General features: G+C 70.0%; 52 protein-coding genes, 1 tRNA gene and 1 pseudogene (1 of these 54 cut by a window edge). 28 read left to right on the top strand and 26 right to left on the bottom strand.

Annotation, left to right across the window (positions count from 1 at the left end; translation table 11 throughout):
• Positions 1–2318, top strand: the 3' portion of a protein-coding gene (locus ACWDEW_RS28955) for an alkaline phosphatase family protein (protein WP_450516346.1). Its footprint begins 415 nt before the window's first position; only the last 2318 of its 2733 coding nucleotides appear in the window; its start codon lies beyond the left edge, outside the window; its stop codon occupies positions 2316–2318.
• 118 nt (positions 2319–2436) lie between these two features.
• On the opposite strand, the gene ACWDEW_RS28950 is transcribed toward ACWDEW_RS28955, so the two are convergent.
• From ACWDEW_RS28950 to ACWDEW_RS28920, 7 genes are all read right to left on the bottom strand, one after another.
• The gene (locus ACWDEW_RS28950) at positions 2437–3909 is read right to left on the bottom strand and encodes a metallophosphoesterase (RefSeq protein WP_450516344.1); all 1473 of its coding nucleotides are present in this window, start codon (positions 3907–3909) and stop codon (positions 2437–2439) included.
• A 67-nt stretch (positions 3910–3976) separates the two neighbouring features.
• Positions 3977–5143: a serine hydrolase domain-containing protein gene (locus ACWDEW_RS28945; protein ID WP_450516343.1), complete on the bottom strand. Its 1167-nt coding sequence runs from the start codon at positions 5141–5143 to the stop codon at positions 3977–3979.
• Positions 5144–5180: 37 nt separating this feature from the next.
• Entirely contained in the window at positions 5181–5627 is a 447-nt protein-coding gene (locus ACWDEW_RS28940; RefSeq protein ID WP_450516341.1) for an organic hydroperoxide resistance protein, read from the bottom strand.
• A 128-nt stretch (positions 5628–5755) separates the two neighbouring features.
• Positions 5756–6223, bottom strand: a complete 468-nt coding sequence (locus ACWDEW_RS28935) for a MarR family winged helix-turn-helix transcriptional regulator (protein ID WP_450516340.1) — start codon at positions 6221–6223, stop codon at positions 5756–5758.
• A complete protein-coding gene (locus tag ACWDEW_RS28930) occupies positions 6220–6996 on the bottom strand; it encodes an energy-coupling factor ABC transporter ATP-binding protein (protein ID WP_450516338.1) in 777 nt (258 codons plus the stop codon). The genes ACWDEW_RS28935 and ACWDEW_RS28930 overlap by 4 nt, the downstream gene beginning before the upstream one ends.
• Positions 6972–7733, bottom strand: coding sequence for a cobalt ECF transporter T component CbiQ (cbiQ, locus tag ACWDEW_RS28925; RefSeq protein ID WP_450516336.1), 762 nt, complete (start codon positions 7731–7733; stop codon positions 6972–6974). Before cbiQ ends, ACWDEW_RS28930 begins: the two co-directional genes overlap by 25 nt.
• A 1-nt stretch (position 7734) precedes the next feature.
• Complete coding sequence (locus ACWDEW_RS28920) at positions 7735–8760, bottom strand: energy-coupling factor ABC transporter permease (RefSeq protein ID WP_450516334.1); 1026 nt, start codon at positions 8758–8760, stop codon at positions 7735–7737.
• Between the two features lie 170 nt (positions 8761–8930).
• Here ACWDEW_RS28920 and ACWDEW_RS28915 point away from each other — a divergent pair, with 170 nt between their 5' ends.
• The gene (locus ACWDEW_RS28915) at positions 8931–9284 is read left to right on the top strand and encodes an SsgA family sporulation/cell division regulator (RefSeq protein ID WP_019066592.1); all 354 of its coding nucleotides are present in this window, start codon (positions 8931–8933) and stop codon (positions 9282–9284) included.
• Between the two features lie 3 nt (positions 9285–9287).
• Here ACWDEW_RS28915 and ACWDEW_RS28910 read toward each other — a convergent pair whose 3' ends face one another.
• From ACWDEW_RS28910 to ACWDEW_RS28895, 4 genes are all read right to left on the bottom strand, one after another.
• Positions 9288–10910 (bottom strand): penicillin-binding transpeptidase domain-containing protein, encoded by a 1623-nt coding sequence (locus ACWDEW_RS28910; protein WP_450516486.1) that lies wholly within the window; start codon positions 10908–10910, stop codon positions 9288–9290.
• A gap of 181 nt (positions 10911–11091) precedes the next feature.
• Positions 11092–12723, bottom strand: a complete 1632-nt coding sequence (locus ACWDEW_RS28905) for a penicillin-binding transpeptidase domain-containing protein (RefSeq protein ID WP_450516332.1) — start codon at positions 12721–12723, stop codon at positions 11092–11094.
• A 107-nt stretch (positions 12724–12830) separates the two neighbouring features.
• Positions 12831–14210: a hypothetical protein gene (locus tag ACWDEW_RS28900; RefSeq protein ID WP_450516330.1), complete on the bottom strand. Its 1380-nt coding sequence runs from the start codon at positions 14208–14210 to the stop codon at positions 12831–12833.
• Positions 14211–14230: 20 nt separating this feature from the next.
• Entirely contained in the window at positions 14231–15973 is a 1743-nt protein-coding gene (locus ACWDEW_RS28895; protein WP_450516329.1) for a dolichyl-phosphate-mannose--protein mannosyltransferase, read from the bottom strand.
• A 95-nt stretch (positions 15974–16068) separates the two neighbouring features.
• On the opposite strand from ACWDEW_RS28895, the gene rsmI reads away from it, so the two are divergent.
• From rsmI to ACWDEW_RS28835, 12 genes are all read left to right on the top strand, one after another.
• Positions 16069–16920, top strand: coding sequence for a 16S rRNA (cytidine(1402)-2'-O)-methyltransferase (rsmI, locus tag ACWDEW_RS28890; RefSeq protein WP_450516327.1), 852 nt, complete (start codon positions 16069–16071; stop codon positions 16918–16920).
• A gap of 350 nt (positions 16921–17270) precedes the next feature.
• Entirely contained in the window at positions 17271–17708 is a 438-nt protein-coding gene (locus ACWDEW_RS28885) for a hypothetical protein (protein ID WP_450516325.1), read from the top strand.
• Positions 17709–17755: 47 nt separating this feature from the next.
• Entirely contained in the window at positions 17756–18634 is an 879-nt protein-coding gene (locus tag ACWDEW_RS28880; protein WP_450516323.1) for a TatD family hydrolase, read from the top strand.
• Positions 18635–18765: 131 nt separating this feature from the next.
• Positions 18766–20067 (top strand): ubiquitin-like domain-containing protein, encoded by a 1302-nt coding sequence (locus ACWDEW_RS28875; protein WP_450516321.1) that lies wholly within the window; start codon positions 18766–18768, stop codon positions 20065–20067.
• A 134-nt stretch (positions 20068–20201) separates the two neighbouring features.
• On the top strand, positions 20202–21077 hold the full coding sequence (rsmA, locus tag ACWDEW_RS28870; protein ID WP_450516319.1) for a 16S rRNA (adenine(1518)-N(6)/adenine(1519)-N(6))-dimethyltransferase RsmA: 876 nt from the start codon (positions 20202–20204) through the stop codon (positions 21075–21077).
• Entirely contained in the window at positions 21078–22007 is a 930-nt protein-coding gene (locus ACWDEW_RS28865) for a 4-(cytidine 5'-diphospho)-2-C-methyl-D-erythritol kinase (RefSeq protein ID WP_450516317.1), read from the top strand. It begins immediately after the preceding gene.
• 22 nt (positions 22008–22029) lie between these two features.
• The gene (locus tag ACWDEW_RS28860; RefSeq protein ID WP_450516315.1) at positions 22030–22431 is read left to right on the top strand and encodes a peptidoglycan recognition protein family protein; all 402 of its coding nucleotides are present in this window, start codon (positions 22030–22032) and stop codon (positions 22429–22431) included.
• A 71-nt stretch (positions 22432–22502) separates the two neighbouring features.
• Positions 22503–24305, top strand: a complete 1803-nt coding sequence (locus ACWDEW_RS28855; protein ID WP_359607259.1) for an ABC-F family ATP-binding cassette domain-containing protein — start codon at positions 22503–22505, stop codon at positions 24303–24305.
• 189 nt (positions 24306–24494) lie between these two features.
• Positions 24495–26231, top strand: a complete 1737-nt coding sequence (locus ACWDEW_RS28850) for an outer membrane protein assembly factor BamB family protein (protein WP_450516313.1) — start codon at positions 24495–24497, stop codon at positions 26229–26231.
• A gap of 52 nt (positions 26232–26283) precedes the next feature.
• Positions 26284–28047: an outer membrane protein assembly factor BamB family protein gene (locus ACWDEW_RS28845; protein ID WP_450516311.1), complete on the top strand. Its 1764-nt coding sequence runs from the start codon at positions 26284–26286 to the stop codon at positions 28045–28047.
• Positions 28048–28252: 205 nt separating this feature from the next.
• Positions 28253–28945: a helix-turn-helix transcriptional regulator gene (locus ACWDEW_RS28840; RefSeq protein ID WP_026178205.1), complete on the top strand. Its 693-nt coding sequence runs from the start codon at positions 28253–28255 to the stop codon at positions 28943–28945.
• Positions 28946–28992: 47 nt separating this feature from the next.
• A complete protein-coding gene (locus ACWDEW_RS28835; protein WP_450516309.1) occupies positions 28993–29298 on the top strand; it encodes a hypothetical protein in 306 nt (101 codons plus the stop codon).
• Between the two features lie 84 nt (positions 29299–29382).
• On the opposite strand, the gene ACWDEW_RS28830 is transcribed toward ACWDEW_RS28835, so the two are convergent.
• Complete coding sequence (locus ACWDEW_RS28830) at positions 29383–29712, bottom strand: hypothetical protein (protein ID WP_450516307.1); 330 nt, start codon at positions 29710–29712, stop codon at positions 29383–29385.
• A 21-nt stretch (positions 29713–29733) separates the two neighbouring features.
• Positions 29734–31422, bottom strand: a complete 1689-nt coding sequence (locus ACWDEW_RS28825; protein WP_450516306.1) for a sodium:solute symporter family protein — start codon at positions 31420–31422, stop codon at positions 29734–29736.
• 147 nt (positions 31423–31569) lie between these two features.
• On the opposite strand from ACWDEW_RS28825, the gene galT reads away from it, so the two are divergent.
• From galT to ACWDEW_RS28795, 6 genes are all read left to right on the top strand, one after another.
• Positions 31570–32628, top strand: a complete 1059-nt coding sequence (gene galT / locus ACWDEW_RS28820; RefSeq protein ID WP_450516304.1) for a galactose-1-phosphate uridylyltransferase — start codon at positions 31570–31572, stop codon at positions 32626–32628.
• Entirely contained in the window at positions 32628–33590 is a 963-nt protein-coding gene (galE, locus tag ACWDEW_RS28815) for a UDP-glucose 4-epimerase GalE (RefSeq protein WP_450516302.1), read from the top strand. Before galT ends, galE begins: the two co-directional genes overlap by 1 nt.
• Positions 33591–33611: 21 nt before the next feature.
• On the top strand, positions 33612–34754 hold the full coding sequence (galK, locus tag ACWDEW_RS28810; protein WP_450516300.1) for a galactokinase: 1143 nt from the start codon (positions 33612–33614) through the stop codon (positions 34752–34754).
• 139 nt (positions 34755–34893) lie between these two features.
• A complete protein-coding gene (locus ACWDEW_RS28805; protein WP_450516298.1) occupies positions 34894–35625 on the top strand; it encodes an HAD family hydrolase in 732 nt (243 codons plus the stop codon).
• Positions 35626–36017: 392 nt separating this feature from the next.
• Positions 36018–36890: a winged helix-turn-helix domain-containing protein gene (locus tag ACWDEW_RS28800; RefSeq protein ID WP_450516296.1), complete on the top strand. Its 873-nt coding sequence runs from the start codon at positions 36018–36020 to the stop codon at positions 36888–36890.
• A 132-nt stretch (positions 36891–37022) separates the two neighbouring features.
• Positions 37023–38177 (top strand): aminoglycoside phosphotransferase family protein, encoded by a 1155-nt coding sequence (locus tag ACWDEW_RS28795; RefSeq protein ID WP_450516294.1) that lies wholly within the window; start codon positions 37023–37025, stop codon positions 38175–38177.
• Between the two features lie 11 nt (positions 38178–38188).
• Here the strand turns inward: ACWDEW_RS28795 and ACWDEW_RS28790 are convergent, their stop codons facing one another.
• Together ACWDEW_RS28790 and ACWDEW_RS28785 are read right to left on the bottom strand one after the other, a co-directional pair.
• Positions 38189–38773, bottom strand: a complete 585-nt coding sequence (locus tag ACWDEW_RS28790) for a GNAT family N-acetyltransferase (protein WP_450516292.1) — start codon at positions 38771–38773, stop codon at positions 38189–38191.
• 3 nt (positions 38774–38776) lie between these two features.
• The gene (locus ACWDEW_RS28785) at positions 38777–39232 is read right to left on the bottom strand and encodes a GNAT family N-acetyltransferase (protein WP_450516290.1); all 456 of its coding nucleotides are present in this window, start codon (positions 39230–39232) and stop codon (positions 38777–38779) included.
• Positions 39233–39493: 261 nt separating this feature from the next.
• Here ACWDEW_RS28785 and ACWDEW_RS28780 point away from each other — a divergent pair, with 261 nt between their 5' ends.
• Positions 39494–40261, top strand: a complete 768-nt coding sequence (locus ACWDEW_RS28780; RefSeq protein ID WP_450516288.1) for a LuxR C-terminal-related transcriptional regulator — start codon at positions 39494–39496, stop codon at positions 40259–40261.
• On the opposite strand, the gene tamR is transcribed toward ACWDEW_RS28780, so the two are convergent.
• Positions 40220–40717, bottom strand: a complete 498-nt coding sequence (gene tamR, locus ACWDEW_RS28775) for a MarR family transcriptional regulator TamR (RefSeq protein WP_019066624.1) — start codon at positions 40715–40717, stop codon at positions 40220–40222. The two genes, ACWDEW_RS28780 and tamR, sit on opposite strands and share 42 nt — an antisense overlap.
• Before the next feature lie 104 nt (positions 40718–40821).
• Between tamR and ACWDEW_RS28770 the strand changes: the two genes are divergently transcribed.
• The 3 genes from ACWDEW_RS28770 to ACWDEW_RS28760 all read left to right on the top strand — a co-directional run bounded on the left by ACWDEW_RS28770 (position 40822) and on the right by ACWDEW_RS28760 (position 42243).
• Positions 40822–41628 carry a trans-aconitate 2-methyltransferase gene (locus tag ACWDEW_RS28770; protein ID WP_450516286.1) on the top strand — a complete coding sequence of 269 codons (807 nt, stop codon included), beginning with the start codon at positions 40822–40824 and terminating at the stop codon, positions 41626–41628.
• Between the two features lie 5 nt (positions 41629–41633).
• On the top strand, positions 41634–41996 hold the full coding sequence (locus ACWDEW_RS28765) for a VOC family protein (RefSeq protein WP_450516484.1): 363 nt from the start codon (positions 41634–41636) through the stop codon (positions 41994–41996).
• Positions 41997–42069: 73 nt separating this feature from the next.
• Positions 42070–42243, top strand: a complete 174-nt coding sequence (locus ACWDEW_RS28760; protein ID WP_362980221.1) for a CsbD family protein — start codon at positions 42070–42072, stop codon at positions 42241–42243.
• A 61-nt stretch (positions 42244–42304) separates the two neighbouring features.
• On the opposite strand, the gene ACWDEW_RS28755 is transcribed toward ACWDEW_RS28760, so the two are convergent.
• A complete protein-coding gene (locus tag ACWDEW_RS28755; protein ID WP_381252506.1) occupies positions 42305–42982 on the bottom strand; it encodes a TetR family transcriptional regulator in 678 nt (225 codons plus the stop codon).
• On the bottom strand, positions 42979–43995 hold the full coding sequence (locus ACWDEW_RS28750; protein WP_450516283.1) for an acyl-CoA desaturase: 1017 nt from the start codon (positions 43993–43995) through the stop codon (positions 42979–42981). The genes ACWDEW_RS28755 and ACWDEW_RS28750 overlap by 4 nt, the downstream gene beginning before the upstream one ends.
• 304 nt (positions 43996–44299) lie before the next feature.
• Here ACWDEW_RS28750 and ppc point away from each other — a divergent pair, with 304 nt between their 5' ends.
• Positions 44300–47032 carry a phosphoenolpyruvate carboxylase gene (gene ppc / locus ACWDEW_RS28745; RefSeq protein ID WP_450516281.1) on the top strand — a complete coding sequence of 911 codons (2733 nt, stop codon included), beginning with the start codon at positions 44300–44302 and terminating at the stop codon, positions 47030–47032.
• A 64-nt stretch (positions 47033–47096) separates the two neighbouring features.
• Here ppc and ACWDEW_RS28740 read toward each other — a convergent pair whose 3' ends face one another.
• The 6 genes from ACWDEW_RS28740 to ACWDEW_RS28715 all read right to left on the bottom strand — a co-directional run bounded on the left by ACWDEW_RS28740 (position 47097) and on the right by ACWDEW_RS28715 (position 51873).
• Positions 47097–47543, bottom strand: coding sequence for a hypothetical protein (locus ACWDEW_RS28740; RefSeq protein ID WP_450516279.1), 447 nt, complete (start codon positions 47541–47543; stop codon positions 47097–47099).
• A 63-nt stretch (positions 47544–47606) separates the two neighbouring features.
• Entirely contained in the window at positions 47607–48209 is a 603-nt protein-coding gene (pth, locus tag ACWDEW_RS28735; protein WP_450516277.1) for an aminoacyl-tRNA hydrolase, read from the bottom strand.
• Positions 48210–48280: 71 nt separating this feature from the next.
• On the bottom strand, positions 48281–48865 hold the full coding sequence (locus ACWDEW_RS28730; protein WP_450516275.1) for a 50S ribosomal protein L25/general stress protein Ctc: 585 nt from the start codon (positions 48863–48865) through the stop codon (positions 48281–48283).
• A 279-nt stretch (positions 48866–49144) separates the two neighbouring features.
• Complete coding sequence (locus ACWDEW_RS28725) at positions 49145–50125, bottom strand: ribose-phosphate diphosphokinase (protein WP_381252497.1); 981 nt, start codon at positions 50123–50125, stop codon at positions 49145–49147.
• Positions 50126–50202: 77 nt separating this feature from the next.
• Entirely contained in the window at positions 50203–51648 is a 1446-nt protein-coding gene (glmU, locus tag ACWDEW_RS28720; protein ID WP_450516273.1) for a bifunctional UDP-N-acetylglucosamine diphosphorylase/glucosamine-1-phosphate N-acetyltransferase GlmU, read from the bottom strand.
• A gap of 153 nt (positions 51649–51801) precedes the next feature.
• Positions 51802–51873 (bottom strand) — tRNA-Gln (locus tag ACWDEW_RS28715).
• Positions 51874–52067: 194 nt separating this feature from the next.
• On the opposite strand from ACWDEW_RS28715, the gene ACWDEW_RS28710 reads away from it, so the two are divergent.
• Positions 52068–53399: a sensor histidine kinase gene (locus ACWDEW_RS28710; protein WP_450516271.1), complete on the top strand. Its 1332-nt coding sequence runs from the start codon at positions 52068–52070 to the stop codon at positions 53397–53399.
• Positions 53400–53609: 210 nt separating this feature from the next.
• Here ACWDEW_RS28710 and ACWDEW_RS28705 read toward each other — a convergent pair whose 3' ends face one another.
• Positions 53610–54110, bottom strand: coding sequence for an SUKH-3 domain-containing protein (locus ACWDEW_RS28705; protein ID WP_450516269.1), 501 nt, complete (start codon positions 54108–54110; stop codon positions 53610–53612).
• A 70-nt stretch (positions 54111–54180) separates the two neighbouring features.
• Entirely contained in the window at positions 54181–54720 is a 540-nt protein-coding gene (locus tag ACWDEW_RS28700) for a YwqJ-related putative deaminase (protein ID WP_450516267.1), read from the bottom strand.
• 338 nt (positions 54721–55058) lie between these two features.
• On the opposite strand from ACWDEW_RS28700, the gene ACWDEW_RS28695 reads away from it, so the two are divergent.
• Together ACWDEW_RS28695 and ACWDEW_RS28690 are read left to right on the top strand one after the other, a co-directional pair.
• Entirely contained in the window at positions 55059–56057 is a 999-nt protein-coding gene (locus tag ACWDEW_RS28695; protein WP_450516266.1) for an SMI1/KNR4 family protein, read from the top strand.
• An 8-nt stretch (positions 56058–56065) separates the two neighbouring features.
• Positions 56066–56662: pseudogene (locus ACWDEW_RS28690) on the top strand (SUKH-4 family immunity protein); the annotation flags it as partial.
• Between the last annotated feature and the right edge of the window lie 39 nt (positions 56663–56701).

Raw genomic sequence — 56701 nt, 5'->3', positions numbered from 1 at the left:
AGGAGGGCCCGACCTACTCGCCCGACGGCAAGCAGCTGTGGCTCGGCCAGGCAGGCGGCTACACCAAGTTCACCGTCAACGACGACGGAACCCTCGCCGCCCCCACGGCCGTCCCGATCGCGGCCGACGGCATCAAGCAGGCACTGGTGGGCGCCGCCGTCTTCTCCCCCGACGGCTCCACCGTCTACTCGGCGGTCAACGGCCAGAACAAGGTCGTCGCCATCGACGCGGCGACCGGAACCATCCAGCAGACCTGGGCAGTTGGCACCGCCCCGCGCGGCATCGCCCTGGTCGGCGGCAAGTTGTACGTGAGCAACGAGGGCGGGCGCCCGGCGAAGGCCGGCGACACCACCATCAACTCCTACGGCACCGACGTGCCGGCCAACCCGAAGACGGGCGCCAGCACCACCGGCACGGTCAGCGTCATCGACACCGCCGACCCGTCGGCCGCCGTCGGCACCATCGCCGTAGGACTGCACCCGACCGCCGTGTACGCCAAGAAGGGCGCGGTGTTCGTCACCAACACCGCCGACAACAGCGTGTCGGTCATCGACACCCGCAAGGACAAGGTCGTCCAGACCATCGCCACCCAGCCGTGGCCCGAGGCGTCGGTCGGCTACGAGCCGAACGCGGTCACCCTCACCGACGACGGCCGGCTGCTCGTCACACTCGGCCGCGCCAACGCGGTCGCCGTCTACCGCTACAGCTCCCCGCAGCAGCCCGCCCGCTACGTCGGCCTGCTCCCCACCGACTACTTCCCCTCGGGCATCACGGCCAACGGCAAGCAGATCGTCGTCGCCAACACCCGTGGCGTGGACGCCCTCCGCCCCGACGCGGCCGGCCACAACACGCACGACACGACGTCGAGCCTGACGCAGTTCACGCTGCCCGGCGACCTGACCGTCAAGTCCCAGACGGCCAAGGTCTTCAGGCAGAACGGCTGGACGCCCGGCTCGGTCACCACGGCCAAGGGCAAGAGCCGCGCGAAGGCCGTCCCGGTCCCGACGCGCATCGGCGACCCCTCGACGATCAAGCACGTCTTCCTGCTCGTCAAGGAGAACCGCACCTACGACCAGGTCTTCGGCGACCTCCCGCAGGGCAACGGCAACGCCTCGCTCACCCAGTTCGGCGAGAACGTGACGCCCAACCAGCACGCGCTGGCCGAGCAGTTCGGGCTCTACGACAACTTCTACGACATCGGCACCAACTCGGCCGAGGGCCACAACTGGCTGATGCAGTCGGACAACCCGGAGTACACCGAGTCCTCGGCCGGCGAGTACACGCGCAGCTACGACACCGAGAACGACGTCCTGGGCCACCAGAGGTCCGGGTTCATCTGGACCGGCGCACAGGCGGCCGGCAAGTCGGTCAAGGACTTCGGCGAGTTCCAGTCGCTGGAGACGAAGCCGACCGGCGCGACCTGGCAGAACCTGTACTGCGACAGCAAGAACATGGCCGCCACCGGGGCCCAGACCGCCTACCCCATCAAGACGGGCTCGGCGATCCCCTCCCTCAACGACGTGTCGGTACAGGGCTTCCCGCTCTTCGACCTCGACGTGCCGGACATCTACAAAGAGCAGATCTGGCAGCAGGACTTCGACAAGAACGGCCCGGCGAACCTGAACATGTTCTGGTTCTCCAACGACCACACCGGCGGCCCGGCCAACGCGGCGGCCGAGGTCGCCGACAACGACCTCGCGGTCGGCCGCATGGTCGACAAGATCACCCACAGCGGCTACTGGAAGGACTCGGCGATCTTCGTCGTCGAGGACGACTCCCAGGCCGGCCTCGACCACGTCGACGGCCACCGCGCCCCGGTCCAGGTCATCAGCCCCTACGCCAACCACAACACGGTCGACGACCACTACTACTCGCAGATCACCATGGTCCGCACGATCGAGCAGATCCTCGGCATCCACCCGATGAACCAGCTCGACAGCGCGGCCACCCCGATGTACGGCGCCTTCACGGACAAGCCCGACAACACCCCGTTCACAGCGGTCCCCAACCGCACCTCCCTCACCCTCGGCGTGAGCCCCCAGCCGTCCTGCGGTTCGGACACCCCGGCGGGAGCGCCGACGACGGTCTCCGTACCGGCGCCCGAGAAGACGCTCGCCGCCCGGTGGAAGACCTGGGCCTCCCACCAACGCCTCACAGGCCCCCACGCGGTTCCCGACTACGCCAACCCCACCCAGATGAACCGCTACACCTGGTACCAGACCCACAACTGGACCAAGCCGTACCCCGGCGACAAGAAGCTCTACACGCCGGACGAGGTCCCCGGCGCCTACCTCCCGTCCCCGGAAAACGACGGCTGACGCACCGGCGCCCCTGAAGGCGGCCCGCAGGGCCAGCCTTCAGGGGCGCGGGACTGTATCCATATGCGGCTCCGCCGCGTGGGCGCGCCCAGCCCCCACGGCGCAGTACCCGACAGACTCAGGCAACAGACACCCCGAGCGACCCAACACCAGACAGGTCATGGGCCCGAACGCTGTTCCGGTCCGTGGCCGCCCGTCCCAGCGCATGGTGCGGCCACAACCCCCCAGCCACCCGCCGAGACCGCTCCCCCCACTCCCGTGCCTCAACACCACCCGCCTTGTAGTGGTTGAGCGCATACCCCCCGGAGTGAACCCGCAGCAGCAGAAACCCCCCGGGATAGTCCTTCGCGGCAGTCACCTCCTGCTGCACAACATGCGGCGCCCGCACCAGCAGAGTCCGCTTGTTCCGGTGGGTGTGTCCCGCGTGATGAAGAAACACCCCCGGCGCCGAGGCATACGCGTCGACGATCGCCCGAGCCTGCCGCCGATCCAGCTGCTGCCCCCGAGTCACCGGAAACACGGAGTCCCGTACGGTCAGCGGATGGTGACCGAAGACGACGGTCGGCCGGTCCGGCTCCGCCCTGAGCCGCGCCCGGAACCAGGACAACTGCTCCTCACCGAGCCCGCCCGCGTCACCCCCGTTGCCGGCCTTGGCGTACGTGTCGAGCCCGATGATCCGCAGCCCGCCGAGATCGTGGGCGAAGTACCCGGGCCCGCCGCCGAAGCCATCGCCGAACCCCTCCCGGAACGTGTCGGCGGAGTTCCCCGCCCGGTCGTGGTTGCCGCGCACGACGAGGTAGTCCCGCCCCAGCGTGCCGAAGCCGTCCAGAATGCGCTTGGCCTCCGCCAGGTCCGCCGGTGACCCGCCCGCCGAGATGTCCCCGGCGGCGAGCAGCACGTCCGCCCCGCGCCGCTTGGCCTCCTCGACCAGGGCCCGGGTCATGATCTCCGGATAGGCGGCGAGGCCCGCCGCCTGCGACACCCCACGTAGCAGCGGGAAGCCCGCCATGCGGCCCGCGGTGGTCTCGCCGAGGTGCAGGTCGTTGCAGAGGGCGATGGACAGCAGGTGCCTGCCGGGCGGGGGCTGGGGCGTGGTGAAGGAGTACGTGCCGGTCAGGGAGCCGAGGCCGTGCCGCGAGGTCCCGACGGCGTTCCCGCGCACGTGCTGCAACGGCGTCGGTACGGCGGTCACGCCCCGGGAGCGGGCCCGGTAGTAGTACGTCTGCCCGGGCTCCAGGCCGGTCAGCTCCACCTGGTGGTGCGCGGTGGGCCGCTCCTCGGCCGCGACCCGGTTGAGGTGGGCCGGGTGGGTGCCGTAGACGACCTCGCCCTCGGTGACCGCGGGGAGCGGGTGGCCGAAGCCGTCGTCGGTGCCGGGTATCCGGGTGTGCCAGGTGATGATCGCGCTGTCCTCGGTGAGGGTGACCAACTCCAGGTGGACGGCGGCCAGTTGGCGGTATCCGCCGCGCCCGGGACGGGCCTGGGCGGCACGCAGGAGCGCCGGGGCGAGGAGCGTGCCGGAGCGCAGGACGTCGTAGGGAGTGGGGAGCGCGGCGAGGGCCGCGAGGGGAGCCGAGAAGCAGCAGCGCATACCCCATTGTTGCCCCAGGGTCGTGAACGTCGGCTGTGACGCCGACGGCCGCAGCCGTACCAGTGCGCTACGACAGTGCGGTGCGCACCGCCCTGACCAGGGCCTGCGCCCGTGGATCAGCCGTCACGCTCTTCCGGAACGAATTCGTCACATACCCGAACGCGATGCCCGAATCGGGGTCCGCGAAGCCCAGCGCGCCGCCTCGGCCCGGGTGCCCGAAGGAGCCGTCGGAGAGGAGCGGGGAGGCGCTGCCGTGCAGCATGTAGCCGAGGCCGAAACGGGTTCCCACCACCAGCACGCGGTCGGGTCCCGTCGAGCGTTCCGTGCGGGCCAGCTCGACCGTCTCCGGAGTGAACAGCCGCACACCGCCGTCGAGTTCGCCGATCAGGGACGCGTAGAAACGGGCCAGGCCGTCCGCCGTCGCGATGCCGTTCGAGGCGGGGAGTTCGGCGGCCCGGTACGCCGCGTCGTTCTCGTCCGGCATCGGGGTGATCGCCCCGAACGCGCGCCGGGTGAGGGAGCCGGGGTTCGCGTACGCCTCGGAGACCGAGCGCTTGGGGCGGACGCGGAGAACCCCCGTGTCCGCAGCCGACGGCGTCTCCACCTGCGCCACCCGGCCCACCCGCCCCGCCTCACCGGACGGCAGCCCCACCCACAGGTCGGCCCCGGCCGGGCTCGCGATCTCGTCCGCGATCCACTCACCGATCGACCGGCCGGTCACCCGCCGCACCAGCTCACCGGTCAGCCAGCTGTACGTCTGCGCGTGATAGCCGTGATCCGTGCCCGGCTCCCAGACCGGCGCCTGCGCCGCCACCGCCGCGGCGCCCTGCACCGGGTCTGCGGCCTGCGCCGGGGTCAGCGGGTGGTCCAGCACCGGCACGCCCGCGCGGTGCGCGAGCAGGTGCCACACGAGGGTGCGTTCCTTGCCGGCCGTCTTGTACTCCGGCCAGTACTCGCCCACCGGGGCGTCCAGATCCAGCTCCCCGCGCTGTGCGAGCAGCAGCAGAGCGGCGGCGGCCACGCCCTTCGTCGCCGAACGGACGATCTGGGCCGTGTCCCGCTGCCAGGGAGCGGTGCCGTCGACGTCCTTGGTGCCGGCCCACAGGTCCACGACCCGGTGCCCGTCCCGGTACACGGTCACGGCCGCGCCCCGCTCCCCGCGCACCTCGAAGTTGGCCGCGAACGCCTCCCCGACCGGCTCGAAGCCCGCGGCCACCACGCCGTTCACGTCCACGTCCGCACTCCTGGTCCCGCCGGTCCGCTGTCCTACCTCAACCAAGCAGGATCGTGACGTCGATGTTCCCGCGCGTCGCGTTCGAGTACGGGCAGACCTCGTGGGCCGCGTCCACCAGCTTCGCCGCGATGTCCGGGTCGAGCACCGGGAGCGAGACGCTGAGGGCGACCGCGAGGCCGTAGCCGCGCTGCTTGTTGGGGCCGATGCCGACCTTCGCGGCGACCGTGGAGCCGGCCAGGTCGAAGCCGGCCCTGCGGCCGACAAGCACCAGCGCGTTGTGGAAGCAGGAGCTGTAGCCGGCCGCGAAGAGCTGCTCGGGGTTGGTGCCGTTGCCGTCGCCGCCCAGTGCCGGGGGCATCGCGACCTGGAGGGCGAGCTGGCCGTCCTGGCTGCTGACATAGCCGTCCCGGCCGCCGTGGGCGGTGGCCTCGGCGACGTACATGATCTTCGTCGGGCGGGTGTCGACGGCGGTGTCGTCGGCCATGGCGGGACCTCCCCCAGAACGGAAACACAGGACGGAAATACAAGAGTGTGCAACTACATCGTGCACAAGGTACTGGCCGGTACGGCGTCAGTGGCTACCAGGGGGTAGCAACCGCCGGTAACCCGAGGTCAGCGGGCCCGTTCCGCCGCCGCCTCCGCGCGCTCCGCCAGCCGCCACAGCTCCGCGCGCAGCCGCACGACCCCCGGCATCTCCAGCTCCGTCGCCGCGAGCAGCGCGCCCGGCACCCGGGCCGCACGTTCCCGCAGCGCACTGCCGCGCTCCGTGCAGGCGACCAGCACCGAGCGCTCGTCATGGGCCGCGCGCTCGCGATGGACGAGTCCGGCCGCCTCCAGGCGTTTCAGGAGCGGCGAGAGAGTGCCGTAGTCGAGACGCAGGGCGGTCGAGAGGTCCTTGACCGGGCTCTCGCCGCGCTCCCACAGGACGAGCAGGACGAGGTACTGCGGGTAGGTCAGCTCCAGTTCTTCAAGGAGCGGGCGGTACGCGGCCGTCAGCGCGCGCTGGGCCGCGTACAGCGCGAAGCACAGCTGCTCGTCGAGGAGCAGCGACCCGGCAACCGTATGGTCCTCGTTCGTCACGCGCCCATTGTCACGGACCGCGGGTCGAACCCGAAGGGCAACTCCAGACGATGGTCCCGCATCAGCGTGTCGTCGGAGAGGAGTTCGCCGGTCGCACCGTCCGCCGCGATCACGCCCTCGCTCAGGATCAGCGAACGCGGGCACAGCTCCAGGGCGTACGGCAGGTCGTGCGTGACCATGAGGACGGTCACGTCCAACGACCGCAGGATGTCGGCCAGTTCGCGCCGGGAGGCGGGGTCGAGGTTGGAGGAGGGTTCGTCGAGGACGAGGATCTCCGGCTCCATGGCCAACACGGTCGCCACCGCCACTCTCCTCCGCTGCCCGAACGACAGATGGTGCGGAGGACGGTCCGCGAAGTCCGCCATGCCCACCGACTCCAGTGCCGTCCGCACCCGCTGCTCCAGCTCGGCGCCTTTCATCCCGGCCGCCGCGGGCCCGAACGCCACGTCCTCCCGCACCGTCGGCATGAAGAGCTGGTCGTCGGGATCCTGGAAGACGATGCCGACCCGGCGCCGGATCTCCGCCATGTGCCGCTTGCCGACCGGGAGTCCGGCCACCGTCACCGTTCCGGCGCCGCCCGTGAGGATGCCGTTGAGGTGCAGCACGAGGGTGGTCTTGCCGGCACCGTTCGGACCGAGCAGGGCGACCCGTTCACCGCGCGCGACCGTGAAGTCGACGCCGAACAGGGCCTGATGGCCGTCGGGGTAGGCGAAGGCCAGCCCGGAGACATCCAAGGAAAGGGAATCGGTCACAGGGTCCATCCCAACAGACATACGACAAGGGCGGCACAGGGCAGTGCGAGGGCCTGCGACCACTGCGTCCGGTCGGCGGTCACCTCGTCGATCACCGGCATGGAACCCGCGTAACCCCGGCTCACCATGGCCAGATGGACCCGCTCCCCGCGTTCGTAGGAGCGGATGAACAGCGCGCCCGCCGACTTCGCGAGCACGCCCCAGTGGCGGATGCCCCGGGCCTCGAAACCCCGGGACTCGCGGGCGATCCGCATCCGGCGCATCTCGTCGGTGATGACATCGCCGTAGCGGATCATGAAGGACGCGATCTGGACGAGGAGCGGTGGGAGCTTCAACCGCTGGAGTCCCAGGAGGAGTTCGCGGAGTTCGGTGGTGGCGGCGAGGAGGACGGAGGCGGCGACGCCCAAGGTGCCCTTGGCGAGGACGTTCCAGGCGCCCCAGAGGCCGTTCACGCTCAACTCCAGGCCCAGGACGGTGACTTGCTCGCCCTCCGCCACGAAGGGCATGAGCACCGCGAAGGCGACGAAGGGGATCTCGATCAGCAGGCGGCGGAGGAGGAAGGCGGCGGGTACGCGGGCCGCGTACGCGACGCACGCGAGCAGCACGGCGTACAGGCCGAACGTCCACATCGCCTCGCGCGGGGTCGACACCACGACCACCACGAACGCGAACACGGCGGCCAGTTTGGTGTGCGGCGGCAGCGCGTGGACCCGCGAGTGGCCGTGCCGGTAGAGGCGATGGGCGTGGCCCGCGCCCATCTCAGGCCGCCTGCGAGGTGCTACGGCGCCTGCGGACCGCCCAGAAGACGCCCGTGCCCGCCACGACCGTCACACCGACGCCGATCACGCCCGCGAGGCCGCCGGAGAGCCGGGCGTCCTCGACATCGCGCACGCCGTAGTCGGCGAGCGGGGAGTCGGCCGAGGCGTGCTCCTTCGCCGCCCGGTCGATGCCCTGGTCGGCGGCGACCTTCTCCAGGCCGTCGGGGTTCGAGGAGGCGTAGAAGCTGACGACACCGGCGAGGAGGAGGGAGGCGGCGAGGCCGGTGATCCACACCCTGCGGTGCGAGGTGCTGCGCACGGGAGCCAACTGGGGCGCGGCGTCGACGAGTTCGCCGTTCACCCGAAGCTTCAGCCGCTGCTCCAGGCCGCGCGCGCCGTGGACGAGATCCGGGCGTACGGCGATCACGGCGCCGACCGTCAGCGCGGTGATCGCGGCCTCGCCGACGCCGATGAGGACGTGCACGCCGATCATCGCGCCGGCGACCTTGCCGAGGGAGACGTCGGTGGTGCCGCCGAGGGCGTAGAGGAGGGTGAAGACGAGGGCGGCGGCGGGGACGGAGAGCAGGGCGGCGGTGAAGGACGCGGCGGTGGTCGAGCGGCGGGTGCGCGGGAGGATCCTGACCAGGCCGCGGAAGACGGCGTAGGCGACGACCGTCGTGGTGATCGCCATGTCCGTGATGTTCACACCGAGCGCGGTCAGGCCGCCGTCCGCGAAGAGGATGCCCTGCATGAGCAGCACGACCGAGACGCAGAGGACGCCGGTGTAGGGGCCGACGAGGATCGCGGCCAGCGCGCCGCCGAGCAGGTGGCCGCTGGTGCCGGCCGCGACGGGGAAGTTGAGCATCTGGACGGCGAAGATGAAGGCGGCGACCAGCCCGGCCAGTGGTGCGGTGCGTTCGTCGAGTTCGCGGCGCGCGCCGCGCAGGCTCACGGCGATGGCGCCGGCGGCGACCACTCCGGTCGCGGCGGACACAGGGGCGTCTATGAATCCGTCAGGGACATGCACGGGATGATTTTAGATGGTTGTTGCGAGTTCTTTGCAAGAGCGAGAAGATCCCCCTTCGTTATGTGAGATCTGTCGCCCCGAGGGGCGCTCCCGGGAAAATATGCGACATTGGGGTAGTGGAAGCGGATGCATAGCTTTCACACAGGTCACTCAGCGTAAGGGGCCGCCCGATGTCCGTAGTCGAACAGTACGCGCGAGCCCATATCGTCACCGACGAGGACGTGGACCGGCTGGACCCCGCCGCCGTCCCGGTCGTCCTGCGGTACGACCCCGAATCCGATCCGCGAACCGTCCGTATCGACCTGCCCGGACCGCATGCCTGGACCTTCGACCGCGAGCTGCTGGAAGAGGGACTGCGTGCCCCGGCCGGCAGCGGCGAGGTGCGCGTGTGGCCGTGCGGACGGGTGCAGGCCGTGGTCGAGTTCCACTCCGAACAGGGCGTCTCCGTCGTCCAGTTCGAGACGAAGACGATCATGCGGTTCCTGCGGCGGACCTATACGGCCGCCGCACCTGTCGGCACCTGAGGCTCAGCCTCCGAGACTGCTGCCCAGCTTCAGCAGCGCCGCCACGATCGGACCCGCCGTGTCGCCGCCGTGGCCGCCCGCCTGGACCACGCCGGCGGCCACGAGGTCGCCCTTGTACGCGGTGAACCAGCCGTTGGGCTTCTTCTGGCCGTCGACCTCCGCCGAACCGGTCTTCGCGCCGTAGTCGGGGCCGAGCCCGGCCATCGCCTTCGCCGCCGTGCCGTAGTCGGCGGTGTACTTCATGACTTCCTTCAGCTCGGCCTGCGTCGTCGACGACATCGTGCGCGAGGCCTTCGCGATCGTGCGGTTGTCGACAGTCGGGGAGACCAGGTACGGCTGGTGGAAGGTGCCCGAGTCGACCGTCGAGGCGACCGACGCCATGTTCAGCGGGTTCATCCGGACCCCGCCCTGGCCGATCAGCGAGGCGCCCATCTGGGCGCCGCTCTGCACCGGGACCGAGCCGTCGAAGGTGGGGACGCCGATGGCCCAGTTGTTCATGCCGAGGCCGTAGACCTGCTGGGCCTCCGTGGTCAGATCGCTGTCGGACAGCTTGGGCGCGAAGTTGATGAAGGCGTTGTTGCAGGAGGCCCCGAAGGCCAGCTTGAACGTGCCCTTCTTGATCTCCGAGTCGTCGTCGTTGTGGAAGGTCCAGCCCGCCAGCTTGTACGTCTTGGGGCAGGGGTGGGACGCGTCCGGGGTGATCAGGTTCTTCTCGAAGAGCATCGTCGACGTGACGATCTTCATCGTGGAGCCGGGGGCCAGCGAGCCCTGGAAGGCCACGTTGAAACCGTGCGAGGCGTTCGCGACGGCCAGGATCTCGCCGGTCGACGGGCGCATCATCACGACCGAGGAGTTCTTCTGCTTGCTGACCTGCGTCTCGGCCGCCGCCTGGAGGGTCGGGCTGAGCGTCGTCTTCACCTTGCCCGGGGTGCCCTTGCTCAGCTCGACGAGGGTCTTGTCGGACTGCTTGGACGTCTTGCCGCGGACCACCCGCAGCTCGATGCCCGCCTTCCCGCCCGCCTTCTTGCCGAACTTCTCCCGCAGCCCGTCCAGCACCGGCCCCAGGGACGGGTACTTGGCCGTCGTCAGCTCGCCGCCGTCCCGGTCGTAGGCCTTGATCGGCGGGGTTCCGGACTCGCCCGTCACCAGGGTGTCGCCGTCCGCTAGATCCGGGTGGACGACGGACGCGTGCCACTGGACGTACGGCTTGCCGTCCTTCGCGCTGCGCACGACCGTGAGTGAAGTGGCGTACGTCATGGGCTTGTTGATGCCCTTGTACGACACCGTGCACTTCACGGAGAAGGGGACCTTGGCGCCGGTGGGGGTCCCCTCGGTGACGGTGATGCCCTTCATGTGGGCGTTCTTGGTGTAGCCGGTGAGCAGCGCGGTGGCCGCCGTCGACTTGTCGGTCACGGCGGCGGCCTGGGCGACCTTGCCCTGCTGCCAGTCGGCCAGGTACCGCTTCGCGGTCGTCTGGACCTCGGCCGCCGTCAACGGGCCCGTCTTGACGGCCTTGTGGTCGGCGGTGGTCGACGTGCGTGCCTCGGCGGACGCCCCGCCGTCGTACAGCGCGTAGGCGCCCACGCCCGCGCCGACGACGGCCACGGCGATGACCCCGCCGACCATGGCGGGTCTCGCCTTCCGTCGCTCGGCGGCGACCTTCTTCTTGCCCCTCGTGCCCACAGTTCCCGATCCTCCGCGAATCCCCTTGGGCCCCCGTCGCCCTCAGCCCTCACACACCCCAACGACCACGCCCACCCTAGAGTCCCGTCCTGTGCGGGTAGTTCACTTTCCCCGGGGAGTGAGTTCAGCCACTTGCCGCCAGTACCGCGCGGACGATCGGGCCGGCGGCGTCGATGCCGTGGCCGCCGTCCTGCGTCATGGCCGCCGCGGCGACATCGCCCCGGTAGCCGGTGAACCAGCTGTTGGACTTCGACTGCCCGTCCACCTCGGCCGATCCCGTCTTGGCGCCGATGTTCGGGCCGAGCCCGGCCATGATCCCGGCCGCGGTGCCGCTGGTCGCGGTGCGGTACATCATCGCCCGCAGCTGCGTCGACGTACTCGCCGACAGGCCCTGCGCGGTGGCCAGTTGGCGGTCGTCGAGGCTCTGCGCGACGAGTACCGGCTGGCGGAACGTGCCCGTCTTCGCGGTCGCCGTCACCGACGCCATGTTCAGCGGGCTCATCTGCACCTGGCCCTGGCCGATCAGGTTCGCCGCGGTGTCCGGGCCGCCGGACGCGGGCACCGAGCCGTCGAAGGACGGGATGCCGGTCTTCCAGTTGTCCCGGCCGAGCCCGAAGCGGTCCTGGGCCTCCTTGGTCAGGGAGTCCACCTTGACCGAGTCGGCGAACTTCACGAACGCCGTGTTGCAGGAGCGCGCGAAACTGTCGGCGAGCGTGGCGTTCTCGTTCGGCTTGAGGCCGGTCAGGTTCTTGAAGGTCTGCTCCTGCCAGACGGCGGTGGTAGGACAGGGCGCCGGTCCGTTCATCGTGGTCAGCCCGTTGTCGATGAGCGTGGCGGCACTGATGATCTTCATGGTCGACCCCGGCGCCAACTGCCCCAGGAACGCGGCGTTGAAGCCGTCGTCGCGGTGGTTGGCGATCGCCAGCACCTGCCCGGTGCTCGGCTGGAGCGCCACGACCGACGACTCCGAGTACTTCGTCACGGCCTTCTCGGCGGCGGCCTGCGCGCTCGCGCTGAGCGTCGTGCGCACCTTGCCGGCCTTGCCCTTCTCCAGGGTCAGCAGCGTGGTGTCGGCCGAGCCCTCGGCCTGGTGCTTGATCGCCAGCTCGATCCCGGGCGAACCGCCCGCCTGGTCACCGTACTTGGAACGCAGCTCGTCCAGGATCGGCCCGAGCGACGGATACTTCTCCTTGGTCAGCACGGTCCCGTTCCGGTCCACGGCCTCGATCGCCGGGCTCGCGGACTCCCCGGTGACGAGCGTGTCGCCGGTCTTCAACTCCGGGTGAACTACGGCCGGTTGCCAGTCGACGAGGGCCCGTCCGGTGGTTTTGCCGCGTACGACGGTCAGTTGGCTCCGGTAGCTGAGTGGCTTCGACTTTCCGTCGTACGACACCGTTGCCTTCACCGTGAACGGCACGGTCGCCCCGGTCGTCGTACCGGGAGTGATCTTCACGGCGGTGATGTGCCCGGCCCCGCTGTAGGACTCCAGCACGGTGTCGGCCGCCGCGTCGTTGTTCGTGTACGACGCCGCCGTCACCGCCTGCCCCTTCTCCCAGGCCGCGAAGAACTTCGCCGTCGTGTCCTTGACCTCCGACGCGCTCGGCGGCCCGGTCTTCACGGGCGCGGGCCCACCGGAACCGCCCACACCCGAACTTCCACCCAACGCGGACACGAGGTTGTACGCCCCGTACCCCGCCCCCGACACCATCACGGCGAACACACTGCCGATGACGGTGGCTTTTACCCCCTTGCGCATGGGTCGTTCCCCTCCCCGTTATCAGTCCCTCGACTGTATGGGGCGTGGGGGAAAGCTGTGAGGGGTGTTGCCTTTTGTTGTCTCAACGGAGACCCACCGAAGAGCGATCAGGCGGGCGCCCCCGCCGCGTCGAGGAGCCGGTGCATGTCCTCGGCGGGAAGCGCGGGATTGCCGGCGACGGAGCCGAGCAGGTCCGGGTCGGCGAGCAGTTCGCGGATCCGAGGCAGGGGCAGCCGCGGGTCCCGGGCGGCCGGCCCGCGCAACCCCCCGTCACGGCTGAGCCGGTCCAGGTCCTCCGGGGTCAGCGCGGGATCACGCAGTGCCAGCCGACGCCGGCGCGGATCAGGGGAGTCCAGGAAACGGGCCGCCAACCCCGCCGACGGGAACCCGGGCTTGGCGATCAGCATCTCCACGGCCCGGTGCGTGCCGTGTAGATACAGGTCGAGCAGCAGCTCCGGCGGCGGCTCGGGATGGAACTCGCACAGCAGCAGCCGTACGGCGAAGTCCTCGTCCCGGGCGAGGAGTTCGACGATGTCCGGTGGCAGGGCCGGGCACACCGCGGCGCTGCGGCGCAGCCAGGTGTGCGCGGAGGTCGCGCACCGGCGCAGGAGGTCGACGTCCTCGCGGGCGTCCCACACCCAGTCCAGCGGGGACAGGCGGGCCTCGGGATCCACGGTGTAGTCGATGGCCGCGCGTTCCGCCTCCGTCAGTTCCTGCCGGGCGGAGACGACGAGCCGGATGTGCGGGTCCGGGTCGACGGCCAACTGCCGTACGAGATCCGGGGGGAGGGAGGGGTTCGCGGCGACTGAGGCCCGGCGCGGCTGGGCCACCAGGTGCTCGGCGAGCTCGCGGCTCAGCCGTCCGGTCTCCAGAACCTGGTACAGCAGGTGGGAGCCGACGAGGCTTTCGAGCAGCCACGCCGTCCGGTCCTCGTCCTCGTGGCAGACGTGCATCGCGGCGGCCTGCCGTACCTCCACGTCCTCGTCCTGGAGCAGCAACTCCCGCGCGGCGTCCGGCAATTCCTCCCACGCGCGGCAGGACGCCCTGCGCAGGACGCTGTCCGGGTGGTCCGCGAGGCCGGCCAGGACACGGGCGGGGACGCTGGACCAGCGGACGGTCTCGTGGCGGATGCCCTCATCGGGGTGCTTCAGCAGCCGCTCGTACGCCCAGTCGGGCAGCGGTTCCACCCGGCGCCGGTAGGGCGTCGGCCCGATGGCGAGGGCGAGAAGGACCTTAGGGTCCGGATCGTCGATGAGCCGGGCGCGCTGAGCCGGGTCGGCGGCGGCGCTGTCGGCGAAGTCCTGGCGGAGCCTGCGATCGGGGTCCGCCAGGATCGCGTCGACGACCTCCAGGGGCAGGTCGGCGCGCTGGGTGAGGGTCCACCGCACGTCCCGGTGGTCAAGTTTGAGCAGTCGCAGCAGCACACTGCCCGGTGACGCGGGGTTCCAGGACAGTGCTCTGACCGCGGCGTCGAGGTGGTCGTCCATGTCGTTCCCCCCGGCCCCACCTACACCCACGTATCCAGCCACATCCGAGACCGCCACTGATCAATAGGAATCGACGTCCCCGTGTACAGCGGCCAGAAGTAGATGAAGTTCCAGGTGATCAGCAGGACCAGTACCCCCGCGCCGACCGCCCCCGTGACCCGGCGGGTGTCGCTGGAGCCGGGTGGGCCGATGATCGCGCCGATCAACATCGCCACCGCCAAGCACAGGAACGGCAGGAAGACGATCGAGTAGAAGAAGAAGATCGTGCGGTCCTGGTAGAGGAACCAGGGGAGGTAGCCGGCCGCGACCCCGCAGGCGATCGCGCCCGCGCGCCAGTCGCGGCGGAAGGCCCAGCGCCACAGGACGTAGAGGATCGCGAAGCAGGCGGCCCACCAGAGGAGGGGTGTGCCGATGGCCAGGACCTCGCGGGCGCACTTGTCGCCGGCGTTCACCGGGCAGCCGTCGGCGCCGGGCGAGGGGGACTCGTAGAAGTAGGAGACCGGGCGGCCGTCGACCAGCCAGCTCCAGGGGTTGGACATGTAGGTGTGCGGCGAGTGCAGGCCGACGTTGAACTCGTAGACCTCGTGCTCGTAGTGCCACAGGCTGCGCAGCCAGTCCGGCAGGACGTGGCTCCAGGTGCCGCCCTTGCCGTCGGTCGCGGCCCAGTTGCGGAAGTAGCCGCCGGTGCCGTTGGCGGGGGAGAGGATCCAGCCGATCCAGGAGGTCAGGTAGACGGCGACGGCGACCGGGACGGTGGCCAGGAAGCCGAGACCGAGGTCGTGCCTGAGGACCGCCACGTACGCGTTGCGGGCGCCCGCGACCTTGCGGGAGCCGACGTCCCACAGCAGCATCATCACGACGAAGGCGGCCGTGATGTAGAGGCCGTTCCACTTGGTGCCGATCGCGAGGCCGAGCAGCAGGCCCGCCGTCCAGCGCCAGGGGCGCCAGCCGAGGGAGAGGGTGTCGCCGGTGTGCGCGTCGGGGCGGACCCGGCCGTAGGCGTCGGCGGGCAGGGCCGCCGCGAGTTTCTCCCGGGCCCTGTCGCGGTCGATCAGCAGGCAGCCGAACGCGGCCACCACGAAGAACATCAGCACACCGTCGAGCAGCGAGGTGCGGGCCATCACGAAGGCCAGGCCGTCCAGCGACATCAGGACGCCCGCGACACAGCCCAGGAAGGTGGAGCGGAAGAGGCGGCGGCCGATGCGGCACAGCATCAGCACGGTCAGCGTGCCGAGCAGCGCCGTCATGAAGCGCCAGCCGAACGGGTTGAAGCCGAAGATCAGCTCGCCGATGCCGATCACGTACTTGCCGACGGGCGGGTGCACGACGTAGGCCGCGTCCGTGGGGATCGAGACGTGCCCGCCTGTCTTCAGGATCAGGTCGTTGGCGTTCTTGTCCCAGTTGACCTCGAAGCCGCGGTGGACCAGCGCCCACGCGTCCTTGGCGTAGTACGTCTCGTCGAATATCACCGCCTTCGGACTGCCCAGGTGGTAGAAGCGCATCACGCCGGCCATCAGCGTGACCAGCAGCGGGCCGCCCCAGCCCGACCAGCGGGTGAGGCGGTCGACGAGCCCCGGCGAGAAGCCGAGCGCCGCCCACAGCCGGGGGCTGGGCTCCGCGTACGGCGGCGTCAACCGGTCCCGTACGTCGCTTCTGGGCCCCGCCGTGTAGCCGAAACGGCGCAGCCGCTGCTGCCACGACGGCCGCTGCTCTTGAGGGGCCTGGCCCTGCCGGGTGTCCGTGGAGGACGCGGTACTGGTCACCGCGCCATCGTAGGGAACAGCGCTGTGTGAGTCCCGTGCATGGGTGGTCTCGGTCCGGATGCGTCCGGATCTGTCGGCCCTGCGAGGATGGGAACGTGACTGGAACCCTTGTTTTGGCGGGCACCCCCATCGGCGACGTTCAGGACGCCCCTCCCCGGCTCGCGGAGGAGCTGGCCGGGGCCGACGTGGTCGCCGCCGAGGACACCCGGCGGCTGCGGCGGCTGACCCAGGCGCTCGGGGTGCAGCCCAAGGGGCGGGTCGTGTCGTACTTCGAGGGCAACGAGTCCGCGCGGACACCCGAGCTGGTCGAGGCCCTGGTGGGCGGGGCGCGGGTGCTGCTGGTGACCGACGCGGGGATGCCGTCCGTGTCCGACCCGGGGTACCGGCTGGTCGCCGCCGCCGTGGAGAAGGACATCAGGGTGACCGCCGTACCGGGGCCGTCCGCGGTGCTCACCGCGCTCGCGCTGTCGGGGCTGCCGGTGGACCGGTTCTGCTTCGAGGGGTTCCTGCCGCGGAAGGCGGGCGAGCGGCTGTCGCGGCTGCGGGAGGTGGCCGGTGAGCGGCGCACCCTCGTCTACTTCGAGGCGCCGCACCGGCTCGACGACACCCTCGCCGCCATGGCCGAGGCGTTCGGCGCCGAGCGGCGGGCCGCCGTGTGCCGGGAGCTGACCAAGACGTACGAGGAGATCAAGCGCGGCCCGGTCGGCGAGCTCGCCGCGTGGGCGGCGGAGGGCGTGCGCGGCGAGATCACCGTCGTGGTGGAGGGGGCGCCGGAGCAGGCCGAGGAGCTCGGCGCGGAGGAGCTGGTGCTGCGGGTGCGGGTGCGCGAGGAGGCGGGGGAGCGGCGCAAGGAGGCGATCGCCGCGGTCGCGGTCGAGGCGGGCGTTCCCAAGCGCGAGGTGTTCGATGCGGTGGTGGCCGCCAAGACCGCGCAAAAGCCCCTCTGAAACCTCCGCGGAAGCCCCTCTGAAGCCTGCCCGAAATCCCCGCCGAGCCCGCCCGGAAATCCGCCCTGAGCTGGGGCGGAATCCCCTCTGAGCAGGGCGCTCCTCCCATGAGCGTGCGCCCCATGGCGGGGCAAAGCGCGGTCGCCGAATGCAAAGTCCCGACCGGGTCGGAAGGGCGATTCGACAAGGAAAGTCCAAATCGCCTCCAACAGTCGACAGGACTGGTGCGTTCGCCCTGCCCGAGGCGTCCACTGGAGTGAGGGACGCACCCGTCCCTCGCCTCCATCGGGATTCCGGGGGGAATCCCCTCGCGGGGGCGCTTGTCCAGCGGAAGTCAAGCAGGAGCTGGCATGAGTGAGATCGCAGGGCAGACCGGCCTCCGGGGCGCTGCCACCGCCGTGGTGAACGAGTCGTACTCCTTCGCCTGCATGCGGTGCGGGCACGGCTGGGAGCAGGCATACGAGATAGAGCACCACGTCGACACCGACGGCCACCAGTTCGTGATGTACGTGGCGGACGGCCAGGTCGTGCCGTCGCCCCTGAGCCGCCCCGCGTGCCACAACTGCGACGGGCATGTCGTGCGCATCATGCGGGCGGGCCAGGTGTCGTCGGTACGGGACGCGGCGCAGCGGCAGTACCAGGCGCCCCGGCCCCGGGCGGCAGCGGCGACGGAGGACGGTACGGACGCCACGGACGAGACCGTGACCCCGCTGCCGGAGACTGCGGACCACCACTGGCACCTGTCCGACCTGCTGCACCCCTTCCACCACCACCGCAAGGCGAGCTGACCGCCTCCGGCGACCGGGTGGGCATGCCCCTTTCGTAGGATCGGGGCATGCCTGCCTCCAGCGACAAGAACGCGGCGCCTCCGCTCCCGGAGCCCCTCCGGGTGCCCGTCGCCGACTCCCACACCCACCTCGACATGCAGTCCGGCACGGTGGAGGAGGCGCTCGCCAAGGCGGCCTCGGTCGGTGTCACGACGCTCGTGCAGGTCGGCTGCGACGTGAAGGGCTCGCGCTGGGCCGCCGATACGGCCGCCCGGTACGACGCGATCCATGCGACGGTCGCCCTCCACCCGAACGAGGCCCCGCGCATCGTGCACGGCGACCCCGACGGCTGGTCGAGGCAGGGCGCCCGTGTCCCCGGCGGCGACACGGCCCTCGACGAGGCCCTCGCGGAGATCGACCGGCTGGCCGGACTCCCGCACGTCAAGGGCGTCGGCGAGACCGGCCTCGACTACTTCCGCACCGGACCCGAGGGCAAGGCGGCGCAGGAACTCTCCTTCCGCGCCCACATCGAGATCGCCAAGCGCCACGGCAAGGCCCTGGTCATCCACGACCGCGACGCCCACGCCGACGTGCTGCGCGTCCTCAAGGAGGAGGGCGCTCCCGAGCGGACCGTCTTCCACTGCTACTCCGGTGACGCCGAGATGGCCGAACTCTGCGCGAGCGCCGGGTACTTCATGTCGTTCGCCGGCACCGTCACCTTCAAGAACGCCCAGAACCTGCGGGACGCGCTCGCCGTGGCGCCCCTGGAGCTGGTCCTCGTGGAGACCGACGCCCCGTTCCTCACGCCGGCCCCCTACCGCGGACGGCCGAACGCGCCCTATCTCGTCCCGGTCACGGTCCGCGCCATGGCCGCCGTCCGGGGCATCGACGAGGACGCCCTGTCGACGGCCCTCGCGGCGAACACGGCCCGAGCCTTCGGCTACTGAGGCTCCACCGAGCCCCGCCGCCCCTTTCGAACACAACCCTGAGTAGCCGCGTCGCTTTGGAGAGTGACGGTCGCTCCGCTAGGTTCTGTTGGCCCGATCCGGACCCGTCTGGCCTTCTGGAGCGTGTCGGCGTGAGCAACTACGAGACCTACGAGACGTACGACCGCGGTGTGCGCGCCGATGTGTACACCGACGAGTACACCGACGCGACCCAGGTGTACGAGGACACGTACCGGCCCGCCTACGAGGCGCCGGAACCCGTGTTCCCGCGCCAGGCGGTGACCGTCGCGCCGGGTCGGGCGGACCGCAGACGAAGAGCCGACCGCACGGGCGGCTCCACGGCGGCCACCGTGCGCCGGCTGGTCCCGCAGGCCCTGGTCGTCGCCTTTCTCGCCGGCGGCACCACCGCGTTCGTCGCCAAGGACAAGGCGATCGAGCTGAACGTCGACGGCCACCCGCGCACCCTGCACACCTTCGCCGACGACGTCACCGAACTCCTCGCCCAGCAGGGCGTCGAGGTCGGCGAGCACGACGTGGTGGCCCCCGGCCCGGACGCGGACCTCGCCAGCGGCGACGAGGTCGCGGTCCGCTACGGCCGCCCCGTGCGCCTCACCCTCGACGGGCACCGGCGCGAGGTGTGGACCACGGCCCGCACGGTCGACGGCGCCCTCGAACAACTCGGGGTGCGCGCGGAGGGCGCGTACCTCTCGGCCTCCCGCTCCCAGCCCATCGGCCGCGCCGGACTCGCCCTCGACGTGCGCACCGAACGCACCGTCACGATCATGGCCGACGGCCGCGCCCGCACGATCCGCACCAACGCGGCGACGGTCGGCGAGGCGGTCCAGGAGGCCGGCATCGGCCTCCACGGCGAGGACACCACCTCGGTCCCGCCCGAGAGCTTCCCGCGTGACGGGCAGACGATCACGGTCCTGCGGATCACCGGCACCCGAGAGGTCCGCGAGGAGCCGATCCCCTTCCGGGTGGAACGCACCGACGACCCCACCCTCTTCAAGGGCACGGAGGTCGTCGAACGCGCCGGCCGCCCGGGCCTGCGCCGCACCACCTACGCCCTGCGCACGGTCAACGGCGTCAAGGAGAAGCCGCGCCGCATCGACGAGGAACTCGTCCAGGAACCCCGCCCCCAGCTGGTGAGGGTCGGCACCAAACCGATGCCCACCTCGGTACAGGGCGCCGACCAGCTCAACTGGCATTCCCTCGCCACCTGTGAGTCCGGCGGCCGCCCCGGCGCGGTGGACCCCTCCGGCACCTACGGCGGCCTCTACCAGTTCGACACCCACACCTGGCACAGCCTGGGCGGGTCGGGCCGACCCCAGGATGCTTCGGCGGAGGAACAGACGTTCAGGGCGAAGAAGCTGTACGTGCGCAGGGGCGCGAGCCCATGGCCGCACTGCGGAACGAGGCTGCACGGCTGAGGAGGGACGGGGGATGGGAGGCGCAGCCCCCATCCCCCAGGGGCTCGGGGCTGTGTCGATTTGCGGCCCTGCCGCGTGGGCGCGACCAGCCACAGCGGACCGGCAGACGAAGAACCGCCCCGTAACCTAGGTACGTGAGCAGCAACCCCGACGCCCTCCTGGGCCCAGCCGACATCCGCGAGCTGGCGGCAGCCTTGGGCGTACGCCCCACCAAGCAACGCGGCCAGAACTTCGTGATCGACGCGAACACCGTCCGCCGCATCGTCCGCACCGCGGACGTCCGCCCAGACGACGTGGTCGTGGAGGTAGGCCCGGGCCTCGGCTCGCTCACCCTCGCGCTGCTGGAAGTCGCCGACCGCGTCACGGCGGTGGAGATCGACGACACCCTGGCGAGCGCACTGCCGGCGACCGTAACGGCCCGAATGCCCGAGCGGGCCGACCGCTTTGCGCTGGTCCACTCCGACGCGATGCAGGTGACCGAACTCCCCGGCCCGCCCCCCACCGCCCTGGTCGCCAACCTCCCGTACAACGTGGCCGTACCGGTCCTCCTCCACATGCTGGAGCACTTCCCGACCATCGAGCGCACCCTGGTGATGGTCCAGGCGGAGGTCGCCGACCGCCTCGCCGCGCCGCCCGGTTCGAAGGTGTACGGCGTCCCGTCCGTGAAGGCGAACTGGTACGCCGAGGTCAAGCGGGCCGGCTCCATCGGCCGTACCGTCTTCTGGCCCGCACCGAACGTGGACAGCGGCCTCGTGTCCCTCACCCGCCGACCGGAGCCGCTGAAGACCACCGCCGACCGCCGCGAGGTCTTCGCCGTGGTCGACGCGGCCTTCGCCCAGCGCCGCAAGACGCTGCGGGCCGCGCTCGCCGGCTGGGCAGGCTCGGCGGCGGCGGCCGAGACGGCGCTCGTCGCGGCCGGGGTGTCCCCGCAGGCGCGCGGCGAGTCGCTGACGGTCGAGGAGTTCGCACGCATCGCGGAACACAAGGCTGAACCCAAGGAGTCCGAGTAAGTGAGCGTGACGGTCCGCGTCCCCGCCAAGGTCAACGTCCAACTCGCGGTCGGCGCCGCGCGCCCCGACGGCTTCCACGACCTGGCCAACGTCTTCCTCGCGGTCGGCCTGTACGACGAGGTCACCGTGACCCCGGCCGACGAACTCCGGGTCACCTGCTCGGGCCCGGACGCGGCCCAGGTCCCCCTGGACCGAACGAACTTGGCGGCGAGGGCGGCCGTAGCACTCGCCGGGCGGTACGGCCGCAGCGAGGCCGTGCACATCCACATCGCCAAGGACATCCCCGTGGCCGGCGGCATGGCGGGGGGCAGCGCGGACGGCGCGGGCGCGCTGATGGCCTGCGACGCGCTCTGGGGCACCGGCGCCTCGCGGGCCGAACTGCTGGACATCTGCGCCGAGTTGGGCAGCGATGTGCCGTTCAGCCTGGTGGGCGGGGCGGCGCTGGGCGTCGGGCGCGGGGAGAAGCTCACCCCACTGGAGGTCGGCGGCACCTTCCACTGGGTGTTCGCGATGGCCGACCGCGGGCTGTCGACCCCGGCGGTGTTCCGGGAGTTCGACCGCCTGGCGGAAGGGGCCGACATCCCCGAACCCGTCGCCTCGCAGCCGCTGCTCGACGCGCTCGCGAAGGGCGACCCGGACGCGCTGGCCGCCGCGGTCTCCAACGACCTTCAGCCGGCGGCCCTTTCGCTCTTCCCGGAACTGGCGGACACCCTCGCCGCGGGCCGCGCCGCGGGCGCCCTCGCAACTCTCGTCTCCGGCTCGGGTCCGACGACGGCGTTCCTCACCCGCGACCCCGGGTCGGCCGCGAAGGTCGCGCAGGCGCTGACGGCCTCCGGAACATGCCGGACGGTACGTACGGCGGAGGGTCCGGCGGCCGGTGCGACCGCGATCGCCCGACCTTCACGCGGGGTCCACGGAAACCTTGCCTGAACTGCGAAAATGCGCATGTGAGGTGATCGGCCACCACTTCCTCATCGACGAGGCGGGCGTCGTCTACGAGGGCCGCCACTCCGGCGACGACCTCGTCCCCGCCTTCGACTCGAACGGCAACCTGGTCACCGCCTTCCACACGGCGGGCTTCAACTCCGGCAACCTGGGCATCGCCCTCGTCGGCGACCTGGTCTCCCAGCCCCCGACCGACGCCGCGAAGTCCTCCCTGATCCGCCTGATCAAGGTCATCACCCGCTTCAAGGGCCTCGACCCCCAGGCGAAGATCACCTACACCAACCCGGTGAACGGCGTGAAGAAGGACAACGAGACGATCAGCGGCCACCGGGACTGGCTCCAGACGGACTGCCCGGGCCGGACGATGTACGACCTGCTGGCCGAGGTCAGGGCGGCAGCGGCCCGCTGACCTGGGCGGATCGTCGGCCTCCCGCCGCGCATTACTCTGGGAGGCTGACCGTCCCCCCTGTCAGGAGAGAAATGGCCGTCAACCTGGTCAATGTCGAGAACGTCAGCAAGGTGTACGGCACCCGTGCCCTGCTCGACGGTGTCTCGCTCGGTGTCTCCGAAGGGGACCGGATCGGGGTCGTGGGCCGCAACGGAGACGGCAAGACCACCCTGATCCGGATGCTCGCCAAGCTGGAGGAGTCCGACACCGGCCGCGTCACCCACTCCGGCGGACTCCGCCTCGGCGTCCTCACCCAGCACGACTCCCTCGACCCCGAGGCGACCGTCCGCCACGAGGTCATCCGGGACATGGCCGACCACGAGTGGGCGGGCAACGCCAAGATCCGCGACGTACTGACCGGACTCTTCGGCGGCCTGGACCTGCCGGGCTTCCCGCAGGGACTCGACACCGTGATCGGCCCGCTCTCCGGCGGCGAGCGCCGCCGTATCGCGCTCGCCAAACTGCTCATCGAGGACCAGGACCTGGTCGTCCTCGACGAGCCCACGAACCACCTCGACGTCGAGGGCATCGCCTGGCTCGCCCAGCACCTACGCGAGCGCCGCTCCGCGCTCGTCTGCGTGACCCACGACCGCTGGTTCCTGGACCAGGTCTGCACGCAGATGTGGGACGTGCAGAAGGGCGACGTCTACGAGTACGAGGGCGGCTACACCGACTACGTCTTCGCCCGCGCCGAGCGCGAGCGCATCGCCGCCACCGAGGAGACCAAGCGGCAGAACCTGGTCCGCAAGGAGCTCGCGTGGCTGCGCCGGGGCGCCCCGGCCCGTACGTCCAAGCCGCGGTTCCGCGTCGAGGCCGCCAACGAACTGATCGCGGACGTGCCGCCGCCGCGCGACACCAGCGAGCTGATGAAGTTCGCCTCCACCCGCCTGGGCCGGACCGTCTTCGACCTGGAGGACGTGACCGTCCAGGCCGGTCCGAAGGTGCTGCTGAAGCACATCACCTGGCACCTCGGCCCCGGCGACCGCGTCGGCCTGGTCGGCGTCAACGGCGCCGGGAAGACCTCCCTGCTGCGGGCCCTCGCGGACGCCGCCCGCAGCGACGGCGAGACCCAGCCCGTGGCCGGCAAGGTCGTCGTGGGGAAGACGGTCAAGCTGGCCTACCTCTCCCAGGAGGTCGCCGAACTCAAGCCCACGCTGCGGGTGTTGGAGGCCGTGCAGCAGGTGCGGGAGCGGGTCGACCTCGGCAAGGGGCGGGAGATGACCGCCGGGCAGCTGTGCGAGACGTTCGGCTTCAACAAGGAGAAGCAGTGGACGCCGGTCGGGGACCTGTCGGGCGGTGAGCGGCGCAGGCTGCAACTGCTCCGGCTCCTCATGGACGAACCGAACGTCCTCTTCCTCGACGAGCCCACCAACGACCTCGACATCGAGACCCTGACCCAGCTGGAGGACGTCCTCGACGGCTGGCCCGGTTCGATGATCGTGATCTCCCACGACCGGTTCTTCGTCGAGCGCACCACCGACAAGGTGTACGCCCTCCTCGGCGACGCGACCCTGCGGATGCTGCCGCGCGGCATCGACGAGTACCTGGAGCGGCGCCACCGTATGGAGGAGGTCGCCGCCGCTGCCGTCCCCGTGGTGGAGAAGGCCGCGCCCGCCGTGAGCGCCGCCGACCAGCGCGCCGCGAAGAAGGAACTCCAGAAGATCGAGCGGCAGTTGGACAAGGTCTCCGAGAAGGAGGCCAAGCTGCACGCCCAGATCGCCGACAACGCCACGGACTTCGCGAAGGTGGCCGAACTGGACGCGCAGCTACGGGACTTGGGCGGCGAGCGCGAGGAGCTGGAGCTGCGGTGGCTGGAACTCGCCGAGGACGCGTGAAGGGTGGGTGAAGGCGCATAACGGCGCTGTCACGGGCCGGTTCTCCCTTGGGTACAGGGGCGAACCGGCCCGTTGTTCATGGACAGCCAGGTGATAGAAAGGGCCGTCTGAGACCTGCTTGAACGCGCCTCCGGGTCCTCGCGAACTTCGGGGCGTGGCTAAAAATCAGTGAACGAGGGGGAGCCGCTGATGACTCAGCCGCCCGAACAGCCGCCGTCCGGCGGTTACGGAGCGCCGCCGAACCAACCGCCACAGCCACCGTCCGGCGGCTTCGGCGCTCCCGTTCCGCCGACGCCCGGCTACGGCTACCCGCAGCAGCAGGGCCCGTACGGCTCCGGTCCCTACGGCAATCCGCAGCAACCCGGTCCGTACGCCCCGCCGCAGCAGCCCGGCTCCTACGCCCAGCAGCCCCAACAGCCCGGCCCCTACGGCGGCTACGGCTACCCCCCGCCCCCGCCCCCGCAGTTCGCCCCGCCCCAACCCCCCTCCGGCCGCGGCCCCTTCAAGGGCAGGCCCGCCCTGCTGATCGCGGCGGCGGTCGCCGGTCTGCTGGTCGTGGGCGGCACGGTGTGGGCGGTCACCGGCGGCGGTGACGACAAGAAGCCGGTGGCGCAGAAGAGCGGCAGCCCCACGGCCTCCGGCACGAGCAGCGCCGACAACCCCGCCAACCCCGGTGACGGCAGTGGCGACGGCGGCAAGGACCCCGAGAACCTCAACGAGGGCCGCAAGTCCGGTGAGGCGAAGGTGCTCTGGTACAAGGAGGCGCCGGACGCGCCCGGTTCCGGCGCCGACGCCCCCGGCATGTGGATCACCGGCAGGACGGCGGTGAAGGCCGCGTACAAGGAACTCGTCGCCTACAACGTGGGCAACGGCAACCCGACCTGGGCCACGATCACCTTCCCGCAGAAGATCTGCGCGGTCACCCCGGAGAAGTCGGCCGACGACAAGATCGTGGTGGCGTACGAGAGCGGTGTCAGCGACAACGCCAAGTGCAACCACCTCCAGCAACTCGACCTGAACACCGGGGCGAAGGGCTGGGCCGCGACCGTCGCGGACGGCGACCTGTTCGACAGCGCGCTCAGCATCGGGCTGACCATCACCGGCAAGACCCTGATGGTGGGCCGCTCGCAGTCGGGTGTGGCCTACGACCTCGCCACCGGCAAGCAGCTGTACGAGAAGAAGAAGTACGGCGCGGCCTGCTTCCCGTCCGCGTTCGCGGGCGGCAGCAAGCTGCTCGTGGTGTCGTCCTGCGGGGCGGGCTCCACCACCGAGCACGACGAGGTCCAGGAACTCGACCCGGCGACCGGCAAGGCCAGGTGGACCAAGGCGATCCCCAAGGGCTGGACGGTGTCCCACGTCTACTCCGTGGACCCGGTCGTCCTCTACATGACCGACTCGGACAACAAGCACTGGAACATCTCGACGCTGAAGAGCGACGGTTCCGTCCGCTCGCAGGTCGACTCCAAGGCCGCCTTCGCCCCCTCCTGCGGTCTGTCGATCCTCGACCAGAACCTCCAGGGCTGCCAGGGCGTCGCGGCCGACGCGAACACCCTCTACCTCCCGACCGACGCGACGACCGGCCCCAACCAGATCGTCGCGATCGACCTCTCCACCGGCAAGGAGAAGTGGCGCGTCAAGTCCCCCGCGGACGAGTCGATGCTGCCGGTCAAGGTCGAGGGCGGAAAGCTCGTCGCCTATGTCGAGGCGGCCTACGACGCGGGCGGTCAGGTCGTGTCCGTCCCGACGACCGGCTCCTCGCACACCCCGACGAAGCTGCTCCAGATGCCGGCGGGCACCGCGAAGATCGAGTCGAGCTTCTTCTCCCGGGACATCGACTACGTCGACGGGCGCTTCTACATCTCGTCGACCCGGCTGAACGGCAATGACGACGCGAAGGAGAAGTTGATGCTCGCCTACGGCAAGTGACGCCTCCCGCCGTCCTGTTCGCCTCCGTCGACCCGTCCCCGAGGTACCCGTCATGACCCAGCCGCCCCCGCCCCCGCCCAACCAGCCCCCGCAGCCGGGTGGCTTCGGCCCGCCCCAGGACCAGCCCCCGCAGCAGCCCCCGCCCCCACCGGGCTACGGCTACCCGCAGGCGCCGCCCCCGCCACCGCCCCAGCAGCCGGGCTACGGCTACCCCGGCCAGCAGCCCAACCCGTACGCCCAGCCCCCGCAGCAGCCGTACGGGCAGCAGCCCAACCCCTATGGCCAGCAGCCCGGTTACGGCTACCCGGGGCCGGGCGGGCCCGGTCAGCCGACCATGCCGTTGCACCCGCAGCCGGGCCAACCGGGCGGCGGCGGACGGAAGTTCGGGGCGTCGGCGGTGATCATCACCGCGGCGGTCGTGGCGATCGCGCTGATCGTCGGCGGCGGTATCTGGTACTCGTCCTCGTCCAACAAGGACAACAAAGCCGACGACAAGAAGACGACCGCCGACTCGACTCCCTCCGACAGCAAGGGCGGTACCACCTCGGGCGGCAAGGAGAAGGTGCCCGCCGACACCGCCTCCAAGGTCCTCTTCCAGATCCCGATGCCCAAGGTCGCCGACACCATGGTGACCTCCGGCTCCTGGCTCACCGACAAGGTGTACGCCAAGAGCGGGGCCGCCGAGGTCGACGGCTACGACCGCGACTCCGGCGCCAAGCTGTGGACGATCAAACTCCCCGGCCCGGTCTGCCAGGCCACGAAGAACACCACCACCGACGGCAAGACGGCGATCATCTACGAGCCCGCCATGCCGACCAAGGCCAAGCCCTCCAACGGCTGCAGCCAGATCGCCGCGATCGACCTCAACGCGGGCACCAAGCTGTGGACGAAGACCGCCGACTCCGGTGACCAGCCGATCAGTTTCGAGAACGTCACCGTCAGCGCCAACACGGTCGCCGTCGGCAGCACGGACGGCGGCGCCGCCTTCGACATCGCCACCGGCAAGGTCCTGTGGAGCCCGAAGGTCGCCGACTGCTACGACGCCGGCTACGGCGGCGGCGCCAAACTGGTCGCGGTGCGCAGGTGCGGCACGTACGACTCGCCCACGCTCCACATCCAGACCATCGACCCGGTCTCCGGGAAGGTGCTCTCGGACTACAAGATGGCCCAGGGCATCGAGTACGCCAGCATCGTGTCGACCGACCCGCTGGTCGTCGCCGCCGACGTCGGCGACAGCGCGGGCGACGGCAGCGGCATCTCCGACTTCTTCTCCATCGACAACAAGACCGGCGCGCTCCGCTCGCACATCTCGGCGCCGGGCAAGCAGTACGCCGGCCGCTGCGACGGCATCACCCGCGTCGAGTACTGCACCGAACTCGCCGTAGGAAACGGCCGGTTGTACGTCCCCACCGAGGAACACGACGGCTCCGGCGACTCCTACAGCCGCACCAACGAGATCGTCGCCTTCGACCTCGCCTCCGGCAAGCAGACCGGCCAGCGCGCCGACGCGGGCGACGGCTACACCATCACCCCGCTGCGCATGGACGGCAGCAACCTGCTCGCCTACAAGTCCCCGCCCTACGACAAGGGCGGCCAGATCGTCAGCATCGACGGCAACTCCTTCAAGGAGACGACGCTCCTGGAGAACCCGAGCACCGAGACGGTACGGGACGCGGAGACCAGCTTCCTGCCGGACTACGCGGAGATCCTCTACTCGCAGGGCCACCTGTACATGTCGGGCGTCTACGCGGACAAGCCCTCGTCGTCCTCCACGGACGACAAGGACCTGGCGATCGCCTTCGGTACGGCCGGCTGACTCCGCCGACCATCATGTGTGAATGCCCCGGAATGCGAAAAAGTCCGTCGATCCGGGGCACTTCTCTCCAGTAGGGGCAGCGCAACGTCGAACAAGCGTGTAGCTTCCGGGGGCATGAAGGACGGGGGTGCTGGGGGCCCTCTGTTCTTGGGGACCAGTGGGCATCCATAGTGGGCATCCATTGGGGGGACTGGGGGGTTGCTCGATGGGAGTGCGGCTGATGGTGGTCGACGACCACCGATTGCTCGCCGAGGCACTGGCCTCGGCGCTGAAGCTGCGGGGACACCGGGTGCTGGCTGCCGCCGCGCCCGCGGCGGGCGCGGCGGAACTGGTGATCACCCGTGCACCCGAGGTGTGCCTGCTGGGCACGGCGACACCGGCCGAACCGGGCATCTTCGATCCGGTGGTGAAGATCAAGCGGGAACGCCCGCAGGTGGCGGTCCTGGTCCTCGGCCCGGTCCCGAGCCCCCGCGGCATCGCCGCGGCCTTCGCGGCCGGCGCCTCGGGCTACGTCCGTCACGACGAGCGCATAGAGGGCGTGGAGCGCGCCATCATGAAGGCAAGGGCGGGCGAGGCGGCCGTAGCACCGCAGTTGCTGCAGGGAGCCTTCAGCGAGCTCCTCAACCCGGCGGCCCAACCCGACGACGAGGGCCAACGCCTGCTCCAGATGCTCACGCCGAGGGAGGTCGAGGTCCTGGTCAGGGTGGCCGACGGCGAGGACACCCGGCTGATCGCGGCCGGTATGGGCATAGCACCGTCGACGGCCCGCACCCATGTGCAGCGGGTGCTGATGAAACTGGGGGTGGGTTCCCGGCTTGAGGCGGCGGCGCTGGCAGCGCGGACGGGCCTGCTGGACAGGGCGGGCCCACTGAACAATTCGGCGGGCCCGGACGCGTAATGGATCAGCGGTGGGTGCGGGAGGAGTCCCGCGTCGCGTGGGAGGCCATGAGCAGGCACGAACACGCGGTTGTCGTGCGGGCGGTCCGCAAGGGCGAGGCGACAGAGGACCCTGCCACCGCGCTGGTGGCGCTGCACTGGGCCTGGGCCGTCATCGGCCCGCCCGGAGCACGCAGACGCTACCCCTGGGGAGGCGCCTTCCTGGATGTCAGGCCCACTGCTTTCCTCACCGACATCTACGACGGCACCCCGCGCAACGACGTCCGCACGTATGTCCGCCGCGATGCCCGGAGGGTCGAGGCGGCGTATCCACCGTTCCTGGAGTCGCTGGGCGTGGAAACGGGCCAAAGGTGACCCCCAGGGGCGCGGGGCTGTGACATGTGCGGCTCCGCCGCGTGGGCGCGACCAGCCACAGCCCACCCGCACCCGGCAGACGAACTAAGCCCCTTCGTCCTCCTCCGCGACCTCCGCCAGTTCCACCGGAGGTGTCGGCCGCAGCTTCAGCCACCCCAGGAAGAAGATCCCGAGCAGCAGCATCGCGATCCCGGTCCACAGGTTGATGTTGACGCCCTCGGACTTGTTCAGCGACGCGTCCGACGGGTTGATCCCGGCGATCGTGACGATCACGCCGTAGACGACGAACAGACCGCCGATGATCAGCCGCAGGTCGAACAGCCGGGACGCGGTCGTCGACCTGCCCTCCAGCTCGCTGACCTCGCGCTGGACGTCCTTCTCGGAGTATCCGGAGTGTCCGGAGTGTTCAGACATGGTCTCTCAATCCTCCCGCGGCTAGAACGAGAACGGGATGTAGCAGACGGCGGCCAGGACCACCGCGCCCCAGCCGAGCAGGGCCGGCCGGCGGTACCACGCGTCGTCGCCCGCGGCGGGCGCCTCGGTCATGCCGGGGGACGTCGTGCCGTAGACCAGGCCCTGGAGCTCTTCGGCGGGCTTCGGCCGGGTGAACAGGGACACCGCGACCATGACCACCGCGCCGGCGACGAACCCGGCGATCGCGGAGACGAAGTTGGCGCCCTGGTCGGAGGGGATGGAGATGATCCCCTGCTTGTAGATCCAGAAGTAGTTCAGCATCGCGGTGACCGTGCCCGCGAGCAGCCCCCAGAAGCCGGACTTCGGGGTGGCCTTCTTCCAGAACATGCCGACGATGAAGACGACGAACATCGGCACGTTGAAGAAGGAGAACAGCGTCTGGAGGTAGCTCATGATGTTCGAGAAGGACGACGCCAGGAACGCCGTGCCCACCGACGCCGCCACACCGAGCACCGTGATCAGGCGGCCGAAGCGGACGTAGTACCCGTCCTCGCGGTCCCGGACGACGTACCTGGCCCAGATGTCGTTCGTGAACACGGTGTTGAAGGACGACACGTTGGCCGCCATACCGGCCATGAAGGCGGCCAGCAGACCGGTCACCGCGATGCCGAGGACGCCGTTGGGCAGCAGCGTCCTCATCAGGTAGGGGATCGCGTGGTTGTACTGCAGGTAGTAGCCGGGTGTGCCGATCTTCGGGACCAGGGCCTCGGCGACCAGGCCCGGGATCATCACCAGGAAGACGATGAAGACCTTGGGGTACGCGGCGATCAGCGGGGTGCGCTGGGCGGCGGAGAGGTTCTTCGCGGACAGGGCGCGCTGGACCTCGGCGAAGTTGGTCGTCCAGTAGCCGAAGGAGAGGACGAAGCCCAGCCCCAGCACGATGGTCAGCCAGTTCGCGCCGAGCGGGTTGGCGCTGCCGATGCCGGTGCCGCCCCACGCGGTGGTGAAGTTGTGGCCGTGGGTCGCGTCCAGCTTGTGGGTCAGCCCGTCCCAGCCGCCGACCTTCTTCAGGCCGAGGTAGGAGATGGGGATGAGGGCCGCGAGGATCACGAAGAACTGGAGCACCTCGTTGTAGATCGCGGACGACAGCCCGCCGAGGGTGATGTACGCGAGCACGAAGGCACCGGCGACGACGATCGCCACCCACTGCGGCCAGCCCAGCAGCGCCTCGACGACGATCGCGAGGGCGTACAGGTTCACACCGGCGATCAGGATCGCGGCGAAGGCGAACAGGAACGAACTCAGCAGGTGTGCCCACTTGTCGAAGCGGAGGAGGAGGAACTCCGGGACCGAGCGCACCTTCGAGCCGTAGTAGAAGGGCATCATCACCAGGCCGAGGAAGACCATGGCGGGGATGGCGCCGATCCAGTACCAGTGCACGGTGTAGGCGCCGTACTGCGCGCTGTTGGCTGCCATGCCGAGGATCTCGGTGGCGGCCAGGTTGGCCGAGATGAAGGCGAGACCGGTGATCCACGCGGGCAGGGAACGCCCGGAGAGGAAGAAGTCGAGGCTCGTCCTCACCGATCTCCGGGCGGCGAGACCGATGCCGAGGACGACGACGAAGTAGATCGCCAGGATCGTGTAGTCGAGCCCGTTGGTGGGGAGCCGGAGCTCGGCGGCGAGTGAGGTGGGGGGCTGCAGGGTCTGCATCAAGCGCTCACCTTGTTTGATGTTCCTCGGTTGGTGTTCTTTGTTTGATTTTGATGGTGACGGCTGGGGGGATCGGTGGTTTGATGTGTTTAGTTCTGTGTGAAGCCCGGATGTGGCGTGGATGTACGTACGGATGGAGAGCCCGGCGTGAAGAAGACCTCGACCCGGTTGGCCGACGGTCGTGAGCTCATCTACTACGACCTGCGGGACGACACCGTGCGCGACGCGGTGGACCGCCGCCCGCTGGAGCGCACGGTCACCACTTCGGAGGTACGGCGGGACGTGCTGCTCGGCGATTCGGTGGCGATCGCCTCGCACCGCCAGGGCCGCATCTATCACCCGCCGGTCGACCAGTGCCCGCTCTGCCCGACGAAGGGCGACCGGCTCAGCGAGATCCCGGACTCCTCGTACGACGTCGTCGTGTTCGAGAACCGCTTCCCCTCGCTCGCCGGGGACTCCGGCCGCTGCGAGGTGGTCTGCTTCACCTCCGACCACGACGCGTCCTTCGCCTCGCTGAGCGAGGAGCAGGCCGCCCTCGTCCTGGAGGCGTGGACGGACCGGACGTCGGAGCTGTCGCACCTGCCCTCGGTCGAACAGGTCTTCTGCTTCGAGAACCGCGGCGAGGAGATCGGCGTCACGCTCGGCCATCCCCACGGCCAGATCTACGCCTATCCGTTCACCACCCCGCGCACCGCCCTGATGCTGCGTTCACTCGCGGCCCACAAGGAGGCGACCGGCGGGGAGAACCTCTTCGACGCCGTCCTGGAGCGTGAACTCGCCGGTGAGCGGGTCGTCCTTGAGGGTGAACACTGGGCTGCCTTCGTGCCGTACTCCGCGCACTGGCCCTACGAGGTCCACCTGTATCCCAAGCGCCGCGTGCCCGATCTGCTCGGTCTGGACGAGGCGGCCCGCACAGAGTTCCCCAAGGTCTATCTGGAACTCTTGAGGCGCTTCGACCGGATCTTCGGTGAGGGCGAGCCTCCGACGCCGTACATCGCCGCCTGGCACCAGGCGCCGTTCGGCACACTGGAGGAGTTCGAGGGTGTGAGCAGGGACGACTTCGCGCTCCACCTTGAGCTTTTCACCATTCGCCGCACTTCCGGCAAGCTGAAGTTTCTCGCGGGTTCCGAGTCCGGCATGAGCGTGTTCATCAACGACGTGCCGCCGGAGCGCGCGGCCGAGCGACTGCGAGAGGTAGCGAGTTGATGAGCGGTAAGTACCTGGTCACGGGCGGGGCGGGTTACGTCGGCAGCGTGGTCGCCCAGCACCTGCTGGAGGCGGGCCACGAGGTCACCGTCCTGGACAACCTGTCGACGGGTTTCCGCGAGGGAGTGCCGGCGGGCGCCACGTTCATCGAGGGCGACATCCGCGACGCCGCCAAGTGGCTGGACTCGTCCTACGACGCCGTGCTCCACTTCGCCGCGTCCTCCCAGGTCGGCGAGTCCGTCGTCAAGCCGGAGAAGTACTGGGAGAACAACGTAGGCGGCTCCATGGCCCTCCTCGCCGCGATGCGCGAGGCGGGAGTCCGCAAGCTCGTCTTCTCCTCCACGGCGGCCACGTACGGCGAGCCGGAGGAGGTCCCGATCGTCGAGACGGCCCGCACCTCCCCGACCAACCCCTACGGCGCCTCCAAGCTGTCGGTCGACTTCATGATCACGAGCGAGGCGGCGGCGCACGGACTGGGCGCGGTCTCCCTCCGCTACTTCAACGTGGCGGGCGCGTACGGCAGTTGCGGCGAGCGGCACGATCCGGAGTCGCACCTGATTCCGTTGGTGTTGCAGGTCGCGCAGGGCAGGCGGGACGCGATCTCCGTCTACGGCGACGACTACCCGACGCCGGACGGCACCTGCGTCCGCGACTACATCCACGTGGCGGACCTGGCCGACGCCCACCTGCTGGCGCTGAAGGCGGCCACCCCGGGCGAGCACCTGATCTGCAACCTGGGCAACGGCGAGGGCTTCTCCGTCCGCCAGGTCATCGAGACGGTCCGCCAGGTCACCGGGCATCCGATCCCCGAGGTCGTCGCCCCGCGCCGCGGAGGCGACCCGGCGACCCTGGTCGCCTCGGCGACCCGCGCCAAGGAGCGCCTCGGATGGAACCCGACCCGCGCGGACCTTGCGGGCATCGTCGCGGACGCGTGGGCGTTCGCGCAGAACGTATCGAACTGATCGAAGGGCTGGGGATCACACGTGGGTGTACTTGAGGGCTTCGAGGAGCTGTACGGCACCGCTCCCGAGGGCGTCTGGGCCGCGCCGGGCCGGGTCAACCTGATCGGCGAGTACACCGACTTCAACGAGGGCTTCGTGATGCCGCTCGCCCTGCCGCACACGGCGGTGGCGGCGGTGTCGCGCCGCAGTGACGGAGTCCTCCGCCTCCACTCGGCGGACATCGAGGGCCCGGTCGTGGAACTGCATGTCGAGGACCTGGCCCCGCGCACGAACACGAGCTGGGCCGCGTACCCGGCGGGCGTGGTCTGGGTGTTGCGCGAGGCGGGCCACCAAGTCACCGGCGCGGACATCCACTTGTCGTCCACGGTCCCGACGGGCGCGGGCCTGTCGTCCTCGGCGGCCCTGGAGGTCGTCACGGCCCTGGCCCTCAACGACCTCTTCGAACTCGGCCTCTCCGGCCCGGAGTTGGCCCGCTTCTCGCAGCGCGCGGAGAACGACTTCGTCGGCGTCCCCTGCGGCATCATGGACCAGACGGCCTCGGCCTGCGCCGAGGAGGGCCACGCGCTCCACCTCGACTGCCGCGACCTGTCGATCCGTCAGATCCCGTTCGACCTGGCGGCCGAGGGCCTGTCCCTCCTGGTCGTCGACAGCCGTGTGAAGCACGCCCTGGGCGACGGCGAGTACGCGGAACGCCGCGAGGGCTGCGAGGAGGGCGCACGGCAGTTGGGCGTCCCCTTCCTGCGGGACGTGGCGTACGAGGACCTGGAGTCGTCACTGGCACGGTTGAGCGACGAACGGATCCAGCGCTACGTCCGCCATGTCGTCTCCGACGACCACCGGGTCGACCAGGTCATCTCCCTCCTGGACGCCGGCGAGGTCCGAGCGATCGGCCCGGTCCTGACCGAGGGCCACGCCTCACTCCGCGACGATCTCCGCATCTCCTGCCCGGAGTTGGACCTCGTGGTCGACACGGCGGTCGGCGCCGGCGCCCTCGGCGCCCGCATGACGGGCGGCGGCTTCGGCGGCTCGGCGATCGTCCTGGTCGAGGCGTCGGACGCGGACACGGTCACGAAGGCGGTGGAGGAGGCCTTCGCGGGGGCCGGTTATACGGCACCTCGGGTGTTTTTGGCGGTGCCTTCGGCGGGGGCTCGGCGGGTGAGTTGATCCCTGGGGCGTCGTCTCCCCGTTCGTCGGAGGGCGGGGGACGACGATGGGGACGTTCGCGGGGCATGCGGGGCGGGCTCGGGCCGGCCCTGGGCCCTGCCCTCTGGGAAAGCTGGGCGGCGAACCCGACACTCTCCTGATGACCCCTGATACGCCTGCGGCTGAGCCGGAGACAGCTTCGGCCGACGATCTCCGGAAACTGATCTCCTCGGTTCGATACGCCTTGTGGGACCTCGACGGTCCGATCTGCGAGCTGTTCGCGGGGCATTCCGCGGCCGAAATAGCCAGGCAATTGGTCGGCTCGCTCGGGCAGGACGAGCAGTTAAAGCTGCTGCCCATGGAGGAACGTTTAACCAAGGACCCGCACGGCATGCTGGTCTCCATCAGCCGACGGCATCCGGACTCCGACCGGATAGTGAAACTGGAGGAGTGGCTGACCCGGCAGGAACTGAAAGCCGTCGGCTCCGCCGTTGAGACCCCCCACGCCGAGGGTGTCATCCAGGCGTGGGCGGGTCAGGGCGTCCGGTTGGCCGTCAGCACCAACAACTCGGCCCGGGCGGCCACCGCTTACCTTGCCGCCAAGGGACTCGACGGCTTCTTCTCGCACGTGTACGGGCGTACGCGCGACCTTCACCTGATGAAGCCGCACCCCCACTCCCTGACGCTGGCACTCCGGGCGATGAGTGCCGACCCGTCGGAGGCGTTGATGCTCGGTGACGCGACAACGGACTACGGCGCGGCACAGGCCGCCGATGTCCCTTTTCTGGGATACGCGCACGACCTCCCCAAGGTCCGGGCATTCCTGGAGGCGGGGGTGGAACCGTCGCGGATCGTGCGTTCCCTGGAGGAGGTCTGGGACGTGCTCAAGTGAGCTGAGCATGAGCCAGCAGCAGGCAGAGCAGCAGAAGTACCACCCATCCCCTGGGGACCCCCTTACCGTCCGCCTCTTTGGGAGGCGGCTCCTTCTTCGGCGCCTTGGGCGAGGCGATCAGGAGAACGGAGACCAGGCCAAGGAGCGCTGCACCGAGGGCTCCGTACGGTGTTCGGAGCTGTTGCTCGACAACGAGCCGGACTATGAACCACACAAAATTCCGGGCGATCATTCAGGACCCCCGTCCAATTCAGCGAAGTGAGCCAATTGGACCAAACTGGCTCACCGTTGGTATCCCCGGACAGCTTGATCCCGTAACCACCAGCACAATCAATCTGTCAACCTGACCGAAATTGGTTTTCCCCACCGTCCTTGCGCGGTACGGTCGTTGTGTGAGTGACGACGGACACAACGACGTCGGCGGAGTGGTCGGAAGTGTCCTGGGAGAACTGCGCCGCCGCATAGTCGCCCAGGAGTACCCCGAGGGCAGCAGGCTGCCACCGCAGCGAACGCTCGCCACCGCGTTCGGTGTCTCCAGGGGCACCGTGCAGCTCGCTCTTCGTGAACTCAGCGCGGAAGGCTGGATCGAGTCCCTCCAGGGCAGCGGTTCGCGTGTCGTCTTCAAGGCGCCCCAGGCCACGTCCGCAGCCGACGACGCCGCGCGGATACGGAAGGCGGGCATGGGCTGGTTCGTCGAACGGGCCTTCACCAGGGAAGAGGTGCGGCTCGACGTCTACTGTCTGACGTCCGAATCGCTCGACGCCCATCTCCGCGTCCAGGCGGAACGCATTCTGACCGGTTCGGCCACCGTGCCGCAGAAGATCAGACTGCGGATGCTGCTTCCGGCCAGGGACATGGCTCTGCCTGTCCCTCGCATCATCGATGCGCCGGACGACAAAAGCGTGGTGAAGCGCCTGTTGGCGATCTCCGACCGCTGTCTGTCGTCCCTGGAGGACACACTCCAGAATCTGCGAGCCAATGGCCCGGTCCCGGAGGTCGACTTCGAGGTCAGGCGAGTGCCGGTGGCGCCGATGTTCAAGTTGTACCTGCTCAACGAGAGAGAGACCTTCCAGACCATGTACAAGTTGGCCCAGCGGCGCATCCCGTTGGGTGGGACGAAGGAGGTGGACGCGATCGACATCCTCAGTGTCGGCGCTACCGGCACCTACGTCGACAAGGGCGACGGAGCGGATGACGCACAGGCTGCCTGGGTGCAGGACCAGCAGGACTGGTTCGACTCGCTCTGGGAGCATCTCGCCACGTGACGCATGACTTCAGTGGCCTCTGTGGCTGAAATCCCCTCACGAGGCTCGCTTCGGCACTAGGCTCCAGGTCGCCTCCGAGTCGAGCGGCCTGCGGAAGCACCCCCTGCTCTTTAGGTGTCTCCCAGGAGTGAAGTGTCCAACGCAGTCGATGTCGGCGATGAGTTCGTCGGGCTGGCCCAGAAGATCGGCGAGGGCAGCGGCGGTCACCATAATCACAACTACGTGCTGCCCCTTACCGAAGCCATGGCCCGACGCATCGGAAAGAAGCCTGGCACGCTTGTGCTGGTCCGCGTTCCGCGGCCGGATGCCGTCCCGGTGGTCATCAGAACCTGGCCCGAGGCGGAGCTGCTGCGCTCGCTCGAAGGCAGCAAGCTGCCCCACGTACCAAAGTGCCTGGCCAGCACGGCGACGGCGACTGTGCTCAGCTACGCGGAGGGCGTTCCGCTGTCCCGTGAGTGCACGGACGAGAAGTCCGTGGACCCGTCGCATATTTCGGACATGGTCCAACTCCTTGCTCAGACAGCTACAGTGCGCTCGGAAGCACTGCCCGAACTGCCCGGGTGGTTGCCTCGTGAAGACGAGGACAGCCAGGGCTATCTGCGATCCCTGATGCGGTCGGCCGACAAGCAGATCCGCCAGCCCAACTGGTCGGTGTACGGAGGCCTGTTCACCGGGTTGGGTGTCGGGGAGGACGTGCTGGACCAATCGGCCTCGAACGTGCCGGTCATGGCCCCCCGTCCCTACGGCCTGCTCCACGGAGACCTCCACCGCGACAATGTTGTCCTCACGGCCCACGGCGATCCCCGCATGATCGCCGTCGACTGGGAGCTGGCAACGTACGGCGACCCTCTGCACGACCTCGCTACCCACCTGATCCGTATGCGCTACCCGGAGAGCCAGCGGGAAAGCGTGATCGCAGCATGGGGCGAAGCCATGGAGTCGACCGTGCCGGCCGCGACCAAGGGCATGGACAAAGACCTGCCGCACTACCTCGCCTTCGAACGGGCCCAGTCGGTCTTCCCTGATGTCATAAGAGCCGCGCGGTCGCTGCGGCAGGGTCCGCAGCGGGAACACACGCCGGACGAACTCCTGCATGACGCGGAGTCGGCCGTGCGACACGCACTCCAAGCCGCCGCGGAGCCTCTTGGCCTGCGAGATCTTCCCAGCGCGGCCAAGGTGCGCGGCATCCTGTACCGATGGCAGGCATCAGGCTCGGAAGGCGCGGCCGGCCCAGGAGACGATGTCCGCGACCACACCAATCCCGCCGAAGTCGGCCTCGCTCGCTGAAGACACTCCGCTCAGTCTCCTCGGACGCGCGCGTGCAGATGCATGTCGTGACGGCCGTCGTCATGCACGGCCGCGCTGCGCTTGGTGCCTTCCAACAGGTAGCCGGATTTGGTGGCGACCCTGCACGAGGCGTGGTTCCGGGTGGAGTGGTCCAACTCCAGCCGGTGGAAGCCGATTTCGTCGAAGGCCCAGGTGCTGAGCGTCGTAAGGCCGAGTGAGGCGACACCGGCACCGCGGGCGGCCGGGAGGACCCAGTAGGCGACGACTGCTGTGCCGTCGTCGAAGTCCAGGTCGCGCAGTGCGATCCGGCCGAGCACCTCGTCCCCGCGGCGGGTGATCGCCCAGTGGCCGCCCTTCTCGCGTTTCCAGTCCTGGCGGTACACGTCGAACCATTCCCGGACCTGGGTCTCCGATGACGGCCGGCGCGTGTGCCAGCGGCGGATCTCATCGTCCTGGTAGGCGGACAGGAACGCCGGTGCGTCCCGTTCCTCCCAAGGGCGCAGCAAAAGGCCCCCGGCGACAGGAAGTACGGGTTGGGGGGAGTCTCCCAGCGAGCCGGAGGCGACGACGGGTGGTGTCGACAGAGCGCGGGTCACGACTCACCCCAACCTCTTCGTCAACGTGTACTCCGTAACCCCCGGCGGATAGTCCGGGATCACGCACACCACCTCGTAGCCCCGCTTCTTGTAGAAGTCCGGTGCCTGGAAGTCCCACGTCTCCAGGCGGGCCGCCACACAGGCGCGCTCCTCGCGGGCGATGCGCTCCGCCTCGGCGAGCACCCGGGAGCCCAGTCCTGACCCCCGGTGCCGGCCGTCCACCCACAGATACGTCACGTGGAGCCAGTCCGCCCACGTATGGCAGACCGCTCCGCCCGCCAGGTCGCCCGCGTCGTCCAACGCCCAGACCTGAAGCGGAACTTCACGTTCGCGAGGGGTTCCGCGCAGGGCGCGCAGGACCGGGGACGCGGCCGTGTTGGTTTCGAGCAGCCGGGCGCGGAGCAGATCGCGTCGCTCTCTGTCGACTTCCGTCTCAATACGAAACATGCGGCTCACCATAAACGGGCCGGACAGTCAGTTCTGCAAATTAGCTTCCGCTGCTGCGCCCCGGCCGTACCCTGTGAACAGCACCGGTGGGGGCCGGTGCTGATCAGGGGGCGAGACAAGTCGGGTACGACGCCCGATGTGGGGGTAGCAGTTCCTGCACGGCGGCGGCCGTGCGGCTTCGGCCGCTCCCGGGCGTCGTACCCGCAATCATCGCTTCGTCTCCCGACGATGAGGTATCCCCTGCTCCACCAGGAGCCTGGGGAAGGGGGTTTCGTGGTTCGCATCCGAGTCCTGGTCGTCGACGACCATCGCATCTTCGCCGAGTCGCTCGCCGCGGCACTGGCGGCCGAGCCCGATGTCGACGTGTCCGCGGCCGGCAGTGGTCCCGCCGCGCTGCGCAGCATGGAGCGCGCGAACGCCGAGGGCCGCAGATTCGACGTCCTGCTCGTGGACGCCGACCTGGGCGGCAATGTGCAGGGCATCCGGCCGGCCGTACCTGTACAGGCGGGCAGCGAGGACGGGGTGGTGGACGGGATCTCCCTGGTCGCCGGGGTCCGTTCCGCCCAGCCGAGCGTACGGATGGTCGTACTGGCGGAGAAGGACGATCCGCGCCGGGCCGCGCTGGCCCTGCAGGCCGGGGCCTCCGGCTGGGTCGCCAAGGACTGCTCGCTGTCCAGGCTTTTAACCGTCATTCGAGGTGTCCTGCGCGACGAGACGCATCTGCCGCCGGCTCTGCTGACCGGGGTCCTGCGTGAGTTGACGGCCGCGCGCAAGCACCGCACCGAGAGTGAGCGGCTGGTGGAGTCGCTGACCCCGCGGGAGCGCGAGGTGCTGCGCTGCATGGTGGCCGGGCTGGGGCGGAAAGCCGTTGCCGAGCGGCTGTTCCTTTCCCCGCACACAGTCCGGACGCATATGCAAAACGTGCTCGGCAAGTTGGGGGTCCATTCGACCCTCGCGGCGGTGGCTCTGGCGAGGCGTGCCGGGGTCGGGCCCGCCGACCTAGCCGGGGATGTTGTCGAACGGGGCGGTCAACTGGCGTAGCAGTCCGGCCAGTTCGCCCCGCTGGGCGCGGGAGAGTTCCGCGAGGATCGCGCGCTCCTGCGCCAGCAGTCCGGCCAGGGCCTGGTCCGCGCGGTCCTGGCCCTCCTCGGTGAGCCGGACCAGCACGCCCCGGCGGTCGCTGGGGTCGGGGAGCCGTTCGACCAGGCCCTTCTTCGCCAGGCGGTCGATGCGGTTCGTCATCGTGCCGGACGTGACCAGGGTCTGGGTCAGCAGCTGGCCGGGGGAGAGCTGATAGGGGCTGCCCGCGCGCCTGAGCGCCGTCAGGACGTCGAACTCCCAGGGTTCCAGGCTGTGCTCGGCGAACGCCAGCCGGCGGGCCCGGTCCAGGTGCCGGGCCAGTCTGCTCACCCGGCTGAGTACCTCAAGTGGCTCCACGTCGAGGTCCGGGCGCTCCCGGCGCCACGCTGCGACAAGCCGATCGACCTCGTCCTCCATGACGATCAGTGTAGTGGTTCTGTCGACATGAAGTCTCTTGATATCAACTAACTTCCCTCAAAGTGTCTTGACATCGAGATAATTCGGGGAGGAGGGTGGGTGCCATGACGACGACTTGGGACCCCGCCCAGTACCTGCGGCACGCCGGCCACCGCGCCCGCCCGTTCACCGACCTCCTCGCCCGCGTCACCGACGTCCCCGGCGCCCCGCCCCGCATCGCCGACCTCGGCTGCGGCCCCGGCAACGTGACCACCGTCCTCGCCGACCGCTGGCCCACCGCGCACATCACCGGCTACGACAACTCGCCCGAGATGCTCGCGAAGACCGAGGAGTACGCCGGCCCCACCCCCGGTGGCGGCCGGCTGGACTTCGCCCACGCGGACGCCACGACCTGGACACCTGCCGAGCCGTACGACCTGATCGTGTCGAACGCGACGCTGCAGTGGGTGCCGGGACACCTGGACCGCTTCGGCGACTGGGTGGCCGCGCTCGCGCCCTCCGGCACCTTCGCCTTCCAGGTGCCGGACAACATCGACGCGCCCCTGCACGCCCTGATGCGCGAACTCGCCGCCACCGCCCGCTGGAAGAGCCGGCTCGGCGAGGTCCTGCGGCACGAGGACTCGGTCCACGCACCCGGCGTCTACCTCGACCGCCTGGCCCGCCTCGGCTGCTCGGCGGACGTCTGGCAGACGACGTACCAGCACATCCTGCCCGGCCCCGACCCCGTCCTCGACTGGGTCAAGGGCACCGGCCTGCGCCCCGCCCTCTCCGCCCTCGCCGACGACCCGGAGGCGCGGGACGCGTTCGTCACCGAGTACCGCGACCTGCTCCGCGAGGCATATCCGACGGCGGAGTACGGGACGGTGCTGCCGTTCCGGCGGCTGTTCGCGGTGGCCCGCAAGGGGGCGTGAGCGCGGTGATCGTGGCCGTGGATCATGTGCAGCTGGCAGCCCCTGCGGGGTCGGAGGACGCGCTGCGGAGCTACTACGTCGACACCCTCGGGATGACGGAGATCCCCAAGCCGCCGGTGCTGGCGGCGCGGGGCGGATGCTGGTTCGGGGCGGGGGCGGTCCAGCTGCATCTGGGCGTCGAAGCGGACTTCCGCCCGGCGAAGAAGGCCCACCCCGGGCTCCGGGTGGCGAACATCGAGGCGTATGCGGCCCGGTTGGAGGCTCACGGGACGCGGGTCACCTGGGACGAGGACCTACCGGGGTACCGACGCTTCTACGCGGAGGATCCGGTGGGGAACCGACTGGAGTTCCTGGAACCGGAAGGCTGAACGGCGTTTGTCCGCCGAGATCGCGGCTACCCGTGTGGTGACCGAGTTCCGATCCGACCGGGAGTGATGAACCGTGGCAAAGGACGAGAAGGCCAAGGCCAAGAAGGAACAGGTCAAGGGCAAGACCAAGGAGACCGTGGGCCGCGCCGTCGGCAACGAGACCATGAAGGCGAAGGGGCAGGCCGAGAAGTCCAAGGGCGATGCGCGGCAGGCCAAGGAGAAGGCGAAGGACGCCTTCAAGCGCTGAGGCGACGGCAAGAAAGCGGTGGGCCCCTGCTCTTCGGCAGGGGCCCTTCTGTGTGCTCGGATCAGCTCTTGCGGTGGCCTATCAGGCGCGGCTTCGCCTCCAGCCCGTCCAGCCCGTGCCAGGCCAGGTTCACCAGATGGGCCGCCACCTCCGCCTTCTTCGGGCGGCGCACGTCCAGCCACCACTGGCCGGTCAGGGCGACCATGCCGACCAGGGCCTGGGCGTAGAGGGGGGCGAGTTTGGCGTCGAAGCCGCGGCTCTTGAACTCCCGGCCCAGGATGTCCTCGACCTGGGTCGCGATGTCCGAGATGAGGGAGGCGAAGGAGCCTGTGGACTGAGGGATGGGGGAGTCGCGGACCAGGATGCGGAAGCCGTCCGTGTACTCCTCGATGTAGTCGAGGAGGGCGAAGGCCGCCTGTTCGCAGAGTTCGCGGGGGTGGCCGGCCGTCAGGGAGCTGGTCACCATGTCCAGCAGGCGGCGCATCTCACGGTCCACCACCACCGCGTACAGGCCCTCCTTGCCGCCGAAGTGCTCGTAGACCACCGGCTTGGAGACCCCGGCCTTCGCCGCGATCTCCTCCACCGACGTGGCCTCGAAACCTTTCGCCGCGAAGAGCGTGCGACCGACTTCCAGCAGCTGGGCCCGGCGTTCGGCTCCCGTCATCCGGGTGCGGCGCGCGCGCCGGGGCTTCTCGTTGCCTGGGGTGCTGCTGGGATCGGTCGCCACGGCGTCAATCATGCCGCCTCCGCCGACTCCTTCCGGGGCCGAGAGCTGTCCGGACCGGAGATACGGCGCGAATCGATACGCGAGCGTGACGGCCAGCGCACGTCATAGGCCCAGCCGAGCTGCTCGCACCAGCGGATGATCCGTGCCGAGGAGTCCAGCTGGCCGCGCATCACACCGTGCCGCGCGGACGTCGGGTCGGCGTGGTGCAGGTTGTGCCAGGACTCGCCGCAGGACAGGATCGCCAGCCACCACACGTTGCCGGAGCGGTCACGGGACTTGAAGGGGCGCTTGCCGACCGCGTGGCAGATCGAGTTGATCGACCACGTGACGTGGTGCAGCAGCGCCACCCGGACGAGCGAACCCCAGAAGAAGCCGGTGAACGCGCCCCACCAGGACATCGTCGCGAGACCGCCGATCAGCGCGGGCAGCGCGAGCGACAGCATCGTCCAGAAGATGAACTGGCGGGAGATCGCCCGGATCGTGCGGTCCTTGATCAGGTCGGGCGCGTACTTGTCCTGCGGGGTGCGCTCCTCGTCGAACATCCACGCGATATGCGCCCACCACAGGCCCTTGATCAGCGCCGGCACGGTCTCGCCGTAGCGCCACGGCGAATGCGGGTCGCCCTCCGCGTCGGAGAACTTGTGGTGCTTGCGGTGGTCGGCCACCCAGCGCACCAGCGGGCCCTCGACCGCCATCGACCCGGCGATCGCGATGGCGATCCGCAGCGGGCGCTTCGCCTTGAAGGAGCCGTGGGTGAAGTACCGGTGGTAGCCGATCGTCACGCCGTGGCAGCCCAGGTAGTAGAAGAACACCAGCAGGCCGAGGTCCAGCCAGCTCACCCCGCCCCAGCCCCAGGCCAGCGGCACCGCCGCGACCAGCGCCAGGAACGGGACGGTGATGAAGAGGAGCAGGGTCAGCTGTTCCAGCGACCCCTTTTTCTCGCCGCCCAGGGTGGCGGCGGGCAGCGGAGTGCCGTCGTCGTTCGCCCGCGGGGCGTCGTCGATCACATCGGAGCTCGTGGTCATGGGCGTCCCCTGTGGGGTTCGGAGGTGGAGGCGGAGCGTCGGACGGCGGGAGCCGAGTATGAGTTCACCATGGACTTCCCTACGGTTCCGTAACCTACGGCGACGTAAGTATGGCAGCGCGTCGACCGGTGGACGAAGCCCGTGAGACCGCGCGTCAGAGTGGACACCTATCCTTGGTGTCGGTCGGACAGCGCGGTCCGCTCTCTTTTCTTCCCGGATGTCCGTTCCCTATGCGACAGCCGCCGCGGGACCGCCGTCCGGGTTCCCTCCAGACGAGCTTCAAACACTGCAAGGAGCCGCACCTGTGAGCAGTGCCGACGACCAGGCCACCACGACCAACAACGAGCTGCGCGCCGACATCCGGCGCCTCGGCGACCTGCTGGGCGAGACCCTCGTCCGCCAGGAGGGCCCCGAACTGCTCGAACTGGTCGAGAAGGTCCGCCGCCTCACCAGGGAGGACGGCGAGGCCGCCGCCGAGCTGCTGCGCGGCACCGAGCTGGAGACCGCCGCCAAGCTGGTGCGCGCCTTCTCCACCTACTTCCACCTGGCCAACGTCACCGAGCAGGTGCACCGCGGCCGTGAGCTGCGCGCCCGCCGGGCCGCCGAGGGCGGCCTCCTCGCCCGCACGGCCGACCGCCTCAAGGACGCCGACCCCGACCACCTGCGCGAGACGGTCAAGAACCTCAACGTCCGCCCGGTCTTCACCGCGCACCCCACCGAGGCCGCGCGCCGGTCGGTCCTCAACAAGCTCCGGCGCATCGCCACGCTCCTGGAGACCCCGGTCATCGCCTCCGACCGGCGCCGCTACGACACCCGGCTGGCCGAGAACATCGACCTGGTGTGGCAGACCGACGAGCTCAGGGTCGTACGGCCGGAGCCCGCCGACGAGGCCCGCAACGCCATCTACTACCTCGACGAACTGCACGCGGGCGCCGTCGGTGACGTCCTCGAAGACCTCACCGCCGAACTGGAGCGCGTCGGCGTCAAGCTGCCCGACGACACCCGCCCGCTCACCTTCGGCACCTGGATCGGCGGCGACCGCGACGGCAACCCGAACGTCACCCCCCAGGTCACCTGGGACGTCCTGATCCTCCAGCACGAGCACGGCATCAACGACGCCCTGGAGACGATCGACGAGCTGCGCGGCTTCCTCTCCAACTCCATCCGCTACACGGGCGCGACGGACGAGCTGCTGGAGTCCCTCCAGTCCGACCTGGAGCTGCTGCCCGAGATCAGCCCCCGCTACAAGCGCCTCAACGCCGAGGAGCCGTACCGGCTCAAGGCCACCTGCATCCGGCAGAAGCTGGAGAACACCAAGAGCCGCCTGGCCAAGGACACCCCGCACCAGCCCGGCCGCGACTACCTCGGCACCGCCGAGCTGCTGCACGACCTCACCCTGATCCAGACCTCCCTGCGCGCCCACCGCGGCGGCCTCTTCGCCGACGGCCGCATGGACCGTACGATCCGCACGCTCGGCGCGTTCGGCCTCCAGCTCGCCACCATGGACGTACGCGAGCACGCCGACGCCCACCACCACGCGCTGGGCCAGCTCTTCGACCGGCTCGGCGAGGAGTCCTGGCGCTACTCCGACATGCCCCGCGAGTACCGCACCAAGCTGCTCGCGAAGGAGCTGCGGTCGAGGCGGCCGCTGGCTCCGACGCCCGCGCCCGTCGACGCGGCCGGCGAGAAGACCCTCGGGGTGTTCGAGACCGTCAAGAAGGCGCTCGCCGTCTTCGGGCCCGAGGTCATCGAGTCGTACATCATCTCGATGTGCCAGGGCGCCGACGACGTGTTCGCCGCCGCCGTCCTCGCCCGCGAGGCCGGGCTGATCGACCTGCACGCCGGCTGGGCGAAGGTCGGCATCGTGCCGCTCCTGGAGACCACGGACGAGCTCAAGGCCGCCGACACCATCCTTGAGGACATGCTCTCCGACCCGTCCTACCGGCGGCTCGTGGCGCTGCGCGGGGACGTCCAGGAGGTCATGCTCGGTTACTCGGACTCGTCGAAGTTCGGTGGCATCACGACGAGTCAGTGGGAGATCCACCGGGCGCAGCGGCGCCTGCGTGACGTGGCGCACCGCTACGGCGTGCGGCTCCGGCTCTTCCACGGTCGCGGCGGAACCGTCGGCCGCGGTGGCGGCCCCTCGCACGACGCGATCCTCGCCCAGCCCTGGGGCACCCTGGAGGGCGAGATCAAGGTGACCGAGCAGGGCGAGGTCATCTCCGACAAGTACCTGGTGCCTTCACTGGCCCGGGAGAACCTGGAACTGACGGTCGCCGCCACCCTCCAGGCTTCGGCGCTGCACACCTCGCCCCGCCAGTCCGACGAGGCGCTGGCCCGCTGGGACGCGGCCATGGACGTGGTCAGCGACGCGGCCCACGCCGCCTACCGCAGGCTGGTCGAGGACCCGGACCTGCCGACGTACTTCCTCGCCTCCACGCCGGTGGACCAGCTCGCCGATCTGCACCTGGGCTCGCGGCCCTCCCGCCGCCCCGGCTCGGGCGTCTCGCTCGACGGACTGCGCGCGATCCCGTGGGTGTTCGGCTGGACCCAGTCCCGGCAGATCGTGCCCGGCTGGTACGGCGTGGGGTCGGGGCTGAAGGCGCTGCGCGAGGCGGGTCTCGACACCGTGCTCGACGAGATGCACGAGCAGTGGCACTTCTTCCGTAACTTCATCTCCAACGTCGAGATGACCCTCGCGAAGACGGACCTGCGGATCGCCCAGCACTACGTCGACACCCTCGTCCCGGACGAGCTGAAGCATGTCTTCGACACCATCAGGGCCGAGCACGACCTGACCGTCGCCGAGGTGCTCCGCGTCACCGGTGAGGCCGAACTCCTCGACGCCACCCCGGTGTTGAAGCAGACCTTCACCATCCGGGACGCCTACCTCGACCCGATCTCCTACCTCCAGGTCACCCTCCTCAAGCGCCAGCGCGACGAGGCGGCCGCGGGTGCGGAACCCGACCCGCTGCTGAGCCGCGCCCTGCTCCTCACCGTCAACGGTGTGGCGGCGGGCCTGCGCAACACCGGCTGAGGAACAGCGAGACGGGTGCCCCCGAGCCGCCGTGGCGGCGCGGGGGCACCCGTCTTTCCGGCGGTCAGAGTGCTACGAACGCCGCCGTCAGCAACGCGATCCCCGACCCGGCCAGTACCCACGCGGCCCGGGTCAGGCGCAGGCCGCCGGCGACCACCACCGAGGCGAGCAGGAGGGCGCCGCCGAGGGGGACCCAGGCGTAGAGGATGCCGGCCGGCCCGGAGCGCATGACCTCGTCGGTGCCGGGCTTCACGACCACCGCGTACGTCCGGCCCTTCTGCACCGCGACCGTGTGCTCGATGACGACCTTGGCGCGGGCCTTCGACCCGGTCGAGACCGGTGTGTACGGGCCGGTGCAGGTGTCGTCGCCGCACGCGGCGACCTGGATCGTCCCGGTCTCGCGGCCCTTGGTCAGCATCACGTTGTGGGCGGTGGGCCAGGAGCCCCAGACACCGGCGATCAGGATCAGCAGGGCGACCGTGCCCATCGCCGCGAGCCGTCCGAAGTTCATGGCGGGGATCATTGGCCATACCCGCACACGCGGTCAACTCCGGTGACCGGCAAGTCGGTCACGTCAGGAGTTGTACGCGCTCTGTGCCCGCTCCAGGCCCTCGCTCACCAGACACTCCACCGAGTCGGTGGCGCGGTCCACGAGGAAGTCGAGCTCCTTGCGCTCCGCGGACGAGAAGTCCTTCAGCACGAAGTCCGCCACCTGCATCCGGCCCGGCGGACGCCCGATCCCGAACCGCACCCGGTGGTAGTCCGGGCCCATCGCCTTCGTCATCGACTTCAGCCCGTTGTGGCCGTTGTCGCCGCCGCCGAGCTTGAGGCGGAGGGTGCCGTAGTCGATGTCCAGCTCGTCGTGGACCGCGACGATGTTCGCGACGGGCACCTTGTAGAAGTCGCGCAGCGCGTTGACCGGGCCGCCCGACAGGTTCATGTACGACATCGGCTTCACCAGCACGACCCGGCGGCTCGCCGGACCCGGTGCGCCGATGCGGCCCTCCAGAACCTGCGCCTGTGCCTTCCCGGCCCGCTTGAACTTGCCGCCGATCCGCTCCGCGAGCAGGTCGGCCACCATGAAGCCCACGTTGTGGCGGTTGTTCGCGTACTCGGGGCCGGGGTTGCCGAGTCCCACGATCAGCCAGGGGGCGTTGGCGTCGGTCGTCACGTCCATGTCTCCATTGATACGCGCCAGCCGCTGCTCCCGGGGGGAACAGCGGCTGACAGCAGTGGTGAAGGTGAGGATCAGGCCTCGGTGGTCTCGGCCTCGCCCTCGGCGGGCGCCTCTTCCGCCTGGGCGGCCAGCACCTGGAGGACGACCGCGTCCTCGTCGATCGCCAGCGTGGTGCCCTTGGGGAGCGGGATGTCCTTGGCGGCGATGGAGGCACCGGCCTCCAGGCCCGCGATGGACACGGTGACCGACTCGGGGATGTGCGTGGCCTCGGCCTCGACGGTGATCGTGCTGAGCACGTGCTCCAGCAGGAAGGAGCCCGGGGCCAGCTCGCCCTCGGTGTGGACGTAGACCTCGACGGTGACCTTCTCGCCGCTCTTCACGGTGAGCAGGTCGACGTGCTCAAGGAAACCCTTGATGGCGTCGCGCTGGACGGCCTTCGGGATGGCGAGCTGGGTCTTGCCCTCGATGTCCAGGGTCAGCAGGACGTTCGGGGTACGCAGGGCGAGCTGCAGCTCGTGGCCCGGCAGCGTGACGTGCAGCGGGTCCACACCGTGGCCGTAGACCACGGCGGGAACCTTCTTGTCGCGGCGGATACGGCGGGCGGCACCCTTGCCGAACTCGGTGCGGGTCTCGGCGGTGAGCTTGACGTCGGCCATGGTCACTCCTCGTAGAAACAGTCGGGGAAGGTGGTCACCCGGCCGAACATCGGCCTGCTACGAAGAGCGCGTCGATAACGGACCGCCGTACCTGGATATCGGTACGGCCTCCCTCGCCGAGCAACTTGGGCAGCTTACTCGGCGGGAAGGCCGTAAAGAAATCGATCTTCTATGAACGCCGGTTCACGAGCGCCCCGAAGGGGCGCGGGGAACTGCGCGACCAGCCACGACGGAGCCGCGGACGATCGATGGCGTTTTGCCGCTTTTCCAGCGGAGCGCTCAGTGTTCGTCGAACAGGCTCGTCACAGATCCGTCCTCGAAGACCTCGCGGACCGCGCTCGCGATGGTCGGGGCGATCGACAGGACCGTGATCTTGTCGAGGTCGGCGCCGAGTTCACCGGGAGTGGGGAGCGTGTCGGTGAGGACGAACTCGCTGACGCGGGAGTTCTTCAGGCGGTCGGCCGCGGGGCCGGAGAGCACACCGTGCGTGGCCGTCACGATGACGTCCTCCGCGCCGTGCGCGAACAGGGCGTCGGCGGCGGCGCAGATCGTGCCGCCGGTGTCGATCATGTCGTCGACCAGGACGCAGACGCGGCCCTTGACCTCGCCGACGACCTCGTGGACGGTCACCTGGTTCGCCACGTCCTTGTCGCGCCGCTTGTGCACGATCGCCAGGGGCGCGCCGAGGCGGTCGCACCAGCGGTCGGCGACGCGTACGCGGCCGGCGTCGGGGGAGACGACGGTCAGCTTGCTGCGGTCGACCTTGTTGCCCACGTAGTCCGCGAGGAGCGGGAGGGCGAAGAGATGATCCACGGGGCCGTCGAAGAAGCCCTGGATCTGGTCGGTGTGCAGGTCGACGGTGAGGATGCGGTGGGCGCCCGCCGTCTTCATCAGGTCCGCGACCAGGCGGGCCGAGATCGGCTCGCGGCCGCGGTGCTTCTTGTCCTGCCGGGCATAGCCGTAGAACGGCACGATCACCGTGATGGAGCGGGCCGACGCGCGCTTCAGGGCGTCGATCATGATCAGCTGCTCCATGACCCACTGGTTGATCGGGGCCGTGTGGCTCTGGATCACGAAACAGTCCGCGCCACGCACCGACTCCTCGAAGCGGACGTAGATCTCGCCGTTCGCGAAGTCGAAGGCCTTGGTCGGGACGACCCCGACACCCAGCTGGTGGGCGACCTCCTTGGCAAGCTCGGGGTGGGCGCGGCCGGAGAAGAACATCATCTTCTTCTCGCCGGTCGTCTTGATCCCGGTCACAGCACTGTCTCCTCAGAGGTCATTCAACTGGGTGTGCGTTTATCACGGTACGCCGTCCTGAACGCACCCGTTTCCGGTCAGTCTTCGTTCGCGTCCTGGCGGGAAGCGGTTTCCGCGGCCTTCGCCGCCGCGCTTCCCGGACGCTTGCGGGCCACCCAGCCCTCGATATTCCGCTGCTGGCCACGGGCCACGGCCAGCGAACCGGGCGGTACGTCCTTCGTGATCACGGAGCCGGCGGCGGTGTACGCGCCGTCCCCGACCGTGACAGGTGCCACAAACATATTGTCCGACCCTGTACGGCAGTGCGACCCGACGGTGGTGTGATGTTTCGCCTGTCCGTCGTAGTTGACGAACACGCTGGCGGCCCCGATGTTGCTGTACTCGCCGATCGTCGCGTCCCCGACGTAGGAGAGATGCGGGATCTTCGTCCCCTCCCCGATCGTCGCGTTCTTCGTCTCGACGTATGTCCCGATCTTGCCCTTCGTGCCCAGGCGCGTGCCGGGACGGAGATAGGCGTACGGCCCGACGGAGGCCTGCGGGCCGATGTGCGAGCTGACGGCGACGGTGTTGTCCACGCGGGCGCCGGCCTCGACGACGGTGTCCGTCAGGCGGCTGTTGGGGCCGACCTCGGCGCCCTCGCCGATGTGCGTGGTGCCGTGCAGCTGGGTGCCGGGGTGGACGATCGCGTCCTGGTCGAAGGTGACCTCGACGTCGATCCAGGTCGTCGCCGGGTCGATGACGGTGACCCCGCCCAGCATGGCCTCGGTCAGCAGCCGGTCGTTGAGGATGCGGCGCGCCTCGGAGAGCTGCACGCGGTTGTTGATGCCGGCGATCTCGCGGTGGTCGCCCGCGACGGAGGCGCCGACCCGGTGCCCGGCCTCGCGCAGGATGCCGAGCACGTCCGTGAGGTACTCCTCGCCCTGGCTGTTGTCGGTGCGCACCTTGCCGAGGGCGTCGGCGAGCAGCTGGCCGTCGAACGCGAAGACCCCGGAGTTGATCTCGCGGATCGTGCGTTGGGAGTCGGAGGCGTCCTTGTGCTCGACGATCGCGGTCACCGCGCCGGAGGCGCCGTCGCGCACGATCCGCCCGTAGCCGGTCGCGTCCGGCACCTCGGCGGTGAGCACGGTCACGGCGTTGCCGTCGGCCGCGTGGTTCGCGGTGAGCTCGCGCAGGGTCGCTCCGCGGAGGAGGGGGGTGTCGCCGCAGACGACGACGACCGTGCCGTCGACGTTCCCGAGTTCCTCCAGCGCCATCCGTACGGCGTGCCCGGTGCCGTTCTGCTCGGCCTGGACCGCGGTCCGCACTCCGGGGTCCGTCTCGCCGAGGTGGGCGGTCACCTTCTCGCGGGCGTGCCCCACGACGACGACCAGGTTCTCCGGCTCCAACTCGCGGGCGGCGGCCAGCACATGACCGACGAGGGTGCGGCCACAGATCTGGTGCAGGACCTTCGGTGTGGCCGACTTCATACGGGTGCCCTCACCCGCTGCGAGTACGACGACGGCTGCCGGGCGAATGGCGCTCACGGGTATGCCCTTCGGCTTCGGAATGCTGGGGGGTGGACATTCGCAGGATACCGGGGCGTTTCATGGGGGACATGAGAGTGGACCCTGACAGAGCTGTCAGGGTCCTAAGTGGATTGCTGGGAGAGGGGGTTGCTCGGTTGTTGCTCGGTTTTGCTCCCCCGCCAGGACTCGAACCCGGACAAATGGCACCAAAAGCCACGGTGCTGCCAATTACACCACGGGGGATCAAACTCGCCTGAACCGGACATTCGGCCTGGTCGCCGAGTGGGCAACAAACACTATGCCGTACGCAATGGCCTCCGTGCGACGGTACTTGTCCCCGGTGATCGGTTTCGTCATTGTTCGATTACGCGCAGTGGTGTAGGCAACTCGTCGAAACTCGACGGAAAAGGGAGCCCCCGCGCCCGTAGGCTGGAGGCATGACCACGACGGGGGAAGAGCACACCACGGGCCGGGGAGGGCCGTGGTGGTGGACCAGGTGGCGCAGTGCGGTGCTCGACGTGGGGCTCGCCGCGGGCTCCGCGGCGGAGTGCGGGGCGGAGGGGATCCGGTTCGCGCACGACGCGGGGGTCCCGGCCGCCGTGGGTGTCGTGTTCGGTGTGCTGGCCGGGTCGACGCTGGTCGTGCGGCGGAAGTGGCCCATCGCCGTGGTGCTGGTGTCCATCGCCATTACTCCGGCCCAGATGGGCTACCTGATGGGCATCGTCGGCCTCTACACGCTTGCCGCGTCCGAGCTGCCGCGCCGGATCATCGGATCGCTGGCCGGGATGTCCTTCCTCGGCATGCTGATCGTCATGTTCGTGCGGGTGAAGCAGGACACCCAGCGCGGGACCTGGGAACTGGGCGACTGGTTCGTGCCGTTCGCCTCCATCACCACCGCCGTCGGGATGACCGCGCCGCCCGTGCTGCTCGGGATGTACGTGGGCGCCCGGCGACGGTTGATGGAGAGCCTCCGGGAGCGGGCCGACAGCCTGGAGCGGGAGTTGCAGCTTCTCGCGGAGCGGGCCGAGGAGCGGGCCGAGTGGGCGCGCGGTGAGGAGCGGACGCGGATCGCTCGGGAGATGCACGACGTCGTGGCGCACCGGGTGAGTCTGATGGTCGTGCATGCCGCCGCACTGCAGGCGGTTGCACGGAAGGATCCGGAGAAGGCCGTCAAGAACGCGGCCCTTGTGGGGGACATGGGGCGGCAGGCGCTGACCGAGCTGCGGGAGATGCTCGGGGTGCTGCGAAGCGGGGACGGGACGGGGACCGGGGCGGGTGCGCGGGAGCGGGCCGCCGTGCCGTTGGTCGCGGTGGGGGTGGCCGCCGCCGCGGCTGCGGCCTCGCGGGTCGTGGACGACGAGGGCGCGGGCGACGGACCGTGTCTGTCGGACGTGGACGAGCTGCTCGGGCAGTCCGCGGCGGCTGGGATGGCCGTCGATCTGTCGGTGGAGGGGGAGACCCGGTCGTACGCGGCGGAGATCGAGCAGACCGCGTACCGGGTGGTGCAGGAGGCGTTGACGAACGTCCACAAGCACGCGGCGGGTGCCAAGACGCACGTACGGCTCGCGCACCGGGTGTCGGAGATCGCGATGCAGGTCGAGAACGAACCGCCGCCCGAGCCGGCGTCCGCCTCGGCGGCCCGGCTGCCGTCCGGGGGGAACGGTCTGGTCGGCATGCGGGAGCGGGTGCTGGCGTTGGGCGGGGTGTTTGTCTCGGGGCCCACGGATGCCGGTGGGTTTCGGGTTTCGGCGGTTATTCCGGCGGTCTGATGGTGGGGCGTTTGCCTGCGGTGCGTTGTGGGTCGGTGCCGCGCCGGGGGGTGTCCGTCCTCGGAACGGCGCGGAATCGGTCGCTCGAGAACGGGGGCGCGTTGACGCGCCAACCGCTGCGGGCGGACACCCCCCGACACGGCACCTTCTCGCCGTACGCGGCCGGCGGCCGTCCCGGGGTATCCATCGGTTGCCTGCCGTCCGCTCGGGTCAGCCCGCCGTGAGCCGTACCGGCTCCATGCCCGACACGAGGGCGGTCAGGGCCTGGTCGATGTCGGGGCCCAGGTACCAGTCGCCGGTGTGGTCGAGGGCGTAGACGCGGCCCTCGGCGTCGATGGCCAGGAGGGACTGGGTGTCGGGTTCCTCGCCCAGGGGACTGACGTCGGTGTCGAGGGCGCGGCCGAGGTCGCCGAGGGTGCGGGCCATGTGCAGGCCGTGCAGCGGGTCCAGGTGGAGGGCGGCGGGGGCGATCTGGCGGCCGGGGCCGGTGGGTGCGATGCGCAGGCCGCCGAACTCGGCCCAGGCCTCGACCGCCGCCGGGAACACGGCGTGCTGGTGGCCGGCGGGCGAGGTGTGTTCGCGCAGGGTGTCCGCCCAGATCTCGGCCTGCTTTATGTCCCAGCGGCCGGGCTGCCAGCCGGCGGCGCGCAGGGCGGCGTCGACGGGCACGGAGAAGCGCGTGGAGGAGTGGGAGTGGCGGTCGGGGTGCATCTGCCCTTCGATCGTCGGCGGCGTGGGAGGTGGTGCTGGGTGGTGCCTTGTCCTGAGCGGGGGGTGGGTGTCAGCCGGTCTCCGTTGCGGGGTCCACGATGCGGACGCCGAAGTGGGCGCTGAGAGCTGCGCAGGCCCGGCAGGGGGCGGCGAAGCTGCCGTGCAGGGGGTCGCCGTCCTCGCGGATGCGGCGGGCGGTGAGCTTGGCCTGCTTGAGGGTCTTGCGGGCCTCGCCGTTGGTCATCGGCTTGCGCGCGGCGCGCCTGCTGCGCTCGGCGTCGGCGGCGGCGATGTGGCGGGAGATCAGGATCGCCTCGGCGCAGCGGCCGGTGAAACGGTCGCGCTGGGCGCTGGTGAGGGTGTCCAGGAAGTCCTGTACCAGTGGGTGCAGGGCGGGCGGCTGGTCGCCTCGCGCGGCGGTGCCGGTGAGGGTGGTCGCGCCGCGTACGGAGAGGGCGGCGGCGACGGTCGGAAGTATGCCGTCACGGCGGTGGCTGAGGACCGGCGCGTGCCGTCCCTCGGTGGCGCTCCAGCCGACCCTGGGGTCGCCCGAAGGCCCGGTGTGCGCCCCGGTGTGCGGTCCCGTCTGCGTCGCGTTCATGATCGTCATCCCCTCCCGAGCATCCCCCGGCGGGTCTCAGAGTGCCAAATGCCGTGGCGGGTGCGGTAGCTGGGGCGCTGCGACACGCCAGGGCTTCGGCGGGCTGTCACGGCGGGGTGACGGCAGGTCACGGAAGTGAAGGTCCGGTGACGGGCGCCGGTGACCGCTGCCGGTGACCCGTGCCGCCGTACCGCATAGGCTGTCCGCACCGCGATCCACGCGGTCGACGCGTGGAGACAGTCGAACGAAGACGTCAAGAAGACGAGACAGTCGATACGGGGCACAGTGGGGCGAGTTGGACATTTGCCTGCTGTGAATCGTACTGAATGCCGCAGGGGGCAACCGCCATGACGACAGGTCGGCTCGGGCAACAAGCCGCGCCACCGAACGCGGCCTACGCCGGGCAGGTCGTGCACTTCCCGGACCCGGTCCGGGCGGCCCGTCACCCCAGAGGGGTACGGATGGACGAGCGCGGCTACCCCGACTTCTCGCCGTACGCGCGCGCGGCGGCCGAGATCGCCGAGCCCCCGGAGGGCTTCGGGGTCGACGAACTGCGCCTGACCGACTACGTGTCGGCGAACGCGGCACTGGCGGCGGCCGGGCACCAGTTGTGGGACACCGTGCCCGCGGTGGCCACCCCGCACGGCTGGACCTGGCACCACGTGGCCGGCACCCGGCGCCTCGAACTCGTCCCCGTCGAGGTGAAGGCACTGCTGCGGCACCACGGCGGGATCGCCACGGCGGCCGTCGACCACGACAAGCGCGGCACCCGCCCGCTCCAGGAGACCCGCCCCGCGCACTTCGGCCTGCCGAAGTCCGCGCTCGCGGTGACCGAGGCGCAGGTGCAGGGCGTCGAGGAGGACCTCGGCTACCGACTCCCGGGCGCCTACCGGTCGTTCCTCAAGGCGGCCGGCGGGAGCGCGCCCATCGGCACCGCGCTGGACGCCGAGTTGGGCCTTCTGATCGACCAGCCGTTCTTCACGGTGCGGGACGAGGCGGCCGTCAACGACCTCGTCTACGTCAACAAATGCCTCCGCGACCACCTCACGAAGGACTACCTCGCCGTCGGCTTCGTCCAGGGCGGACTCCTCGCGGTGAAGGTGAAGGGCCAGGCGCTCGGTTCGGTGTGGTTCTGCGCCTACGACGACGCCCGCGACGTCGACCCGTCCTGGGCGCCGGCCGACCGGGTGGAGCGGCTGCTGCTGCCCGCCGGGGGCGACTTCGACCAGTTCCTGGGCCGACTCGCGGGAAATCCACCGGAGTTGGAGACGGTGGCCAACCTGATGGTGGACGGCGGGTTCGCACGATCGGTGCCGGTGCCTTCGACGGCCGCGGTGGGGGAGTGAGCGACGCGATGGTGACCTTCGCGCAGGCGCAGGAGCGCGCCGAGGAATGGATCAACGGGGACGTGCCCGCCTACCAGCACCGCGAGGTGCGGGTGCGGGAGTTCGAACTCGGCTTCGTGGCCTGGGCCGAGGACCGCGCCGACGGCCCGCGCTCGGACGGCGGCGGGCAGCGGCTCGTACTCGCCCGCGACAGCGGCGAGGCCACACTGTGGCCCGCGCTGCCGGTGGGCGAGGTCATCCGCCGCTACGAGGAGGAGTACGGCCGCCCCGAGGAGATCGCCGACGCGGTACCGGCCGCTCCCGCGCGGGTGGACCTCAACCAGACGTCGTTCCTGCTGAGTCCGCCGGAGTGGTTGCAGGAGGCGGCGGACAAGATCGGGATTCAGGATCGGCGGGGGGCGGGGACGACTTCCGGTGCGGGGACGGCAACTCCTGCTCCGGGTGCAGGTGTTGGGGGCTCGGCTTCGCCTTCGGCCTCGTCGCCCTCCGGTTCGCCTTCGGGACCGATGGCGGGCTCGCGTTCGGGATCGTTGCCGGAGACTCAGGCCGGGGTGCCGGCCGCTTCTGCCTGGCCGGATGCCGGTGGTCGCCGCATCGGAGGATCTTCCCGGCCGAGATGATCCCCATCCAGTTGGACGGGGAGG

It is taken from the genome of Streptomyces sp. NPDC001100 (genome assembly GCF_053598575.1).
This window is presented reverse-complemented; position numbering and strand designations above follow the sequence as displayed.

Bases quoted from the DNA above. Each gene is read 5' to 3' on its own strand.
- ACWDEW_RS28805 (WP_450516298.1), top strand. From the start codon at position 34,894: ATGACCCCTGATACGCCTGCGGCTGAGCCGGAGACAGCTTCGGCCGAC.
- cbiQ (WP_450516336.1), bottom strand. From the start codon at position 7,733: ATGGGCGCGGGCCACGCCCATCGCCTCTACCGGCACGGCCACTCGCGG.
- ACWDEW_RS28850 (WP_450516313.1), top strand. From the start codon at position 24,495: ATGACTCAGCCGCCCGAACAGCCGCCGTCCGGCGGTTACGGAGCGCCG.
- ACWDEW_RS28915 (WP_019066592.1), top strand. From the start codon at position 8,931: ATGTCCGTAGTCGAACAGTACGCGCGAGCCCATATCGTCACCGACGAG.
- ACWDEW_RS28835 (WP_450516309.1), top strand. From the start codon at position 28,993: ATGAGCAGGCACGAACACGCGGTTGTCGTGCGGGCGGTCCGCAAGGGC.
- ACWDEW_RS28770 (WP_450516286.1), top strand. From the start codon at position 40,822: ATGACGACGACTTGGGACCCCGCCCAGTACCTGCGGCACGCCGGCCAC.
- ACWDEW_RS28705 (WP_450516269.1), bottom strand. From the start codon at position 54,110: ATGCACCCCGACCGCCACTCCCACTCCTCCACGCGCTTCTCCGTGCCC.
- ACWDEW_RS28755 (WP_381252506.1), bottom strand. From the start codon at position 42,982: ATGATTGACGCCGTGGCGACCGATCCCAGCAGCACCCCAGGCAACGAG.
- ACWDEW_RS28695 (WP_450516266.1), top strand. From the start codon at position 55,059: ATGACGACAGGTCGGCTCGGGCAACAAGCCGCGCCACCGAACGCGGCC.
- ACWDEW_RS28885 (WP_450516325.1), top strand. From the start codon at position 17,271: ATGAGTGAGATCGCAGGGCAGACCGGCCTCCGGGGCGCTGCCACCGCC.
- ACWDEW_RS28830 (WP_450516307.1), bottom strand. From the start codon at position 29,712: ATGTCTGAACACTCCGGACACTCCGGATACTCCGAGAAGGACGTCCAG.
- tamR (WP_019066624.1), bottom strand. From the start codon at position 40,717: ATGGAGGACGAGGTCGATCGGCTTGTCGCAGCGTGGCGCCGGGAGCGC.
- ACWDEW_RS28750 (WP_450516283.1), bottom strand. From the start codon at position 43,995: ATGACCACGAGCTCCGATGTGATCGACGACGCCCCGCGGGCGAACGAC.
- ACWDEW_RS28730 (WP_450516275.1), bottom strand. From the start codon at position 48,865: ATGGCCGACGTCAAGCTCACCGCCGAGACCCGCACCGAGTTCGGCAAG.
- ACWDEW_RS28710 (WP_450516271.1), top strand. From the start codon at position 52,068: ATGACCACGACGGGGGAAGAGCACACCACGGGCCGGGGAGGGCCGTGG.
- ACWDEW_RS28905 (WP_450516332.1), bottom strand. From the start codon at position 12,723: ATGCGCAAGGGGGTAAAAGCCACCGTCATCGGCAGTGTGTTCGCCGTG.
- ACWDEW_RS28900 (WP_450516330.1), bottom strand. From the start codon at position 14,210: ATGGACGACCACCTCGACGCCGCGGTCAGAGCACTGTCCTGGAACCCC.
- ACWDEW_RS28840 (WP_026178205.1), top strand. From the start codon at position 28,253: ATGGGAGTGCGGCTGATGGTGGTCGACGACCACCGATTGCTCGCCGAG.
- ACWDEW_RS28740 (WP_450516279.1), bottom strand. From the start codon at position 47,543: ATGAACTTCGGACGGCTCGCGGCGATGGGCACGGTCGCCCTGCTGATC.
- pth (WP_450516277.1), bottom strand. From the start codon at position 48,209: ATGGACGTGACGACCGACGCCAACGCCCCCTGGCTGATCGTGGGACTC.
- ACWDEW_RS28845 (WP_450516311.1), top strand. From the start codon at position 26,284: ATGACCCAGCCGCCCCCGCCCCCGCCCAACCAGCCCCCGCAGCCGGGT.
- ACWDEW_RS28825 (WP_450516306.1), bottom strand. From the start codon at position 31,422: ATGCAGACCCTGCAGCCCCCCACCTCACTCGCCGCCGAGCTCCGGCTC.
- ACWDEW_RS28930 (WP_450516338.1), bottom strand. From the start codon at position 6,996: ATGTCTGTTGGGATGGACCCTGTGACCGATTCCCTTTCCTTGGATGTC.
- ACWDEW_RS28880 (WP_450516323.1), top strand. From the start codon at position 17,756: ATGCCTGCCTCCAGCGACAAGAACGCGGCGCCTCCGCTCCCGGAGCCC.
- ACWDEW_RS28855 (WP_359607259.1), top strand. From the start codon at position 22,503: ATGGCCGTCAACCTGGTCAATGTCGAGAACGTCAGCAAGGTGTACGGC.
- ACWDEW_RS28700 (WP_450516267.1), bottom strand. From the start codon at position 54,720: ATGACGATCATGAACGCGACGCAGACGGGACCGCACACCGGGGCGCAC.
- ACWDEW_RS28940 (WP_450516341.1), bottom strand. From the start codon at position 5,627: ATGGCCGACGACACCGCCGTCGACACCCGCCCGACGAAGATCATGTAC.
- ACWDEW_RS28950 (WP_450516344.1), bottom strand. From the start codon at position 3,909: ATGCGCTGCTGCTTCTCGGCTCCCCTCGCGGCCCTCGCCGCGCTCCCC.
- ACWDEW_RS28785 (WP_450516290.1), bottom strand. From the start codon at position 39,232: ATGGTGAGCCGCATGTTTCGTATTGAGACGGAAGTCGACAGAGAGCGA.
- galE (WP_450516302.1), top strand. From the start codon at position 32,628: ATGAGCGGTAAGTACCTGGTCACGGGCGGGGCGGGTTACGTCGGCAGC.
- ACWDEW_RS28910 (WP_450516486.1), bottom strand. From the start codon at position 10,910: ATGGTCGGCGGGGTCATCGCCGTGGCCGTCGTCGGCGCGGGCGTGGGC.